Source organism: Bacillus sp. JJ1764, from assembly GCF_036962145.1.
In the GTDB taxonomy this organism is placed as follows: domain Bacteria; phylum Bacillota; class Bacilli; order Bacillales; family Cytobacillaceae; genus Neobacillus.
In genome coordinates this window covers 48,467-94,403 of the sequence record NZ_JBALNY010000053.1, presented here as the reverse complement: position 1 = coordinate 94,403, position 45,937 = coordinate 48,467, and the positions used below count along the sequence as shown (strand labels likewise).

Annotated in this window: 41 protein-coding genes and 2 pseudogenes; 15 read left to right on the top strand and 28 right to left on the bottom strand. The window is 40.0% G+C overall.

Annotation, left to right across the window (positions count from 1 at the left end):
* Positions 1-189: 189 nt before the first annotated feature.
* Entirely contained in the window at positions 190-1,038 is an 849-nt protein-coding gene (gene licT / locus V7083_RS09075; protein ID WP_335477195.1) for a BglG family transcription antiterminator LicT, read from the bottom strand.
* Positions 1,039-1,467: 429 nt separating this feature from the next.
* On the opposite strand from licT, the gene V7083_RS09070 reads away from it, so the two are divergent.
* Positions 1,468-2,058 carry a guanylate kinase gene (locus V7083_RS09070; protein WP_335477194.1) on the top strand — a complete coding sequence of 197 codons (591 nt, stop codon included), beginning with the start codon at positions 1,468-1,470 and terminating at the stop codon, positions 2,056-2,058.
* A gap of 57 nt (positions 2,059-2,115) precedes the next feature.
* Here the strand turns inward: V7083_RS09070 and V7083_RS09065 are convergent, their stop codons facing one another.
* The gene (locus V7083_RS09065; RefSeq protein WP_335477193.1) at positions 2,116-2,643 is read right to left on the bottom strand and encodes an NUDIX hydrolase; all 528 of its coding nucleotides are present in this window, start codon (positions 2,641-2,643) and stop codon (positions 2,116-2,118) included.
* A gap of 193 nt (positions 2,644-2,836) precedes the next feature.
* Between V7083_RS09065 and V7083_RS09060 the strand changes: the two genes are divergently transcribed.
* Both V7083_RS09060 and V7083_RS09055 read left to right on the top strand, forming a co-directional pair.
* Positions 2,837-3,019 carry a hypothetical protein gene (locus tag V7083_RS09060; protein ID WP_335477192.1) on the top strand — a complete coding sequence of 61 codons (183 nt, stop codon included), beginning with the start codon at positions 2,837-2,839 and terminating at the stop codon, positions 3,017-3,019.
* A gap of 113 nt (positions 3,020-3,132) precedes the next feature.
* Positions 3,133-3,738, top strand: a complete 606-nt coding sequence (locus V7083_RS09055) for a DUF421 domain-containing protein (protein ID WP_335477191.1) — start codon at positions 3,133-3,135, stop codon at positions 3,736-3,738.
* A 24-nt stretch (positions 3,739-3,762) separates the two neighbouring features.
* Here V7083_RS09055 and V7083_RS09050 read toward each other — a convergent pair whose 3' ends face one another.
* From V7083_RS09050 to V7083_RS09040, 3 genes are all read right to left on the bottom strand, one after another.
* Positions 3,763-4,662, bottom strand: coding sequence for a GNAT family N-acetyltransferase (locus tag V7083_RS09050; protein WP_335477190.1), 900 nt, complete (start codon positions 4,660-4,662; stop codon positions 3,763-3,765).
* Positions 4,663-4,837: 175 nt separating this feature from the next.
* Positions 4,838-5,809, bottom strand: a complete 972-nt coding sequence (locus tag V7083_RS09045; RefSeq protein WP_335477189.1) for an efflux RND transporter periplasmic adaptor subunit — start codon at positions 5,807-5,809, stop codon at positions 4,838-4,840.
* A gap of 172 nt (positions 5,810-5,981) precedes the next feature.
* Positions 5,982-6,602, bottom strand: coding sequence for a histidine phosphatase family protein (locus tag V7083_RS09040; protein WP_335477188.1), 621 nt, complete (start codon positions 6,600-6,602; stop codon positions 5,982-5,984).
* Positions 6,603-6,774: 172 nt separating this feature from the next.
* On the opposite strand from V7083_RS09040, the gene V7083_RS09035 reads away from it, so the two are divergent.
* The 4 genes from V7083_RS09035 (at position 6,775) to V7083_RS09020 (ending at position 11,266) form a co-directional block, all read left to right on the top strand.
* A complete protein-coding gene (locus V7083_RS09035) occupies positions 6,775-7,464 on the top strand; it encodes a response regulator transcription factor (RefSeq protein ID WP_335477187.1) in 690 nt (229 codons plus the stop codon).
* Entirely contained in the window at positions 7,461-8,465 is a 1,005-nt protein-coding gene (locus V7083_RS09030; RefSeq protein ID WP_335477186.1) for a sensor histidine kinase, read from the top strand. Before V7083_RS09035 ends, V7083_RS09030 begins: the two co-directional genes overlap by 4 nt.
* A gap of 103 nt (positions 8,466-8,568) precedes the next feature.
* A complete protein-coding gene (locus tag V7083_RS09025) occupies positions 8,569-9,330 on the top strand; it encodes an ABC transporter ATP-binding protein (RefSeq protein WP_335477185.1) in 762 nt (253 codons plus the stop codon).
* Positions 9,320-11,266: an ABC transporter permease gene (locus V7083_RS09020; protein ID WP_335477184.1), complete on the top strand. Its 1,947-nt coding sequence runs from the start codon at positions 9,320-9,322 to the stop codon at positions 11,264-11,266. Before V7083_RS09025 ends, V7083_RS09020 begins: the two co-directional genes overlap by 11 nt.
* Before the next feature lie 73 nt (positions 11,267-11,339).
* Here the strand turns inward: V7083_RS09020 and V7083_RS23760 are convergent.
* The 8 genes and pseudogenes from V7083_RS23760 to V7083_RS08985 all read right to left on the bottom strand — a co-directional run.
* A pseudogene (locus V7083_RS23760) lies at positions 11,340-11,978 on the bottom strand (methyl-accepting chemotaxis protein); the annotation flags it as partial.
* 300 nt (positions 11,979-12,278) lie between these two features.
* Positions 12,279-13,028, bottom strand: a pseudogene (locus V7083_RS23755) (CHASE3 domain-containing protein); the annotation flags it as partial.
* Positions 13,029-13,163: 135 nt separating this feature from the next.
* Positions 13,164-14,351, bottom strand: a complete 1,188-nt coding sequence (locus tag V7083_RS09010) for an ABC transporter substrate-binding protein (protein ID WP_335477182.1) — start codon at positions 14,349-14,351, stop codon at positions 13,164-13,166.
* Between the two features lie 355 nt (positions 14,352-14,706).
* On the bottom strand, positions 14,707-15,471 hold the full coding sequence (locus V7083_RS09005; RefSeq protein ID WP_335477181.1) for a YhfC family intramembrane metalloprotease: 765 nt from the start codon (positions 15,469-15,471) through the stop codon (positions 14,707-14,709).
* A gap of 200 nt (positions 15,472-15,671) precedes the next feature.
* A complete protein-coding gene (locus V7083_RS09000) occupies positions 15,672-16,181 on the bottom strand; it encodes an RNA polymerase sigma factor (protein WP_335477180.1) in 510 nt (169 codons plus the stop codon).
* A 28-nt stretch (positions 16,182-16,209) separates the two neighbouring features.
* Positions 16,210-18,171, bottom strand: coding sequence for a DUF6449 domain-containing protein (locus V7083_RS08995; protein ID WP_335477179.1), 1,962 nt, complete (start codon positions 18,169-18,171; stop codon positions 16,210-16,212).
* Positions 18,146-19,045, bottom strand: coding sequence for an ABC transporter ATP-binding protein (locus V7083_RS08990; protein WP_335477178.1), 900 nt, complete (start codon positions 19,043-19,045; stop codon positions 18,146-18,148). The genes V7083_RS08995 and V7083_RS08990 overlap by 26 nt, the downstream gene beginning before the upstream one ends.
* The gene (locus V7083_RS08985; RefSeq protein ID WP_335477177.1) at positions 19,038-19,421 is read right to left on the bottom strand and encodes a GntR family transcriptional regulator; all 384 of its coding nucleotides are present in this window, start codon (positions 19,419-19,421) and stop codon (positions 19,038-19,040) included. The genes V7083_RS08990 and V7083_RS08985 overlap by 8 nt, the downstream gene beginning before the upstream one ends.
* Positions 19,422-19,733: 312 nt before the next feature.
* Between V7083_RS08985 and V7083_RS08980 the strand changes: the two genes are divergently transcribed.
* A complete protein-coding gene (locus V7083_RS08980; protein ID WP_335477176.1) occupies positions 19,734-20,339 on the top strand; it encodes a DedA family protein in 606 nt (201 codons plus the stop codon).
* Positions 20,340-20,389: 50 nt separating this feature from the next.
* Here V7083_RS08980 and V7083_RS08975 read toward each other — a convergent pair whose 3' ends face one another.
* From V7083_RS08975 to V7083_RS08965, 3 genes are all read right to left on the bottom strand, one after another.
* Positions 20,390-21,154, bottom strand: a complete 765-nt coding sequence (locus V7083_RS08975; RefSeq protein WP_335477175.1) for an NRDE family protein — start codon at positions 21,152-21,154, stop codon at positions 20,390-20,392.
* 101 nt (positions 21,155-21,255) lie between these two features.
* Entirely contained in the window at positions 21,256-22,890 is a 1,635-nt protein-coding gene (locus tag V7083_RS08970) for an ATP-binding protein (RefSeq protein WP_335477174.1), read from the bottom strand.
* A gap of 186 nt (positions 22,891-23,076) precedes the next feature.
* A complete protein-coding gene (locus tag V7083_RS08965) occupies positions 23,077-24,309 on the bottom strand; it encodes a Zn-dependent hydrolase (protein WP_335477173.1) in 1,233 nt (410 codons plus the stop codon).
* Positions 24,310-24,591: 282 nt separating this feature from the next.
* Between V7083_RS08965 and V7083_RS08960 the strand changes: the two genes are divergently transcribed.
* Together V7083_RS08960 and V7083_RS08955 are read left to right on the top strand one after the other, a co-directional pair.
* A complete protein-coding gene (locus tag V7083_RS08960; protein ID WP_438823708.1) occupies positions 24,592-25,434 on the top strand; it encodes an aldo/keto reductase in 843 nt (280 codons plus the stop codon).
* A 244-nt stretch (positions 25,435-25,678) separates the two neighbouring features.
* On the top strand, positions 25,679-26,932 hold the full coding sequence (locus tag V7083_RS08955) for a GGDEF domain-containing protein (RefSeq protein ID WP_335477171.1): 1,254 nt from the start codon (positions 25,679-25,681) through the stop codon (positions 26,930-26,932).
* 101 nt (positions 26,933-27,033) lie between these two features.
* Here the strand turns inward: V7083_RS08955 and V7083_RS08950 are convergent, their stop codons facing one another.
* The 3 genes from V7083_RS08950 to V7083_RS08940 form a co-directional block, all read right to left on the bottom strand.
* Positions 27,034-27,627, bottom strand: a complete 594-nt coding sequence (locus V7083_RS08950; RefSeq protein ID WP_335477170.1) for a biotin transporter BioY — start codon at positions 27,625-27,627, stop codon at positions 27,034-27,036.
* Positions 27,628-27,770: 143 nt separating this feature from the next.
* Positions 27,771-28,685, bottom strand: coding sequence for a pseudouridine-5'-phosphate glycosidase (locus V7083_RS08945; protein WP_335477169.1), 915 nt, complete (start codon positions 28,683-28,685; stop codon positions 27,771-27,773).
* A complete protein-coding gene (locus V7083_RS08940) occupies positions 28,682-29,839 on the bottom strand; it encodes a carbohydrate kinase (RefSeq protein WP_335477199.1) in 1,158 nt (385 codons plus the stop codon). The genes V7083_RS08945 and V7083_RS08940 overlap by 4 nt, the downstream gene beginning before the upstream one ends.
* 253 nt (positions 29,840-30,092) lie before the next feature.
* On the opposite strand from V7083_RS08940, the gene V7083_RS08935 reads away from it, so the two are divergent.
* Complete coding sequence (locus V7083_RS08935; RefSeq protein ID WP_335477168.1) at positions 30,093-30,614, top strand: DinB family protein; 522 nt, start codon at positions 30,093-30,095, stop codon at positions 30,612-30,614.
* Between the two features lie 173 nt (positions 30,615-30,787).
* On the opposite strand, the gene V7083_RS08930 is transcribed toward V7083_RS08935, so the two are convergent.
* The 4 genes from V7083_RS08930 to V7083_RS08915 form a co-directional block, all read right to left on the bottom strand.
* Complete coding sequence (locus V7083_RS08930; protein WP_335477198.1) at positions 30,788-31,513, bottom strand: LutC/YkgG family protein; 726 nt, start codon at positions 31,511-31,513, stop codon at positions 30,788-30,790.
* Between the two features lie 8 nt (positions 31,514-31,521).
* Positions 31,522-32,949, bottom strand: a complete 1,428-nt coding sequence (locus tag V7083_RS08925; protein ID WP_335477167.1) for a LutB/LldF family L-lactate oxidation iron-sulfur protein — start codon at positions 32,947-32,949, stop codon at positions 31,522-31,524.
* A 24-nt stretch (positions 32,950-32,973) separates the two neighbouring features.
* Positions 32,974-33,690, bottom strand: coding sequence for a (Fe-S)-binding protein (locus V7083_RS08920; RefSeq protein ID WP_335477166.1), 717 nt, complete (start codon positions 33,688-33,690; stop codon positions 32,974-32,976).
* Positions 33,691-33,885: 195 nt separating this feature from the next.
* Positions 33,886-34,620 carry a FadR/GntR family transcriptional regulator gene (locus V7083_RS08915; protein WP_335477165.1) on the bottom strand — a complete coding sequence of 245 codons (735 nt, stop codon included), beginning with the start codon at positions 34,618-34,620 and terminating at the stop codon, positions 33,886-33,888.
* Positions 34,621-34,951: 331 nt separating this feature from the next.
* Between V7083_RS08915 and V7083_RS08910 the strand changes: the two genes are divergently transcribed.
* The 4 genes from V7083_RS08910 (at position 34,952) to V7083_RS08895 (ending at position 40,386) form a co-directional block, all read left to right on the top strand.
* On the top strand, positions 34,952-36,664 hold the full coding sequence (locus tag V7083_RS08910; RefSeq protein WP_335477164.1) for an L-lactate permease: 1,713 nt from the start codon (positions 34,952-34,954) through the stop codon (positions 36,662-36,664).
* A gap of 177 nt (positions 36,665-36,841) precedes the next feature.
* A complete protein-coding gene (gene glcD / locus V7083_RS08905) occupies positions 36,842-38,254 on the top strand; it encodes a glycolate oxidase subunit GlcD (RefSeq protein ID WP_335477163.1) in 1,413 nt (470 codons plus the stop codon).
* On the top strand, positions 38,251-39,579 hold the full coding sequence (locus tag V7083_RS08900) for a (Fe-S)-binding protein (protein ID WP_335477162.1): 1,329 nt from the start codon (positions 38,251-38,253) through the stop codon (positions 39,577-39,579). Before glcD ends, V7083_RS08900 begins: the two co-directional genes overlap by 4 nt.
* Before the next feature lie 270 nt (positions 39,580-39,849).
* Positions 39,850-40,386 (top strand): ribonuclease H-like YkuK family protein, encoded by a 537-nt coding sequence (locus V7083_RS08895; protein WP_335477161.1) that lies wholly within the window; start codon positions 39,850-39,852, stop codon positions 40,384-40,386.
* A gap of 151 nt (positions 40,387-40,537) precedes the next feature.
* On the opposite strand, the gene V7083_RS08890 is transcribed toward V7083_RS08895, so the two are convergent.
* The 5 genes from V7083_RS08890 to V7083_RS08870 all read right to left on the bottom strand — a co-directional run bounded on the left by V7083_RS08890 (position 40,538) and on the right by V7083_RS08870 (position 45,908).
* Positions 40,538-42,016 carry a PAS domain-containing sensor histidine kinase gene (locus V7083_RS08890; RefSeq protein ID WP_335477160.1) on the bottom strand — a complete coding sequence of 493 codons (1,479 nt, stop codon included), beginning with the start codon at positions 42,014-42,016 and terminating at the stop codon, positions 40,538-40,540.
* A gap of 264 nt (positions 42,017-42,280) precedes the next feature.
* Positions 42,281-43,237: a siderophore ABC transporter substrate-binding protein gene (locus tag V7083_RS08885; RefSeq protein WP_335477159.1), complete on the bottom strand. Its 957-nt coding sequence runs from the start codon at positions 43,235-43,237 to the stop codon at positions 42,281-42,283.
* Between the two features lie 19 nt (positions 43,238-43,256).
* Positions 43,257-44,018, bottom strand: a complete 762-nt coding sequence (locus tag V7083_RS08880) for an iron ABC transporter ATP-binding protein (protein WP_335477158.1) — start codon at positions 44,016-44,018, stop codon at positions 43,257-43,259.
* On the bottom strand, positions 44,015-44,965 hold the full coding sequence (locus V7083_RS08875; protein WP_335477157.1) for an iron chelate uptake ABC transporter family permease subunit: 951 nt from the start codon (positions 44,963-44,965) through the stop codon (positions 44,015-44,017). The genes V7083_RS08880 and V7083_RS08875 overlap by 4 nt, the downstream gene beginning before the upstream one ends.
* Positions 44,958-45,908: an ABC transporter permease gene (locus tag V7083_RS08870; protein ID WP_335477156.1), complete on the bottom strand. Its 951-nt coding sequence runs from the start codon at positions 45,906-45,908 to the stop codon at positions 44,958-44,960. Before V7083_RS08870 ends, V7083_RS08875 begins: the two co-directional genes overlap by 8 nt.
* Positions 45,909-45,937: the final 29 nt, after the last annotated feature.

The following is a 45,937-nucleotide window of genomic DNA, read 5'->3' as shown; positions in this document are numbered from 1 at the left end:
CGGGGTCTCTCCAGAACCGTACTCCCACAGGACATTGATTTTCTTCCTAGAATTCGCCCACGCACGAAGGAAATGCGTTAGCATTTTCGAGGAGTCTTCGTGCCTTCCGCTCCTATCAACAGGGTTTAAAATCAACAGTATTCTTTAACATAGCCTTTTTAAAAAAACTCCAGATTCGACAAACTTCTTCTATTTCAGTTTATGCCGATTCGTAACTCGATGAATATGGACGGTTAAATAGATTTCCTCATCTTTCGTCAAGCTCCAGTTAAATTGATTTTCTAAATAGGTCGCCACTTTTTCTGTACAAATATAGGCTTCGGGATACTTAAGCTTGATCTGTTCAAAAAAGAACTGGTCCACCGTCTCCTCTAGTTTTTCTTTTCGGACAAAACGAATTGCAAAAAAGCGGAGATGGGTTAGAAACCGTTCATAATTCACGGAGCTTTCGTCCAATTCCATTTTGAAATGATATTTGACGATGTTTAAAATCGTGTTCACCATTTCGGTAATTTGAACTGCCGTAGCCATGTTTTCACCCGATAACTGGCTATTGACTAAATGCAGCGCAATAGATGCCGCCTCATCTTCCCCAAGCGCAATCCCTGTTTCTTTTTCAATAATTTCAAGGGCTTTCTGGGCAATTTGAAATTCCTGCTTATAATACTTGCGAATTTCCCATAACAATGGATTTTTCAAATGAATCGCCTGTTTATGTCTGGTTATAGCAAAACTTAAGTGGTCCGTTAAGGCCACATATAGGTATTCATCTAATTTATATGGAAGTTGTGATTGGGCATAATCCAAAATTTTTGCTGAAATGTCTAGGTATTTCTCAGATGTGTCCCGCAATAGTTTTGCTAATTTTTCCGATACTCCATGGGTCTCCAATACAAATGTCTTTTCTATTTTAGAATGGTCAATCTCATCCCCAACCTTCTTCTGAAAAGCCAATCCTCTCCCCATCACGACGATTTCCTGTTTCGAACCATTTTGAGAAACGACGACATTATTATTCAGTATCTTCCTAATTTCCATATCCACTCGCCCTTGATTGAAGATTTTTGTATAAATAAAAAAACCTAAATTTGTACATAAGAATACCATTTTCGATACTCTTTCACAAATTTAGGTTTTGCCTGCCGAACAGTAACAATCCATATTTTTAAATGTAAACGATTACTATATTTGTTGTCAATAGTTGATTTAAACCTAGGGTAATACTAATACTGGGGTTGGAGTATGATCATTTTTGGATTCAATAAGTGGGTAAAAATTCCTTTGGACTAGCTCTGTCACATAGTGAATTTTAATTAGGAATTCCGTCTATATTCCCGAATATTCGCATAAATATATTTATATCCTTCCAGATGTATCCTTTGTTATAATGAACATAACCCCCTTACATCCCTGCTAAAAACTCTCCATAAGATCTTTAGGGTTAGGACACTATAAGGAGGCTTGCCTATGCACGAGATAAGAGGTAAAGAAAAAATATTTGTTTACACTGGTCCCGATGGTTCAGGAAGAAAGACTGTTGCTAAAATGGTTGCAACAGCGTTTGATATGGAAACCGTGATCTCTTATACTACCCGTTCCCCCCGCCATTACGAAATAAATGGTGAAGACTACCACTTTGTTGATGAGGAAACATTCAAAAAAATGCAAGCACAGCAGGAATTTCTTGAAAGCGTGGAAATTGATGGAATTCATTATGGCATTCGAGAGCAGGATATTGATGAAGCCTTTAAGAACCACCAACTTGTCTATTTGACGTTAAATTCAGAAGGGGCAGAAAAATTAAAATCAATGTATGGCGATGGTGTTATGCGGATTTTCATTTATGCAGACCGCGACACAGTTATTCAACGACAAAAGGATCGTCAGGATAGTGAGGAAGTCATTGAACGTCATATGTCCCATTATAATGAGACCATGAGTTATAAAAATAACTGTGAACATGTGTTTGAAAACTTTGACTCTCCACAAGTGGCCTATCAAATCAGCGAATTAATTGAATCCTATTTAGATCGAAATTTAACCGTGACGGATTATTAGTATTGTTTGCAAAAAGAGACACCTTCATTTTTTTAAAGGTGTCTCTTTTTTTGAAAATTAGTCCGTAATAAACTTATAGCGCAAAATCGCGGCAAGTCCGGCCCCGTGACTAAAGTCTCCATCAGCAACCATTTTTTTCAGCGTTTCCATACTGAGTTTATGTAAATCAATTTGTTCACTTGCCTCCAAATTTTGTTCCAATTTGGTTAAACCTGCCGCTGCAAACAAATAGATCTCCTCACTGGTCGAACCAGGGGAAGGATAAAAGCTTCCTAAATCAAGCCAATGTTCCGCTATACAGCCGGTTTCTTCTGCCAATTCCCGCTTCGCTGCTTCAAGCGGACTGGAATCAGTGGGGTCCATTGCCCCTGCAGGCAACTCCCATTGCCAGTTCTTAAAAGCATGGCGATACTGCTTAATACACCAAACATGTTGGTCCTCTGTTATAGGGAGAACACAAACCCCCTTAGCAAAATTAACATAGGAAAATGTCCCTTGATCTCCGTTCGGAAAGGTAACATCATCTATTGTAATCTCAAACCTGTCGATCTTTTGTTTTATTGAATCATTTATTTTCCATTCCATAATAGTGCCTTTCACTCCTCTGCATTTACCAATATGGATAGTATACCCTATTCAGCGTGCCTGTCACTAACTCTTTTAATCGAAACCAGGCACGTCTCTCACCATTTCCACATTTGCATCATAGATTGCATAAGTATAACCCTATTTAAATAAGATAAAGGTAAGCATCGCTGTTGAAGGGGGTTGTTCACTATTGGTTATTTTTAATAAATTGGCTTTATTCTTTGTTGTCCTATTTTCAGTCATCACGATTATCAATACTTATTTAGGGGAACATGAACGGGCGCAATCGAATGTTATTTACATGTTTTTGAACGGATTTGCCTATATTGCAACGGCGTTGGAAATGGAAAAGGAAAAAGAGCTTTTATTATAAACATGTTAGGTAGCAGGAGCTTTCCAGCTGCCTCTTTTATTTGTTACCCTTAAAAAAATAATAATGGACATGTTCGGAAATATTATTCTTAAGACTTTTTTGGAGGGATTAAGATGGATTGGAGTGTGATCTGGAAATCATTTGTTCTTATTTTTTCAGGGATTGCAATCTTACGAATTTCTGGAAGAAAGTCGATTTCGCAAATGACCCTTGCACAAACGGTTGTAATGGTTTCGATTGGCACGGTTATTGTGGCGCCACTTGTTGGCAAAAGTATGATTAGTACAATCTTAATTGGGGTTATTTTTGTTTTTTCCACTATATTGTTAGAATTTTTAGAGCTAAAGTTTAATGTCCTTGAAAAGTTGATTACCGGGAAATCAAAAATGGTGATTGAAAATGGGATTTTAAACATCGAGAACCTTCGAAAACTGCGTATGACTGTAGACCAACTGGAAATGCGGATGAGAAACGAGGGAATCTCAAAGATGGAAGATATAAAGATGGCCACCATTGAAGCCAATGGACTGCTGGGATACGAACTAAAAGACGACGCCAAACCCGTCACCGTCGGCGAACTCAAAAAAATCCTAAATCAATACCTCCCAACACCACAAAACATGACCCAACAGCCTGTCAATACAGAAACAAACCCACCAAACATCTTCGAAGAACTAAAAAATCCGGATGCCTCGAAACACCCGGACTATCTTCATTAAAGTGGGTGACAGGCACCTTTTCATTCAAATAGATAACTTATATTCATAACATGCAACACCCTCTACTTGTTTGAAACCTTCTTGTAGGTATAGTGCTTTGGCGCGTTCGTTTTCGCCGTTTACTGATAGGATGGTTCTAGTGTAGGACCTCTCTTTTGCAAATTGGAGCGCGGCTCTCAGGAGTAGCTTCCCGAGGCCTTTGCCTTGATATTCAGGGAGTATGGCTAGTGGTCCAATGTTCATAATGGGAGCATTTTCATATTCATCATTTGCTCCCCTTACGACACCAACGGGCTGTTGACCGTGGTAAAGAATTTTCATTCCTCCTTCCAGATAATTTTCACCTGCAATCATTTTCGTTACCATTTCCTTCGTAACAGGAGTCTCGTTCCCCTTCAGTTCAGCAAACGCTGCATTTCTAACCTGACTCCAAATCCCTTCGTCTTTACCGGGAGTGAAGTCTCTTATTATATAGCCCTCTGGTAAAACTAACGAAGGCACCACTACTTCCTCGCGAACTAACAGAAACGCATACCTTTCAATTGAAAATCCCAATCCTTCGATAGACTCCGCAAGATATTTATTATTTAAGGGAACAAAAATATAGAGTTTTTCCAGACCCTCTGTACGTCTCAATAACGCCTGAAACAGCAATGCATAGACTTCTGAATTGTTGATTTCCGAATGAAAAATACGAAACCGTGCTCTTTTCCCTTTCTTTTGATACTCATCCATAATTAAAGAGGCAGCAGCAACCATATTCCCCTGTTGATCCATCAATACATAAGTGGGATTCTCAGCATTAGGTTCAAAATTTTTTAAATCTGCATCATAAAGAAAAGAGTCATCCACTTCTAATCTATGTTTCTTGCAATAGTCAACAAAGACTTGAAGATGCGCTTGATCCAACTTTTCTACTTTCATTCGTTACACCCCATTCATACATTTTTCCCTTAAACATATATATTTCTTTTAAGAACAAGCTAGTTCCTTTATTGCCAACCTATTTCCTATCATCTATGAATCAAAAAAACCCTCTACTCTTATGCGTGATCAGCTAGAGCCGGGGGTTTACTGAAAAATGGTGACAGGCACCGTATTAATTTCCGCTTTTAGCGCTGCTATTGTTGCTGCTAGAATTTCCATTCCCGCTTGGTGGTCTCGTGCCTCCATCCATTCCATCAAAACCCGGCATCATGCCGCCTTGGTTGGAGGTACTGGTTGATGCTGTTCTTTTCGGGAGTTTGATGTAATCACCCTCGGTGACTCCTTCTGTTATTTCAATGTAATCGTCGTTGGAAATTCCTGTTTTGATCGTTCTTTGTTCGGTTTTGCTGCTGCCAGCGCTGTTAGAGCTTGACTTCATTACATTTACGTATTTTGTTTCATTTTTGGTATGAACCGCATCAACCGGTACATAAAGTGCGTTATCTTTGCTTTCTGCTAGAATCTCTGCTTCTGTGCTCATCCCCACCTTTAGGTTATCCGACTTAACGAGATGAATGGTCACATCAAAAGTCGAAGACCCGCTCTCTGAGGTACCTTCGTTAGCCACAGCAGTGACCATTCCCGTGTAGGTGGCATCTGGATAAGGAGTTACCGTTAAACTTACCGTCTGATTGACCTTCACCTTGGCAATATCCAATTCATCCACCGCAACAACCGTTTGTAAATCCGTATAATTGGTAAGATGAGCTACAGCCTGTCCTTTTGTTACGCGTTCACCGGTGCTAACAGAGACAGAGGTAATCGTTCCGTCTACCGGTGCCGTAATTGGATCACTATCATCCGTAAAGGTCACTAATTCATCTCCCGCACTTACCTTGCTTCCGGCGGAAACGAGCACTTCATCGATTTCATCGTTTGCATCCTTCACTTTAATATCCTCACTGGTTACAGGCTCAATCGTTCCCGAGCCGCTAATCTTTACCTCCAGCTTTCCTTTTTGTACAGTGGCCGAACTAATCTGAGTTGTTGCCGCTTCGCTGCTGCTGGATTTTGAGTGATACCACATATATCCCACATAACCAACAATTACGACACTAATGACAATCCAAATCCATTTTTTCATTTCGTTAACTCCTTTGACCATGGAAGATAAACTGCACCATAGCAAACTATTTTCTCGATCTCTATTATCTTGTGTTATTCTTAATTTACTCTTAACAAAACATTACTTTTTAAAAATTGGCCACAAAAAAACGAACAGCCTATTACTGTTCGCGTATTATGAAATTTTCTAATTAAACCCCAGGGATAAAAATCTTTTCAAACTGATAATCTCCATCCTCTTCATTAATTTGAATAACAGAGGCATTTTCAACTGGTTTAAAATCAGTAAGGCTCTCAATTGGCCAGTCCATTAAAAAGGTTAGCAGCATTTGAATGAAGGCAGCATGTGAAACGACCACCAGATGTTCATATCGTTGTTGACGCCGAACCCGCTCTACCACTGTATTCATGAACATGGTTGCCCGTAAATAGACATCGGCAAGTGATTCTCCATTTTGATAGCGAAAATAAAATTGACCGGCTGCCTTAAATTCCTTTTTCGACTCCGGTGTTCGATTGCTGAAATCGTAAAGGTTACCAAGCTCCCATTCTCGTAACAGTGGATTTTCTAAAAATGGTACCTGCTCGGGCAATAAAGAATGGATGGCTTTTGCCGTCTGTTTCGTGCGCAAATAGGGAGAACTATATAAAACTGTTTTTTCATTCACTATTGATCTCATGAATTCAGCGGTTTTTTGTACTTGATTTTGGCCTAGATCAGTCAAACTATGCTGTGAATCATGGGTATGTGCCATTCTCGTTCGATCCACATTATGCTCGGACTCACCGTGACGAATCAAATATAAATTCAAATCTCTCCACCCCTTTTTTTCATTCTCATCTTCTACTTTAACAACTGGAAAAGCTCTGGTAAAGATAATTATTTAAATAGTCTGATTTCTACTTTTTAAAACAATAGTAGCTGTTAGGAAATTTTTGCTATAAAATAAAAATGGCTTGATAAAGTAAAAGTGTGGTGGAAAAATGTTTAAACTATTGCTGATTGAAGATGATGCGACCTTATTTCAAGAAATCAAAGAACGGTTAACCGGCTGGTCTTATGATGTTTACGGAATCCTAGATTTTAGCCAGGTCATGCAGGAGTTTTCTTTCATTAAACCAGATTTAGTCATTATCGATATCCAATTGCCAAAATTTGATGGATTCCATTGGTGCCGCATGATCCGTTCCCATTCTAATATTCCAATTCTCTTTTTATCATCGCGTGACCACCCTACTGATATGGTCATGTCCATGCAGCTTGGAGCTGATGATTTCATTCAAAAACCATTTCATTTTGATGTCCTCATTGCCAAAATTCAGGCCATCCTTCGCCGTGTCTATAATTACAACACCGAAGCCATCGAGCTAAAAACTTGGAATGGGGCCACCATTGATTATCAAAAAAGCACCATTTCAAATGATTTGGGCTCAATTGAACTAACCAAAAATGAATTGTTTATATTAAAATTGTTAATTGAAAAGAAAAATACGATTGTAAGTCGTGAAGAATTAATTAAAAGCCTTTGGGATGATGAACGGTTCGTCAGTGATAATACGTTGACAGTGAACGTCAATCGCCTTCGCAAAAAGCTTGATGAACTAGGTCTAGGCCATCAAATTGAAACCAAGGTTGGACAAGGATACATTGCCGTGGAAGAGGATTATCTATGATAAAAAAATACATAATTGAGAGGCGAAGCTGGATTATTCTGTTTCTGTTCCTTCAGCTTTTAGTGGTGTTGGTTGCCTATTTGGATGCTGCCATCCCATTATTGCCCCTTCTGTACATCGTTTTTTTATCGACCATGATTTTCTTGATATTCTTCATTATTCGCTATCATGTTGAAACTAAATATTATCGCAGCTTGCAAGAGTGGGATACCTCCCTTGATTTAACGAGGTTGGCCCCTGCGGATCGTCCATTTGAAAAAATCATTGAGTCAAGTGTGATTGACCAAACAGAGCGTCTTAAACAAGATACAGCACAGAATATGAGACTGTTAGAACAAGAGAAGGATGACTTGTTATCTTGGATTCATGAAGTAAAAACGCCATTGACGGCAATGCATTTAATGATCGAACGGCTGGATGACGAAAAAATGAAAGCTCATTTAACCTATGAGTGGCTGCGCATTCATTTGTTGCTTGATCAACAGCTTCATCAAAAACGCCTGCCATTCATGAAGAATGACTTATTCATCGAAAAAGTCTCGCTGAAGTCAGTGATTTTTAAAGAAATTAAGGCATTGCAATCATGGTGTATACAAAAGGGAATCGGCTTTGATGTGGAACTTAAGGAGGAGGAAGTGCTGACAGATGCCAAGTGGCTGGCATTTATCATCCGACAGCTTTTAACAAATGCAGTGAAGTATAGTGAAGAATCCGACATTATCATTACTAGCACAAAATGGAATGGACAAACGGTATTAAAGGTACAGGATTTCGGCCGTGGCATCGATCCAAGAGATTTACCGCGGATTTTTGATAAAGGATTCACTTCCACGTCCAAGCATCAGGACAGTGCTGCAACCGGTATGGGCTTATATTTGGCCAAAAAAGCGGCTGAACCGTTATTGATTTCCATTCAAGTTTGTTCTAAGACTGGAGAGGGATCCACTTTCACCTTATCTTTCCCTGAGCGAAACGATTTCGATCATATTGCAGGCATGTGACAATAATGTCACATGCTTTTATCATTTGTTCGCTCAATCGAAGGAAGCGGATGACACCGCCTTTTATAATAAAGATATCGAATTAAGGAGTGTGTCATATAAGATGACTATTTTAGAAGCAAGAAATATTTTTAAAGCTTATGGCAATAAATTTAATAAGCAAGATGTACTAAAGGGATTGGATCTCCAAATTGATAAAGGTGAATTTGTTAGTATTATGGGGCCATCAGGTTCCGGAAAAACAACCCTATTAAATGTCCTCTCTTCTATCGACAAAGTGAGCGGTGGTACGATTGAAATTGAAGGTAAAGAAATCACTAAGTTAAAGGAAAAACAACTGGCCGAATTCCGCAAGCACCATTTGGGATTTATTTTTCAAGAGTATAATTTATTAGACACCTTGACTGTTAAGGAAAATATTCTGCTGCCGCTGTCGATTTCCAATACATCCAAAGCAGTGGCGAATCAAAAATTTACAGATGTAGCTAAGGAGCTAGGCATTTTTGACATCAAAGATAAGTATCCTAATGAAATTTCCGGGGGACAAAAGCAGCGAACCTCAGCTGCAAGGGCCTTTATTCATGAACCAAGTATTATTTTTGCAGACGAACCAACAGGAGCGTTAGATTCAAAATCAGCTTCTGATTTATTAAACAAACTTAGCCTCTTAAATCAAAACAGACATGCGACAATTGTGATGGTGACACATGATCCGGTGGCAGCCAGCTATTGTAGACGGGTAATCTTTATTAAAGACGGACAAATATACACACAACTAAACAAGGGCGACCAATCAAGACAGGACTTTTTCAAGGACATCATGAAAACACAAGGTGTGTTAGGCGGGGTGCAAAATGAGCATTAATCAATTAATTCTCCGTAACCTGAAAAAGAACCTAAAAAACTACTATTTATATGTATTTGCATTGATCTTTAGTGTGGCGCTTTATTTTTCCTTTGTAACCCTGCAGTATGATCCTGCAATGGATGCTACAAAAGGGACAATTAAAGGTGCAGCTTCCATTCGGGCAGCCTCTATCCTGCTAGTCGCGATTGTATCCATCTTTTTGTTATACGCTAATAATATTTTTATCAAACGGCGCAGTAAGGAAATCGGCTTATTTCAATTAATCGGGATGACAAAAAGCAGGATTTTTCGCATTCTTAGTGCCGAGAACTTTATCCTTTATTTTAGCTCTCTATTGATAGGAATCTTCTTGGGATTTTCTGCTTCACGATTAATTATTATGATTTTATTTAAAATTACGAAAGTCAATGCCGTGGCAAAACTGCATTTTTCCATGCACGCTTTGATCCAGACGTTAATTATTTTTAGCGCGATTTATTTGCTGGTGATGTTAATCAATTATTTATTTATTAAGAGACAGACCATTTTAGGCTTGTTTAGAGTGATTTCTTCGACAGAAGGCAAACTGAAAAAAATGTCAGTTTTCGAGATCATAATGGGGATTGTCGGGCTTGTTTTAATTGGTGTCGGCTATTATGTATCCTCAAAATTATTTGATGGCGATTTTGTAACCATGGTTCAGCTGTTTTCAGCCATGATCTTCATTCTTGCTTCCGTCATCATTGGAACCTATTTGTTTTATAAAGGGTCCGTCAGCTTTATTTTTCATCTTATTCGGAAAAAGAAGGATGGATATTTAAACATTAATGAGGTGTTATCCCTTTCATCAATTATGTTTCGCATGAAGTCAAACGCCTTATTATTAACGATTATTACCACCGTATCAGCCTTGGCTATTGGTCTCTTATCGTTAAGTTATATCTCCTATTATTCCGCTGAAAAAACAGCCAAAACACATGTGGCAGCTGATTTTGCGATTATAGATCCTAATAAAGCTGAAACGTTTGAAAATGCTTTAACAGATCACAAGATTTCCTTCAGCGATAAAAGAATCGATGTCCTTCAAGTGAAGGCGAATTTAAAATCTATATTGGAAAGTGACTTAGATACTTTAATGGCGAACTCTAGTGCCTTGCCTCTATCTGTTGTTAGCGAAAAGGACGTCAAAGGGGTTGAAGTATCCCCTAAAGAAACAGTTTTTACTGGTTACGATGATTTAATGGAAAAATTTATGACCCTTAAGGATTCTGGACAAATTGAATTAAAGGCAAAAAAAGAAACGTTTCAACTTGACTATTTGGGACTTAGAAAAGATTTCATTGTATCTTCCTATTTCACAAATGGGGGATCACCTACAGCGATTGTGGATAATAAAGTGTTTGAACAATTACGTGCGGGTCTTGATCCCAAATTACAAAAAAAATCAACCATCTTTATCGGGGTCACTATCAAGGATGAAGCAAAGCTTGAAAAAGCAAACCAGATTTTCAAAGACTTGAAGATCAGCGAGGACATCGATCATGATTCCCGCTTGGAAATGAGCATGAATCAAAAACAAACCATAGGGCTTGCCATGTTTATCGTTGGCTTTTTAGGCTTGACCTTCCTGATTACTTCAGGTTGCATCCTGTATTTTAAACAAATGGGTGAAGGGGAAGAGGAAAAACCAAACTACACTATTCTTAGGAAACTCGGCTTTACCCAAGGAGACTTGTTAAGAGGAATCCGGGCCAAGCAGTTATTCAGCTTTGGAATTCCGCTAGTAGTTGGACTGTCACATAGTTATTTTGCTGTGCAATCTGGCTGGTTCCTGTTTGGCGCTGAAGTATGGACACCAATGATTATCGTAATGGTATTGTATACGGCTCTTTATTCCATCTTTGGAGTGCTCTCGGTTCTTTATTATAAAAAAGTAATTAAAGCGGCACTTTAATTGAAGCATTAAGTTCCCCAGTTAGTAAAAAAGGCTTGCTCAACAATCGTTAAGTAAGCCTTTTTCTATGAGATTATACTTTAAACTTCCCAATTAGCGTTTGGAGTTGTTCTGACATTTTTGACAACGATAAAGCTGAGGAGGTGATTTCCTCCATGGATACCAATTGTTGTGATGTTGCCGCTGATACTTCTTGAGAGCCGGATGCTGCCTGTTCACCGATTTCAGAAATATGCTTCATGGATTGGGACATTTGCTCTGACCCAGCCGCCATTTGTTGAACAGCAGCGGACACCTCATGAATTTGGTCAGCTACATTCGTCACGGCTGTTTGAATTTGCGCAAATAAGGCTCCAGCTGAGCTGATGACTTCCAATCCCTCCGAGACCTCTGTTTTTGCCCCTTCCATTGACTGGATGGCCTGATGGGTTTCCCCTTGAATGCCTTTAATCAAATGGGCAATTTGTTGGGCGGAAGAGTTAGATTGCTCTGCTAATTTTCTAACTTCATCAGCGACAACGGAGAAACCCCGTCCATGCTCTCCTGCTCTTGCAGCTTCAATCGCCGCATTAAGAGCCAATAAATTCGTTTGTGCCGAAATATTGGAGATCACTTCAATAATTTGATTAATTTCTTGGGAACGTGAGCCAAGGTTACTAATGACTTCAGATAATCCATGAACTGTTTGATTAATCGATTTCATTTGCTCAATTGCGGTATGAATCGATTCCCCCCCGTTTGAAGCTTTTTCAGATGCCTCATTTGCTGTGTTGGTAACCACTTGGGAGTTACTCGCAATTTGATGGACGCCAACTGCCAATTCACGGATTGTACGGGTTGTTTCCTCAATACTGATAAACTGCCTTTCCACTCCTGAAGCCACTTCTTGAATGGATTGAGTAATTTGCTGGGAGGAGATTCTTGTCTCCTCTGCACTTGCCGATAGCTCCTCAGATGTTGCCGTAACTTGGTTCGCATTCATGCTGACTTGTTGAAGTAAGTCACGTAAATTACCCGTCATTTGATTGAAAGATTGAGCTAATTCTCCAATCTCATCCTTATTTTTGATTTTAATCTCTTCATCGGTTAAATCACCAGAAGCAATTTTCTCAGCCGCTTTTTTTAGGAAAATTAGCGGTCTGGAGATTTTTACACCAATTATGTACGAAATCAATAATCCTATTATTATCGAAATAACAGATAACACAAGGACTACAGTCTTAACAGAAGCTACACCACTTTCGGCAGCATCATGTCCACGATCTAAAAGCGATTGCTGAAAATGACTAAATTCGATCGTCTTATCGCTTAATTGATTAATAATTTCGGTACCGTGTTCAAAATTTAACAGTTTAAATGCCTCTTGATTGGTTTTTCTTAATGAAATAGCATTTTCAGCAAAGTCTCGGTAATCGTTTTCAAAACTGTTTAATTCGTTTAGTAGTTTCTTAGACTTAGGTGTTTTAATCACTTTGGCCAAGTCACCACTATAGTTTTTATAGTTTTCAACTGCAAAATAGTATTTTTGTAAGACTTGTTCATCACCTGTGAACAAGTAACTTTGCAGATTGACTTGTTCGTCCTTTGCCGCATTCTCCAAACTCTTAATCATCGTTAATTTTTTTGCTTTATCATCCACTAAATCCGTATATGTATCGTTAACGGATGAAATTTGATAATAGGAAACGACAGATTGGATAGCTAGAATGATTAATACGATGATAAATCCTGCCTGTAGCTTTTTTCTAATCGTCAATTTCATGAATGGCTATTCCTCCTATGTATAACGATTTTTTGACAAAATACACCTATTATTTTTATCGGAAAAATTTTCAATTTGTTTAGGTTTAACAAAAAAAGAAACGAAAGGCTGGATCACCTTTCGTTTCGCTTCTTATTACTTAGGATCTACTTTTGTGTTAAATACTTGCTGACCGTCTTTATATTCAAGAACAGTTGCTGATTTAATCGGGTTGTGGTTCTTATCAATTGATACAGTACCAGTTACAAGAGATAAATCTTTTGTTTTGGCCAATGCTTCTTTTATTTTACTAGAGTCGGTGCTTCCAGCACGCTTGATGGCATCTGCTAATAGGTAGACCGTATCGTAGCCAAGAGCATTGAACGCATTCGGAGAATCACCTTTGTATTTTTCTTTATAAGTAGAAACAAATGTTTGAATCTTTTTGTCAGGGTCTTCTGAAGAGTAATGGTTTGTGATAAAGGTATTGTTTAATGCATCTTTACCGGCAAGATCGATTAATTTTGGTGAATCCCAGCCGTCAGCTCCCATTAATGGAGCTGTAATTCCTAATTCACGAGCTTGTTTTACGATTAAACCTACTTCTTCATAATATCCTGGAATAAAGATGAAATCTGGATTTTTTGCCTTAATGCGAGTCAGGGTTGCATGGAAATCTGTATCTTTTGCTACATAAGCCTCTTCAGCTACAATTTTCCCGCCAGCCTTTTTGTATGTTTCTTTGAATGATGCTGCAAGACCCTTAGCATAGTCGCTGGCACTGTCAGCAAAAATCGCTGCATTTTTGATTTTTAATTCATGAGCGGCAAAGTTCGCTGCTACAGTTCCTTGGAATGGGTCGATAAAGGAAGTACGGAATACATATTCATTTAATTTTCCACTGTCACTTACGGTTACGTTAGGGCTTGTACCTGATGGAGTTAAAAGAACTGTTTTCGTGTCATTAGCGATTTGTGCCTGTGCTACGGTATCACCACTGGTAGCAGCACCGATGATTGCTGCTACTTTATCCTGGCTTGTTAATTTAATAGCACCGTTTGTAGCTTCGGCAGCATCCGATTTGTTATCAACTTTTATTATATCGAGCTTTTTGCCGTCAACGCCGCCCTTTTTGTTAATTTCTGCAACGGCAAGATCGATTCCTTTTTCGAGTGATTCACCGTAGGAAGCAACTCCACCGGATAGCTCCAGGTTAACCCCTACTTTGATTGATTTGTCATCTGAGCCTGAAGAACTGCCGCCCGCTCCCGAGCATCCAGCCAACACTCCAGCTAACATCGTTGAGGCCATAAACATCTTGGCCCATTTTTTCTTACTATTCATAGTTGAACCCCTCTTCTATTGTTTGATTTTTCTGACAAATCAGTGTGTTAATATGCATTACTTTAACTTTCTAACCTGTCTGCCAATCTATTATTTTAATAATTAGTATTTTAAAACAATATTCTTAATTAGTCTAGTATATTATTCAATTTATTAAAATATTTCTGAAACTTGTGATTTATCAATATATTTGTTAACGCTTACATGAGTATTACATCAAATAAAACTATCCTGCATCCATAAAAAAATTATTTAAGACAAAAAAAATCTGCCCCCTTTTAGGATGACAGGCACCAAACTTCATTTATGGAACAACCGGCTCTTTTGAAATCGTTCAAAAAGGTGACAGGCACCGCTACATTTTTCTTTCTGTTTTTTTGATGAAAAGGAATGCCACTGCTGCAATGATGGCAATGTAGATTTCGAGAAACCAAAGGCTTTTGATGTGGCCTGTTTGTATGAAGGTGAATGGAAAGTCAATTACCACATGGATAAGAACGGCATAGATGACGTAAGTGAATTTCTTTTTCGTGACTGCCAGTAATACTAACAGGCTAAGCGCTATTTGTATGAACATGGAGCATAATCGTTCGACACATGCTAAAAGGTAAAAGGATACTCCGTTGTTAAGTACTGATTCTTTAATTGTTTCGAGTTGTTCTGCCGGCATTTTTCCGCCAAGCTGTGCTTCCAAAGTTCCTGAATTGATCATGAAAGCGAACAAAAGGTTTGGCACGACGATCATGAACACTACTAAGATGGCTTCGATACCGCCCCAACCGATTCCAAAGGAAATACCGCTCTTATAATCACGGTATTTTTTTAGTAACCAAGTAAATAGGATCCATCTTCCAACCTCTTCAAACAATCCCGCTGCAAAGGCCCCGTATGTGCCAAAAAGCCACGGATGATCATTGTAAGTCGGGAAATTCGTTATGACTACAAAATGCATTGCTTTTTCTAAAACTTGTGTGAAAACAATAAAACCTATCGCCCCAATGATTAGTGGTTTTACTTGGATCCCCGTTTTCTTCCGATATAACATAATAAAACCAACAAATAAACTAATTGAAAAAATAATAGGAACAAACATAGATATGATGGTAGCTGTACTTACCATTAGATTTCTCCCCCTTTTAATTGACCCTGATTCGTTTTATTTTCAAATTTAATTATATTATCATTATCAATAATGATAATATAAGATATTTTCTCATACGTCAATACCCATTTTTTAAAAACTGCATTGGGATAACTTTATTTTTATAAGACAAATGAAAATAGGACACCCCCTTTATCAGGAGTGTCCTTAATTCAATATTATGCAGGCATTTTCCGTTTTAATTGTTTCCTTGCCCGATACAATCGGGTTTTCACTGTAGCTGACTTTACATTAAGCAGGCTGGCAATTTCATGTTCTTTTAGGCCATACTGAACTTTTAAGATCAACACTTCTTGGAATTCACTCGATAACTTTCCGAGTGAGCAACCAATTTCCTCTTGAAGCAGGCGGATACAGACCGTTTCCTCCGTGCTGATTCCCAATGTATCCGGTCCCAGAATTGGCTCCATCATTGCAGAATCAACCAACAGCCAATCCCGCCTTTTTTCAAACCTTAGAAAATCGATTGCCGTCCTCGCAGTTATGACGGAAAGCCAGCCACCCAATTTTTGTGGGTCATCCACCGTATCCAGCTTTTTATAGGCTTTAATAAAAGCCTCTTGGACAATATCCTCTGCTGAATAATGTTCTCTGGTATATTTTAAAGCAATATAATACATCTGCTTGGCATATATTGAGTAAAGTTCGTCAAAATCTGGGCTGTTCAAGTCCCCACCCCTTTTCAAAACTACTATGTTATTTAAAATGTTCCTTTATAAAATCAGGCACATGCGCTTCATCGAAAGACCAAACATCGTAATATTGGCCGCTGTTATAACAAAAAACAGCCGTGTATTCTTGGTCATTCCCTGTTCCCGCCTGATTTAAAGCTTCCTGAATTTGATCTTTATCGGTAATTTTCAGAACGTTCCCGCTTTCTTCCACTTCTTTTTTCACAAGATCGTAATCTTTGTCGGCATAATCCCCTTTTGTTACTAAAATAGAGGAAATATCATCAGCCGTAACTAGGGCTTGATCCGCAAGGTTTTTCTGCTTTAACCACTCCATTATTTTTCGATAATTAGGACTCATTTCAATGGAAATGAAACGGTCAGTTCCAAGGTTAAGCTCAAAGTTTGAACCTCGATACTGATAATAGTGATGCTCCTCATAGGTTTCCTCTAAAATATCCTGCTTTAGCAGGGCTATTGCTTCCTTAATATCATTAGGGTCTTTCAGACTTACACTTTTACCACTAGGTCCATGCGGCAAAATGTTGATTGTCTTGATGTTTGACTCGTCGACCTTAAATAGCTGATTATTGGCTAGCTTATACTCCCTAGATTCATAAATAGGCTGATACAGATCCTCATAAAGCTTCATGTTGACCCGATATTCACGAATGACGGAATGACCATTTTTCAACTTGTATTTAAAGAAAAAGTTCCCATCCGTTGGTTTTTTTGATTGATTAATATGTTTATCTTTAAGAATCTGTTCATGAAGTTTAATAATATTCAAGACAGTCTTTGAATTTTTCAAAGGTGCCGGTTTGGCATACGTTGACTCCCAGCTATCGCCCATAAAATAATTGCTAGGACTGTCCGTAAACTCGACATTCATAATTTCTTCTTGGTCAGGAATACGATTTTCATAAATTCCTAGAGTCTGCGTACCTATCGCCAGTAAGGCAATGATGGCTAAGAAAACAAGCAACCCCTTGACTCTGGTAAATACTCTCCAGGATTTTTGCAACACCATTTCTGCTAAGAAATACCCGGCTGCACCCCCAAGTACATAGCCAAAAAGAGTCCACCCAAAGCTACTATTTGAAACCTGGTTAAAATAAGATCCGCCCAAAAGCATCGTGCAAAATGCTGCTCCGTACTTAAACACACAGCGCAATTTTGGGAAGGCAATCGCTTCTGAGGCTGTTTCTAGGTTTCTTTTTCTATAAAAAAGAAGGGCTAAACCGTAAAGAATAACACTAAGCCCCATAAAAATCCCGGCATCACTCCAGTGAAATTGCTTCTCATTCAGTCTCGCCGCAAACGTAATAGGAGACAGGCGCTCTATCTGTTTGCTTAAGAAATATTCGCTTGGAAATCCAAAAAGCAAGATTTTTAGATTATAGAATAGGAGCAGCATGAACCCGGCCGGAAATAGCAGAAAAATATAGGCAAGGACTGCCTGAACAGCTGAAATCCCCGTCAATGTTGCAATCCAAACAGCGGCAGCATATAAAAGCAGGAGAATCACCAAGGTTGTTCCCGCCCAATAATAAATATCAGAGACTGAATAGATCAGGTGAAGATCAAATACAGCGTTCATTACATGCAGTATAAGTGTGATAAGCACTATAGGAATGATTAGAAATACCATTCCAGCTAATAAATAGTGATAAAAGATTTTGTCACGCTTCAACGGCAAACTGTGGATCAGATCTGTTGCTTGCTTCACATGTAAAAAACGAAATAGAAACACGGCCAAAATGACAGGAATAATCACAGTCAATCCGATTTGAAATTCAAAATTAAAATGAAACAGATTTTCCGGCTTTTGCATCACTCTCATATACTCTTCATCTGAGTATGTTAAAAGAATTCGAATCGGCAGCAGAAATAACAAGCCGATAAAATAGACTATGGAAATCCAACCGGTGCTTCGGCTGATTTGCAGCAGCAATTCCTTATTAAACAATGACATTTTTGATGGCATAGCCGATATCCCCCATTTCGTAAATAAAGATCTCTTCAAGTGTTAGCGGGAGCAAGTCAAAAATGACCGGGCTGGTGCTACGAATTTGTTTGGCTATTGTCTCTTCCTGTCCTCTGACAATGAGGAGAGAGACACTGCCGCGTTTTTCAGTGTGAAGCGGGTTTAATTTTTCCAGCAATAAGTCAGGAATCCCATTTTTATAGGCCACCTGGACTTTATGGATATCCGCTTTCAGTTCATCTAGCTCTTTTTCCATGATGAGTGTTCCTTTATGAATAATGCCAATGTGATCACAAAGGTCTTCGATTTCTCGGAGATTATGTGAGGAGATTAAAATGGTCATCTCACGCTCCGCGACATCATGAATGAGCAGGTTTTTTACTTTTTTCCGTACAACCGGGTCAAGACCGTCCATCGGCTCATCAAGGATTAAAATTTCTGGTTTTGCCGATAGTGCCAAAATAAAGGCCACTTGTCTCTGCCATCCCTTTGAAAAGGTATGGATTTTTTTATTTACATTGACATCAAATAGTTCAACCAGTTTTTCAAAACGTTCCTCGTCCCAAGTAGGGTAACAGCTTTTGTAAAAGCGAGCCATTTGCTTCGTATTGTATTGGGGCAAGAAATACGGTTGATCCGGTATGTATAATAATTTTTGCTTTATATGCACATTTTCATATACTGGTTGGTTATCGATCGTAATCGGTCCCTGGTCGGGGCGATAAATTCCAACCAGAAGTTTAATTAGGGTTGTTTTCCCGGCACCATTTGATCCAATTAACCCGTATATGGAACCTTTTTGGATGGATAAATTGACGTTTTCCAGCGCTTTTGACCTGTTAAAGGCCTTGCTGACATTCTTCATTTCAATCATTCGTTTCCCCTCCCCTTTTAGCATCTATTTCGTGGATAAACTGAATGATTTGGTCGGCGGTTATCCCTAGATAGAATGCCTCATGGATCAGTTTTTCCAGCTCCTGCTTAACTTTCTCTATTTTTTCTTTGTCTTTCGTATTGGTCGGATGTACAAAGCTGCCTTTACCCTTAATGGAATATATAAACCCTTGGGTCTCTAGCTCCCTATAAGCCTTTTGAATCGTATTCGGATTAATCGTTAGCTCCGTGGCCAAAGTCCGAACTGATGGCAGCTGTTCATCAGGCTTAAGAACCTCAAGCATGATCAGCTCCTTCACCTTTTCAACCAACTGCTCATAAATCGGCTTACGGCTCCTTATGTCCAACTCAAACATAATGGACCCCCCATCTACACAAAGTGTACCAACTGTACTACCATACGTAATACAGTACAATTATATTCCATCCGTTTGAAAAAGAAAAGCCTTAATTTGCTAATTAAACAGGAGTGTCCATTCCAGGAGGACAAATGTCCACGAATGGTGCCTGTCACCTTAGATATCCCTTTTGATGCACCCTTTTGTCGCACCTTTTTGATAGAACCAATTGATGTACCTTTTGAAGATACATTGCTTTAGCTCTTTGACATTTGGGGTGTAAGTTTGATATGTTTTGCTCAAGATTTGTTTTATAGGATGGGTGGATGTATGGGTCATTTGTGGTTTTTGATTGGCCATTATGGGTATTGGGGGATTGTGATTGCTTTGATTGGCGGGATTGTAGGTCTGCCGCTTCCGGATGAGGTTTTGCTTACGTTTGTTGGCTATAATGTATATTTAGGGAATATGGCCTATCTTCCTTCGATTTTGTGTGCATTTGCTGGGGCCTGTATTGGAATAACACTTAGTTATTTATTAGGTTTAAAATTAGGGTTGCCCTTTCTAAAACGATTTGGCCCTAAGCTACATATTACCGAGGATCGAATCGAACAAACGAAGAAATTATTTGAGAAAATGGGCCCGCTACTTTTGTTCATTGGATACTTTATTCCCGGAGTTCGTCATGTTACAGCATACCTTTCAGGCATAAACGGCTACAGCTATAAAAAATTTTTCCTTTATGCTTATTCAGGTGCCTTTACTTGGTGCTTTACCTTTATTACCGTAGGCAAAACTCTTGGAGAAAATTGGCGTTTTGTAGAATTTTATCTTTCCAGATACAGCATCTATCTGTTTCTTTTGCTGTTGATTGGCAGTTATATCACCTATGTCTACTGGAAAAAAAGACGTTTTATCAAGATGCTTGACGAATAAAAAGCCAACATCCCCTTTATAATGGGTGTTGGCTTCTTTTCTACTGGTTTCTACATACTTTGAATACAAAAATGAAAATCCCTCTCACTCACATGCCCTTCCACAAAAACCCGCTCTACATATTGAACCTCCTGATCCGACATCAATAAAACAGTCGAACTTCTAGTTCCGTAATTCTCACTCTTAATAAAAAGCGGTGAAAGCACCCTTTCCCATTCTAATGTGACTCCTGTCTTAGGCAGGAGCTCATCTGGAACCGGGTCCGAATCCTCCAGCAGACCTAATAACCGCTCTACCAAATTATCGGGATTCTCGGATAAGATCTTTAAGAGACCCTCTTTGCCTTTTTTCACCTTCGGCCATTCTGTGTTAAGCAAATGGTTACTGACACCATAAATTCCGGGCTCCAGTTTTTCAAGTGTCAGCCCTACATTCGAATAGTAATAAAGTTCATTAACATCTCCAACTAATAAATTATATCCAGGGTAAAAATGCCCCTCCTTCTTTACTTTTTCCAAATAGTCATCTAACTGACCTGCATAATGTAAAGAGTTTGCCACGAGCTCACCACGCGAACGCTTCCCCTTTAAGGATTCATTTGGATTCCGGTAATTGGTGAGGGCTGCCATCCGGCCATACCTTGTAACCCCCATCCACGTTCCTAATTTCTCCAAATCTCTCCCAGCAAGGATCTCCGGATGATCCTCCCAATAGTGTGCAGATAAGGTTGGCCGCTGTAAAAACTCATCCCGGTTTGCGGCAACCAGCAATTTATATATAGGGTGGACCTTATAAGCGAATAGAATTAAACACATTTACGGATCACTGCCTTTTTGAAATATTTCCTTATTCTTATTATTACACCCTGACTTACTATACTTCAAAAAAGAGACTTCCGATTCCAGGTCGCCTCACATCACCCTATATTTTCAATTATTAATGGCAGTCTAATCTCCACCACGGTTCCTTCGTTTTCCATACTTGAATAACGGATCGTGCCATTATGCTGCTTAATTATCTTGTGGCAAATCATTAATCCTAAACCAGTTCCTTTTTCTTTTAAGCTATAAAACGGTTCGCCCAACCTCGGAAGCAATTCAGCCGGAATGCCACAGCCCTGATCCTTAATCGTAATTAAACCGATGGCTTCCCCATCTTTTTTCAAATCGATTGAAATTTCACCACCAAGAGGCATGGCTTCTATGGCATTTTTTAACACATTTAAAACTACCTGCTTTAGTTGATTTTTCTCACCGATCATATAAAAAAGTTCATCCTCCCATTGGAGGTTAAACTGTATACCATTCATTAACGCCTGTGGTGAAAGAAGTTCAAGAGTATTTTCAAGCAAATCCCGCAAGTCAGTCCGCACAAGCTTCACTGCCTGCGGTTTTCCCAAAGCCAGCATTTCACTGGTAATCGTTTCAATCCGTTCTAGCTCATTTAAAAGCAATTCGCTGTATTCAAACGAGCTATTCTGTGCCTTTACTAATTGTACAAATCCCTTGATTGTAGTCAGAGGATTCCTAATTTCATGGGCCACACCAGCGGCTAGTTCCCCAACAATCGATAGCTTTTCCGATTGCAGGAGAATAGCTTCGGATTTTTTCCGTTCAGAAATATCTCTGCTTATAATGACGATATGTTCAATTTCCTGATTTTCACCGCTCACAGGCATGCAGCGAGATTCAAATTCAATCCAACTGCCATCCTTATGGAGGAGACGGAATTCCATTGAGTCCGATTCTCTTTTCTGAAAAATATCAACGATTTTACTTCTAAATAAAGCTACATCTTCAGGATGAATAAATTGGCAAAGTTCAATCTTTTCGAGCTCTTCCATATGATATCCCAAAACCTGTTCATGGGAAGGAGAAAAATAACAGATTGAATGGTCACGGTTCATGACTTTTATCAAGTCAGATGTATTTTCGGCAATTAATTTATATTTTGATTCTCCTTCTTCAATCATCTTATACATTTCTGTCAATCTATTATTTAAACGATACAGTTTACTGTAAGATTCAATGAGTAATACACCGAGCGTGACACCCACTAAGACGAAAAATAAATATTGTAAATGAAAGAGAGGCTCTCCCGGTAAAACATTAAAGATGATCACATTTATGAAGTAAATAACAACATATGTGATGGAGAAATAGACAGCTTTTTTAACAGTACTAAATCGTGAGCTCCGAGTATGTAATAGTAAAAAGCTGCAAACGAGAATTAGCAATCCAATAATCGCTGGTGCCCAATGACCACTTGAAGACAATCTAGCAGCCAATGCCAAACCCGCTGTAATCATTCCACCAATCGGCCCAAAATACGTAAAGCTTAAAATGATTGGGGCAAATCGGATATCGTAGATGTACCCTTGTTGTCCAAAGGACATTTCCACCAAAACAATCGAAACTAATCCACCATAGAGTCCACCTAAGTAGCGAGCATATTTAATTGGCCTAAAATTAAAAAACGATTGGATCACTGCAGGAATGCAAACCATCAGCGAAAAAATTGATAAATTAACAATATAACTCATCGTAAACATCCAACTCACACCCAAAACCAATTTACCTCTATCATAAACCAGACGCCCTAAATTTGGAATACAACCTTTTTACGGTAATTAAGATAAATAAATCAAAAAGGCGACCATCCACCCCACACGGACATTTGTCCACGAATGGTGCCTGTCACCTTTTGTGTCACCTTTTGTGTCTCCTTTTGCTTTTAACTATTTTGATAAAAGACCTAGTACGGTATCTAGTATGACGTTGACACCTTTTTCACAGTCTTCCCAAGCGGTTAGTTCTTCTTCGCAGTGGCTTTTGCCTTTGAGGCTTGGGACGAATAGCATGGCTGTTGGAACGAGACCGGCGATGAATTGGGCGTCGTGACCGGCTCCACTTACCATTCTTTTATTGGAGTATCCAAGGGATTGTGCAGATCGCTCTAATAGTTGGCAAATTTCTGGATCAAACCAAACTGTATCACGGTCCCAGAGCTTGGTCGTTTTAATTTCACAGCCCTCGTTAAGTCCTAAATTAGGCATGCTTTGTATGAAATCCTTAACGGTATTCACGATATCCATGTCTTTATGACGTGCCTCGAGGGTAAACACAACCTTATTAGGAATAACGGTGTGTATACTAGGATACACATTTACCCTACCGATGGTAAAAACTAGTTCCCGATCCAAAGCACCTAACCGTTTCCGAATTTCATTAATCAAATTATTCGTTGTAAACAGGGCGTCTTTTCGCATATCCATCGGCGTCGTACCTGCATGATTAGATTCTCCGGTAACCTCAATTTCATAGCAGGCCATTCCGACGACACACTCCACCACGCCAATGGAAAGTGCTTCTTTTTCTAGAATCGGTCCTTGCTCGATATGCAATTCCAAAAATGCGGTTGCCTCTTTTAGTCGATTTTCAACTTCTCCCTCGTATCCAATCGCTTTTAATGCTTCTCCAAAGGTAACACCTTCTGAATCTCGTTTTTGCAGCATTGTCTCCTTATCAAATTTTCCAGATATGACTCCCGATGCCATCATGGACGGCTCAAATCGGGCTCCCTCTTCATTTGTAAAATTAACAATAGTAATTGGAATTTTTGGTTTTATGTTATTCTCCACTAAGGTTCGTACCACTTCCAGCCCCGTGATGACACCTAATACGCCATCAAACCTACCGCCTTTTTTGACTGAATCGAGATGTGATCCTATTAATATCGGCGGTTTATTCTCTTCACCCATCAAGGTGGCATACATGCAACCCATATCATCAACCTTGACCTCGAGATCTAATTCTTCACAGCAAGTTCGAAAATAGTCTCTTACACGTCGATCCTCCTCTGACAGCGATAACCGGGTAACCCCATTCTGTTCTGTTTTTCCAAACTCAGCAAATCGTTCCAGCTCCTGCTTAAGTCTTTCCCCATTTATCAATAACTTTTGTTTTTGCATCTTGGAACACTCCTTGTTTATAAAATGAGATTACGATTCCTTCATTCTTTTGTTCTCTTGGAGTCAATGCTTCGAATTCCATCTGACCATCAAAATATAGAAAAGATAATTTGTTATTTAACATAATATTCAGTCTAATTTAATTATACAATAACCTATTCCCTTGTCATTAGACAAAACATCAAACCCTTTATCTATTTATTTTTATAAACTGTACAGTCTAAATCCTTCATTTTAGAATTTTCAAGCGCTATACTAGTTGGAGATGTCTTTTTAGGAGGTATGAACGTGTCTAAAACACTCACGGACATGGTCCCGTTATCTAATGGTATCCAAATGCCCCAGCACGGGTTTGGTGTTTATAAAATTACAGAAATGAAGGAACTGGAGAGAGCAGTGCATAAAGCATTGGAGGTTGGCTATCGCTCTTTTGACACAGCTCAAATGTATCAAAACGAAGGCTTGCTTGGCGAAATTTTACATCAAAGTTCTTTTGCACGTAAAGATCTATTTATCACGACAAAAATTAATAACGGAAATCAAGGCTATGACCAAACGCTGTTTACTTTTGAACAATCGCTGGCAGATCTGCAGCTTAGTCAGCTCGACCTATTGCTTGTTCACTGGCCTAGTGAAAAGCATTTTTTTGGGACATGGCGTGCTTTTGAACAGCTATATGAGGAAAAAATGGTCAGGGCTATTGGCGTATGTAATTTTCAAATGCACCATCTCGAAAAATTAAAAACAAAAGCAAACATGATGCCGATGGTGAATCAAATTGAAGTTCACCCTTATTTAATTCAAACGGAACTAAGAGAATATTTGCATGAAAACCAGATTGCAGTAGAGGCATGGAGGCCGCTTGCCCGTGGCAAGATCTTGAACGAACCTATTCTGGAAGAATTGTCTCAGAGATATAACAAAACTCCTGCACAAATTGTACTGCGCTGGCATTTACAACAAGATTCCATCTTTATCCCTAAATCAAGCACACCTGCTAGAATCGAAGAAAACACAAATATTTACGACTTCGAACTCACCATGGAAGAAATGAACAAAATCTCAAGTCTCAATAAAAACCTGAGGACAGGTCCAGACCCTGACAAAGTGTACCCTACTATTTAAAAAAATGGGTGCCTATCACCATCCGTGGACAAATGTCCACAAGTGGTGACAGGCACCCACTCCTAGTTTTTACCATAACCTCTAATTAAGAGGGTAAATATTCCCAATGTTCCATACTTTATATAATTGAAAACAAAAAATAGTACGTTATCTGATAATTTTTAGGTAAAATATAGTTATTCTACTAAAAATTATTATATAAGGAAGAATCATATTCGCAGGACTTTAAAGGGGGGCTTTAGCTATGATGCTGAAGGCCAGACTCTACGACGGTTCATTATTTATGACTGCCTTGGTGATCGCTTTTAGTTCATCCCATTTGTTGGTAAACAACTCTACATATATGAAGGTACTAGCCATCTTCTTATTTTTCTCTTGTTTGTATTTTCATCTGCGGGTCTTTTATAAAAACGGAAGTACCAATATTGAATATGGAATCAGTTACAATCTAGCCATCGTCCTATTTACGGGACCTTTGGGATTGTTTATTTTTGAATTTATCTACCGATTTTTGGTTTATTTTTATAGAAAAGCAACGAAGACGGCAGATCCAAGTGAACTATCTGATACCTTTTATAATATTGGCTGTCATGTAATCACCAATATTTTCGCTTATTTTTTATTTCACCAATTTCATGGTGTTGTTCAATCTTTCCCTTTTGGTTTTTGGATATTAATATTCTTATTGGTTTGTTTCTCTTCTTACCTTTCTGGTTTTTTCTTGGTAATTGTCTTTCGATTAGCAGGGGAACCTCACTCGTTTAAGGAAGCTATTGATTTTATTTTTAGGGGTATCAGCTTTCTTGATTATGGGAAAGTAGCCGTTTCCAATGGAATGTTGTTACTATTTTTACAGTCAAAGCAATGGGAAATGTTAATAAGTCTATTTATCTTAAACTATATTGTCAGCCGTTCCTTTTACTCCAAATCACAAAGCATTCAGGATAAGCTGGAACGGGATCAATTTGAGCAAATGGCCTATACAGACTTTTTAACAGGTGTATATAATCGTACTTTTATGGATAAAAAAATGACGGAGCTCAATGAATCAGGAGAAAGTTTAGCAATAGTTGTAGCTGATATCGATAACTTTAAAAGCATTAATGACAATTACAATCATGCCGTTGGCGATAAAGTCATTCAGCACTTTGCAGCTACTCTTAAAAACTACTTATGGAAGGACGACTTTCTCTTTAGAAGCGGGGGGGAGGAATTTACACTCTGCCTTCGTAAGAAAACATTTGACCATTCCACAAATCTAATCAAATCTATTATAAAAGAATTAGATAGTACCGCCGTTGAAGCCGAATACAACGGGGAACTAATTTCAATCAAATACACAGCATCCTTTGGCCTTTACTACTACCAAGTAAACAGCCAATTCCCAGTAGAAAGAGCCTACATTCAGGCTGACGAACTCTTATACCAATCGAAACAACGCGGCAAAAACTGCCTTTCCGCCCAAAACGGGCTTCATAACCAAAAAGAAGTGGTATAACCTTTTGAGGTTGTAACCACTTCTTTTTGGTGCATAAGGGTGACAGGCACCACAAAAACACATTTGTCCGCGTACGGCGGACGAATGTTTCGGTGTCTCTATTAAGATACCCTTTTTAAGTTTTTAAATTGTCCTTTGGATAGGACAGTTTTTTCTAACCGATGGCTAAGGATTCCTGCAAGAACGGTAAGGATTATGTCTTTTGGCAGAGGTGGGACCATCCATAGCCAGGCGAGTTTGTAGGAGAAGCCTTCTGGTGCTGCTGCCCAGAATTTGTATCCGTAGTACATCCAGTTTGTTCCGAAAAGGTAGTTGATAGTAATCCCGATAAGTGCAGCAGTGATGAATGCAGTAAGACTTTTTTTCTTTTCAACGATCTTCCCAACAACGTAGGCCGCAATGATAAACGAAAGTATAAATCCAAATGTTGGCTCTATTATCATCATTGGACCTGATTTTAAATTCGCAAATACTGGTACTCCTACCAGTCCGACAAACATATAGACGATCATGGCAATAGATCCTAGGCGGCTTCCCAGTATCAATCCTGCTAAAATCGCAAAAAAGGTTTGTAAGGTAATCGGCACTCCACCGACCTGCAAAAATGGAGCTATCGTAGAAATATTAGCGCCAATTCCCATTAAAGCCACAAACATTCCCACTAGCGTTATATCCAGTGCAGTTAATTTTTTCATGATAAATCCCCCATCTATAAAAAATTCTATAGATTTAAAATAAATGGTTTATCAGATATATGTCAACTTATTTTTAAAATTAGTTAACAAAAAACTTCATAAAAATAAAACCCAGGCTCATACACCTGGGTTTTCTCCACTATTTATTTCAAAGAATTTAAGCTCACTGCAAGCTTTGCTCCAACTACTGCGTTATTTTTTACAAGAGCAATATTAGATTCTAAGCTCTTTCCGCCTGTTAGTTCTTTTACTTTTGCTAACATGAATGGGGTAACTTCTTTACCGGAGATCTTTTTCTCTTTTGCTTCCTTTAAGGCTGATTCAATGACGTTATTAATCGTTTCCTCATCCATGGCATATTCTTCAGGGATTGGATTAGTAATCACGGCTCCACCTTTAAGATTTAAGTCCCACTTTGTTTTTAATGTAGAAGCGATTGTTTCCACATCATCTGCACGCACGTTAAGTTGGAACTCGCTGGTACGTGTATAGAAGGCTGGAAGGACATCTGTTTGATAGCCGATTACCGGAACACCCTTTGTCTCAAGATATTCCATTGTTAGCCCTAAATCAAGAATTGATTTAGCTCCAGCGCAGATAACGGCTACATTGGTTTGTGCTAATTCTTCTAAATCAGCTGAAATATCCATCGTAGTTTCAGCACCACGGTGTACACCGCCAATGCCTCCGGTAACAAAGATCTTGATTCCTGCTAATTCAGCACAGATCATTGTTGCTGCAACTGTTGTTGCCCCCATCTTTTTCGTAGCAAGTAGATACGCTAGATCACGGCGAGATGCCTTGGCCACATCTGTGCTTTTCCCGAACATTTCAAGTTCTTCATCGGACAGACCGATTTTAATCTTTCCATCTACAAGTGCAATTGTTGCTGGAACAGCACCATTGTCCCGGATGATTTGTTCTACTTCACGAGCAGTCTGAACATTTTGAGGGTAAGGCATTCCGTGTGAAATGATAGTCGATTCAAGGGCAACAACCGGCTTCCCTTGCTCCATTGCCGTACGTACTTCTTCTGAAAAAGTTAAATATTGTTTCATGATAATTCCTCCATGTCTTTTAGTAGTTGTGTTGCTGTAAGATCCTGACGAACAGTGTAAGCAGATTGCAGTGTTTTTGATGCATTGACTGCTCCTGCTTTAGCTATATCTTGCAAACTTTTCCCATCCAGCCATGAAAAAATAACTGCAGATGAGAAGGCGTCGCCTGCCCCAGTTACATCAACGATTTCTTGCGTTGGAACAGCCGGGATACGGAATATTCCTTCTTCGTTATTGCCAATCATTGCGCCATTTTTTCCATTTGTGATAATTACGTTTTGGACTCCGCGAGAAAGCCAGCTTTTTATGGCCTGCTGCCAGTCCTGATCTGTTTCAATTTTAATATTAAAATATGTTTCCGATTCATCCCGGTTGGTAATCATCCAGTCCACCCCAGTTAAATCGTCAGGCAACCGGTTCATTTTAGGGGATGAAACGGGAATCAATACTAATGGTCTTTCATGTTTATTCGCAAATTGAGTTAGGAATTGAAGCGTTTCTTTTGGACAATTTAAGTCAGCAACCATACATCTGGCACGACTTAAGAGAGCTTCCTGTTTTAGAAGTTGCTCCGGCTTGATTTCTTCATACACTTCCATGTCCGCCAACGCGATAATCAATTCTCCGTCCCTGTCAAGGACAGCTGTGTAGGAACCTGTTGCCATCCCTGGTATTTTGGATACCTGATCAAGATTCATATAAAGCGCCGACGTTTCCTCAATAAATGCCCAATCGCTGTCGGTACCACAGGCAGTTAACAATGTTACATCCAATCCCAGACGTCCAAGATTTTCAGCTATGTTTCTGGCAACCCCACCAACACTCTTACTAGATTCGATCGGGTTAGAGGTCCCGAGCTGTGCTTTATCTTTCACTTGAAGCTTCCTGTCCAGATTTGCCCCGCCGATGCAAACAATTTGTTGGGAATCATTTAGGATATAAGCTCGACCGAGAATATGTCCTTTCTTGATAAGTCCAGAAATAATATTAGCGACAGAAGGACGCGATAGTCCAACCGTCTCCGCTAGCTCTTGTTGAGAAATATAAGGATCCTTTTGAATGAATTCAAAAATCAATTGCTCCTTCTCCGTCATTCTCTCTGACCCTGACAAAACATCACCCCCTGCAATTGGTGAAAAACAGATTCTAAACATTTGTTTATCTTTCAAACTTATGTTTAAATTGTACTCCTGTCTCTTCACTTAGTCAACCCTATTCACACTATTAACCTAAACAAAATTGTAACATCCCATTCACTGTCCACAGGTGGAGGACAAATGTCCACGAATGGTGCCTGTCACCATATTCAAGAAATAGTGTTCTAGCATAAAAGGAATATTCCTTATTTTCACGAATATAAAGATTATGGTATGTGAATCACGTTTGTTTGCTGAAGGAGGAGTTAGGATGGTTGAAAAGGAGTTATTAGTTAGAAGTTTGGCGGAGGTTAGGGAGCAGCTATTGGGTGAGCTAGAGGGTCTTGGGTTTGAAGCAGTGAATGCAAAACCTAGTAAAGATGAATGGGGTGTTGCTCAGGTTTGTCATCATCTTTATTTAGCAGAGAGAGCTTTTACTCAAGGTATTCTGTATGGACTTAATAAAGCAGATGGTCAAAAAGTTGAAGCAAAACCGATTCAGGCATTAACGGACCGGTCTATGAAAAAGCAGGCACCCCCAATAGTTATACCTAGTGAAGATCCTATGGAAATCCCACAAATTCTACAGCTATTGTCAGAAGCGCGGACTGAGCTGTTGCAGGTTCTCAACACACTTAAAGACGACTCATTGTTAGAAACAAAATCAGCGAAACACCCCGTTGTTGGCTATGTTCCCATTTACCAATGGGTAGAAAGCATATACCTTCATGAACTGCGTCATATTGATCAGATAAAAGAAATCAAGGTACTCATCCATAGTAAAAAGATATAAGAATTTAGATTCTTCCTTGGCTCATTAGGCTTAATCTTTTCTGCAAATAGGAGTACGTCCTCCTTGAAAAAAAGACTACTATGTAATATAAAAGACCTACCATTCTTTAGTCTTTGGAATTGGTAGGTCTTTTCATCTTTATAGCTAAGGAACATATCTCTAATCAAAACACTCTACAAATCACTAATAACGATATAGCTTGCCTTGATCGGACCATGAACGCCGACTACCAGATTTAGTTCGATGTCAGCGGAATTGCTTGGGCCCGTGATAAAGTTGACACAGGAAGCAATGGACCCTGTTTGTCGATAAGTTTCCCGCATTTTCACCGCAGCTTGAGTGATGCGCGGGACAAGAGTGCTTTTTGGAATTAGCATAATCGATGTGGCCGGCAAGAAACTGACTGTTCTGCCTTTGTCTTTATTAGAGAAGAGCACAACCGTTCCGGACTCAGCAAGTGTGATTTCACTGATGGTGATGCCGACATTGGCCCGCTCCGCACATCTGACATTCTCTTCCCCCAAAGTGTAATCCCATTCAAACACATCGATACCTTGTGATGGCCACTCCTTCTTCAGCAAAGCATCAAGCCCCCATTCGGAGAAACGAGAATCCTTCCAAGTGACAACAGGGCCTCCACCGTAACCTTCAACAACTTCATTTAAAACAGAAGATAAACCATCCTGATTCGTTTCATATAAGGTCGTGTGGATTTTTTTGCACTGGACCCTCATAATTTCCAAAAGTTCGTCCTGACTGACTCCCTTGAAAACCTCATGTTGAGGCTGGAATTTCCAACTTGGCAGAGGAATCGGCTCAGTCATGCGGGGCCGGTTAAGACTCCCGGCAATTTTATTTAAAAATTTATCTCGATTTAGGATATTTCCGCTCGTACTCATACTCATCCCTATTTCCCTTCCTTTTCGCGGTTTTTGAACCAATCTCGGAATCTTTCCTTATTTGGTGCCGGGAAATCGCGAATGTCCGTCCAGGCTTTCAGCGGGCCTGGTCCCTTAGAGATTTTGTCCCCGTCCGTAAATGGATTCATTGCTGCAGAAGCCATTTTTGATCCCATTTTATAAAGGACCGGTGATGCTGCTCCAAGCCCAAAGGCCTTCATTAACAATTTTTCCGAAAAAGGTGCTTTGCCTTCACGCTCTACAATCACTTGACGATGTTTGTGCAGCAAATTATGGAGCGGAATCTTCACCGGGCATACTTCCGTACAGGCACCGCATAGAGTCGAAGCATATGGGAGCTCCTTATAGTCATCATAGCCGCCAAGAAGCGGCGTAAGTACAGCACCCACTGGCCCTGGATATATCGAACCGTAGGAATGTCCGCCAATGTGCCGATAAACTGGACACACATTGATGCAGGCACCGCAGCGAATACATTGCAAGATGGACTGGAACTCGCTGCCAAGAATATCGGATCGCCCGTTATCAACGATGACAAGGTGAAATTCCTCCGGGCCATCGACATCCCATTCTTCACGTGGGCCCGTCAATACCGTAATATAGCTGGTCAGCTTTTGCCCTACTGCGCTACGTGTCAGCAAGCTGACCAGCACTTCCATTTCCTCAAAAGTCGGAACAAGTCGTTCCATCCCCATCACGGTTATCTGTGTTTTAGGCAGCGCTGTTACAAGATCCGCATTACCTTCATTCGTCACTAGAGCAAACGAACCTGTTTCAGCCACGGCAAAGTTACAACCAGTGATTCCAAGGTCCGCAGAAAGAAACTTCTCCCTGAGAGTGACGCGCGCATGGTAAGCTAGTTCTTCCGGTTTTGTTGTTTTCGTATAGCCAATTTTTTCCGCAAATACTTCACGAATCTGCTCTTTATTTTTATGTAATGCTGGAACGACAATATGTGAAGGCGGATCATGATCATCGAGCTGGAGAATGTATTCGCCAAGATCCGTCTCAACGACATCACAGCCCTCCTCCTCAAGCATTGTATTCAAGCTGATTTCCTCAGTCACCATCGATTTAGCCTTAACAATTTTTTTTGCGTTCTTACGTTGAACTACCCCACGGATATATTCGTTGGCCTCCTCCTTCGTCTGTGCAAAAAAGACATGGCCTCCACGTTTAGAAATATTATCACTTAATTGTTCTAGATAATAATCCAAGTGTTCCAGGACATGTTGTCGGATTTCTTCACCATGATTGCGCCAGTCCTCCCAGTTGCTCAGTTCATCGGTAGTGACCATCCGTCTTTTCACACCCATTCCATCTTGTGCACCGGCCACTGCCCCACGCATAAATTCATCCTGGATCCCCTGATCGACACGATCATGAAATTTTTCCCTGCTCGTTTTCATCGACATTTGGCTTTCCCCCATATATGAAAATTAACGGCTATTTAACACTTCCGCGATATGCATCACCTTGATAGGCTTACCAAGCCGTTCCATTCGTCCACCGATATTCATCAAGCAGGCAGCATCGGCACCAATCAGAACTTCCGCACCGGTTTCTTCAATATGCCGAACCTTTTCATCCACCATTTGCTCGGAAATAGCAACATTCTTCACAGAAAAAGTCCCGCCAAAGCCGCAGCACTGTTCTTTTCCCGGTAATTCCGAAAATTTTAAGCCCTTAACATTATTTAATAGAATCATAGGTGGTTCCTTCACGCCAAGAAGCCTTGTCATGTGGCAAGAGGTATGATAAGTGACGGTACCTTCAAACTTTGCCCCAACATCCTCTATTCCTAACACCTCTACGATAAATTGGGTTAATTCATATGTTTTATCCGCCAATTTTTGAGCTCTTGGCTGCCAAAGGGGATCCCCTGTGAAAATATGTGGATACTCATGGAACATGAAGGCGCAGGAACCGGACGGAGAAACAATGTATTCGGCATGCTCAAATGTTTCAATCATCCGCTTCATCGCCTCTTTTGTTTCTTTCACATAACCGCTGTTATAGGAAGGCTGGCCGCAGCAAATTTGCGATTCTGGGAAATCAATTTCACATCCGAGCTTTTCCAACAGCTCTACAGTCGCTTTTCCTGCGTTGCTCCGGAACATATCAACAATACATGTTGCAAACAGTGTAACCTTCATTCTTTGCTCCCCCTCATGATCAGTACTAATTTATAAACTAGTAAACAGGTCATCAGATGACCTAATGATTATAATATTCTATATCTTACAACAAAAACCACCTACATTGAAAGGGGTTACACAAAAAACACCTTAAAAAACTTATTTAACGTTAAAAAAGACCTTCCCCTCATCCTTGACAGGGAAGATCTTTGGTCAAAATTTACTTTTGTCAGAATTAGGCAGATGATTTTTTTCCAAAATCTCCTCCACATTTTCAAGGTGAACCACCATTAAATTCCTTGCTGCCTCTTCATCTTGGTTTTTCACGGCATTATAGATGGCTACATGTTCCTGGTATAACTGCTCAGTGGTAGCCTGTTTCGAAAACAGCCAAAGCCTGCGTGTTTCCCTCATTGATTCAGCCATTAATTCTGACACATTTTGCATTAATGTCATTAATAAATGGTTTTGTGCTGCTTCTGCAAGGATCATATGGAACTCTAAATCTGCCTTCTCTCCGAGTTCCTCATCCCCTATTGACTTATACATCGCTTGAAGGGCAGCCTCCATTCTCAGAAGGTGCTGTTCCGTCCTCCGTTTTGCTGCAGCTACTACGGTACCGGTCTCAAGAATCATCCGAACCTCGAGCAATTGGACGATTTCATGCTTATTCATTAAGATTGCATTAGATACCGGAAGCGAAAGCAAGTTGTTTTCAAATTCTCTTACATAGGTTCCTTCACCCTGCCTCATTTCAACAAGCCCCATCGCACGTAACGAGGTCAAGGCCTCACGTATGGCGGAACGTCCAACCTGGAAATTTTCAGCGAGTTGCTGGACAGAATCCAGTTTATCGCCCGGATTCAGCTGGCCCGAGCGGATCATTTCATAAATCGCATCAGCGACTTCTTCATAAATTTTTTTAGGTTTTATTTTTTTATATTCCATGGTGTTTGCGGGCCCTTTCTAACAAATAGTCCGTAATAATCCAATTTTATTATACCTTTTTTTGAAAAAGATTGATCAACTTCGCTTTCTATTTTTGGAAAATAAACAATCGCAGATAAATTAAATAAATTTTTTAAATATTTGTATTGCATTTTTCATATTGCTCCAATTATAATTTTTTCTATCACCAAGTTCAGGTCATCAGATGACCTTATCATCATCTGTAAGCGTTTACTACAATAAAAGGGGGATAAACAGCTTTTTGTAACAATTTGTTGGGGGACAAATTGTAAAACAAACTAACACAGTTCATTCAAGGGGGAAATTTTCTATGACATTTATACAAGATTTTACTGCCGTTGGAGGCAGTCTTTGGCCTAGTGCCACAGTGGCACTAATACCGATTCTCTACTTTTTCTGGGCGCTCGCCATCAAAAAAATGAAAGGCTATATCGCCGGACTCACTACTCTGGCGCTTGCCATCATCCTTGCTATTTTTGCATATAAAGTTCCTGCCGGCATGGCTCTCATGTCTGCATCACAGGGGGCTCTATATGGCATTCTGCCGATAGGTTGGATCATCGTAACCTCAGTATTCCTTTACAAAATCACAGTCAAATCAGGTCAATTCGATATTATTCGTCATTCCGTATTATCCATTACAGAAGACCGTCGTTTACAAGCATTATTAGTCGCATTCTCATTTGGTGCCTTTCTTGAAGGAGCTGCAGGATTTGGCGCACCAGTTGCCATTTCAGCTGCATTATTAGTAGGATTGGGCTTCAATCCACTTTATGCTGCTGGGCTTTGCCTAATCGCCAACACCGCGCCTGTTGCGTTCGGAGCCATTGGTGCACCGGTCATTGCCATGGAAGGACCAACAGGGATTCCAGCCGTTGAGGTTTCTAAAATGATTGGACGACAGCTGCCGTTTTTATCTTTCTTTATTCCATTTTATCTCGTCTTCATTATGGCTGGTTGGAAAAAAACCAAGGAAGTTATGCCAGCCATTCTTGTATCAGGCATTTCATTTGCTGTTACTCAATATTTATCCTCTAACTTCTTGGGACCTGAACTGCCGGATATTTTATCATCTTTAGTATCATTAATTACCCTTGCCATATTCTTGAATTTCTGGAAGCCTAAAACGATATTCAGATTTTCTGCCGAGCTGGAGCTTGCCGCAACCTCCACAGCAGCGGTTAAACTGCCGAATACCAAGAAATCTGAGGCTGTCCATTATACAGGCGGTCAGATTTTTAAAGCCTGGTCACCATTTATCCTATTAACAGCGACGATCACCTTATGGGGGATTCCAGCTATAAAACTGGCTTTAGGTGGCCACTACGTAGGCACGAACGGCATTCTGAAAGCAGTGAATGCAGTCGGTCATGCCGTCACCTTTATGCCAGAAGTCCCATTAGTCCATAACAAAGTACTCTCTAAAGCTGGTGCCATCCCCATTCAGGCTTTTTATAAAATTGAACTGCTCGCCGCAGCAGGTACCGCGATTTTAATCGCCGCCATTATCACAAAATTTATAGTGGGCATTTCTTGGAAAAGTTGGATGGCAACCTTCGGCGAAACAGTGAACGAAGTCAAGTTCCCTTTGATTACAATCGCTTCTGTTGTCGGATTTGCCTATGTCATCAACCTTGCTGGCATGAGTACGACTCTTGCTCTGACACTTGCCAAAACTGGTTCCGTATTTTTCCCATTCTTCTCTCCTTTCCTTGGGTGGCTCGGTGTATTCGTAACGGGTTCGGATACTTCTGCAAACGTTTTATTCGGAAACCTGCAGAAGATTACGGCAGAATCCATCGGCATGAATCCAGTTCTTGCCCTTGCTGCTAACTCTTCAGGGGGAGTAACCGGAAAAATGATTTCTCCCCAGTCGATTGCCGTCGCCTGTGCCGCCGTAGGTCTCGTAGGCAAAGAATCAGAGCTGTTCCGCTTTACGATTAAACACAGTATCTTCCTGGTTGTAATCATTGGTATACTCGTCTGGCTGCAAAACTCAGTCCTGAGCTTTATGGTCCCGTAAATAACCGTTTTTACAGAGTAAGGCTCATCCTGTTTAGGAATGAGCCTTACTGAGGTCAGTAGTGTTTTTTGATTATAAGAAATACTTGCTTTGCCCATTTATTATTTAGTTTTTAAACAACCTGAACGGTCATTGTATTTTTAAAAAATAGTTCACAACATGAATGGAGGAATCCAAATGCTTTCTAATATCGTAAAAAGCAAGCTCATATCGATTGTCTCGCAGGAAAATTTTCAAGACTCGCAGGTCGATAGACTGGTATATTCCTATGATTCCACACCCGACATGCAGTCTATGCCGGATGCGATCATTAGCCCGCGTAACACAAGGGAAATTTCAGAAGTAGTTAAGGTTTGCAACGAACATAAAATCCCGATTGTCCCACGCGGATCTGGAACGAATCTATGCGGCGGAACCTGCCCGGTTGAAGGCGGGATCGTTCTGATTTTTAAACATATGAATCAAATCCTTGAATTAGATGAAGAGAATTTAACCATCACGGTACAGCCGGGGGTTTTAACCCTTGATATCATAAATGCTGTCGAGGCGAAAGGTCTCTTCTATCCACCAGATCCAGGCTCCATGAAAATTTCAACGATTGGTGGAAATATCAATGAAAACTCAGGCGGCCTGCGCGGTCTCAAATATGGGGTAACCCGCGATTATGTCATCGGCCTTGAAGTTGTTATGCCTAATGGCGACATTGTCCGTACCGGCGGCAAACTGGCCAAAGATGTTGCTGGCTATGACCTGACACGACTGATGGTTGGTTCCGAAGGCACCCTTGGGATCCTTACAGAAGCCACACTCAAGTTGGTCCCATTACCAGAATCAAAAAAAACCTTGCTCGCTCTCTATCATGATCTGGAGGCGGCAGCAAGAACCGTCTCGAAAATCATTGCAAATAAAATCATTCCTGCCACTCTTGAATTTCTTGACCAATCCACATTGAAAGTGGTAGAAGATTATGCCAAAATCGGCCTTCCGGTTAATGCACAGGCAGTCCTTCTTATTGAACAAGATGGACCGCCCGAGGTAGCTCATCGCGACATTGAAAAAATAACGGAAATCTGTAAGCAGGAAGGGGCATTTTCTGTTCAAATTGCTAAAACAGCTGAGGAAGCAACAGCCCTGACAACCGCACGACGTTGGGCTTTATCTGCCCTTGCCCGTTTGAAGCCGACAACCATTCTAGAAGACGCCACCGTTCCAAGGTCGGAGATTGCCAACATGGTTAGGGCCATTGGTGAAATTGCTGAAAAATATAATGTTCATATCTGTACATTCGGCCATGCCGGCGATGGTAATCTCCACCCAACCTGTCCAACAGATGCAAGAAATCATGAGGAAATTGAGCGGGTGCATAAGGCATTTGCGGAAATTTTTGAAAAAGCAGTAGAACTTGGCGGTACGATTACTGGTGAACATGGCGTCGGTATTGCCAAAGCTCCTTATCTCGAACTGAAGCTTGGCAAAGAAGGCATTGCAGTGATGAAGGCGATCAAGCAGGCGCTAGACCCGAATAACATCATGAATCCCGGAAAAATGTTTGCCAAAGACGACAGACCAAAGTTGGTGATTGGAAAATGACGACAGCAAAGGAGCGTGAGGTCATCCAAGAACAGTTCCAGGCAAGAATGAATGAGGATGAACTTCTCAATTGTATGCGCTGCGGTTTTTGTCTCCCTGCATGCCCAACCTATAAAATGTCAGGCTACAAAGAATCGCATACCCCTCGCGGCCGAATTGCCATGATGAAGGCAGTTGTCGACGGTCTGATTGAACCGGATGAGGATTTCGAACGGTCTCTAGAGCTATGTCTCGGTTGCCTTGCCTGTGAATCGGTCTGTCCTTCCGGTGTGAAATACGGTCAATTACTTGAGGATGCCCGGGATATCGTCGCCCAAAACAAGAAATATTCCCTGCCTGTACGTATGGTTCGTAAAACAGTATTTGACGGGCTATTTCCACATCCTAACCGGATGAAAAATATGACAGGATTGCTCGGATTTTACCAACGTTCCGGTCTGCAATCCATCGCACGGAAAATTGGCTTCCTTGGACTAATCCCTGAACATTTAGCCTTGATGGAAAAAGTTCTCCCAGAATTGCCTTCAAGGAGTGAATTGAGAAATCGGCCGGAACACTTGGAGCCTGTGGGTATGAAAACTCATCGTGTCGCTTTTTTTAGTGGATGCCTGATGGATTCATTGTTTTTAAAAACAAACGATGCAACAATGAAATTGTTGCAGTTTGCAGGCTGTGAAATCGTCATTCCCAAAGACCAGACCTGCTGCGGTGCATTACACGGACACTATGGTGAAAAAACAAGCTCTAAGGATTTAGCGAAACGGAATATATCGGCCTTTGAAGAGCTGAACGTTGATTTTATTATCACCAATGCTGGAGGCTGCGGCGGCTTCCTTGTCGATTATGGGCATCTTTTAAAGGATGAACCTGAGTGGGTGGAACGAGCGAAGAATTTTTCCAATAAAATCAAAGATATTTCGGAAATCCTAGTGGCCGTGGACTTTCATAAAAAAGTAAAACTTGAACTAACTTCACAAATTATCACGTATCAAGATTCTTGCCACCTGCGCAACGTGATGAAAACTGAGGCAGCCCCAAGAACCCTGTTGAGGTCGATTAACGGTGCAGTGTACCAAGAAATGAATGATGCTGGTCACTGCTGCGGTTCGGCTGGTATTTATAATATTATCGAATCAGAAATGTCGATGAAAATGCTCGACTACAAGATGGAACAGGCGAAGCAAACCCAAGCAGCTACGATTGTCACCGCCAACCCGGGGTGCCTGCTGCAAATGAAGCTTGGCATTGAAAAAGAAGGCCTATCTACAAAAATGCGAGGCGTTCATATCGTCGATTTATTATTGGAAGCAGTTGTGGAAATGTAAAATTCGGAAATGATGCTGGGGGAACCCTGCATCATTTTTTTATCGTGTCTTTCACCATATTATGTTTTTGTAAAAAAGGCATAGACAGCTTTCTTTCGAAATAGGGTTTACCAATATGGTTTTTATAAAAGATTCCTTTTTTGCTTGGTTTTATGGGGGATGATTATGTACGGATTGAAGAAATAATGCACAGGAGTAAGGGTTATCCCATAAAATGGTAGTAAATAAATGGAGTCTTCTACCCTTTAGGGAAGGTTGTGATGTTGGATAATGGATATTTTAAGACAAGATGGACGATCGTTTCAAAATCTTCATGAGGTTGGGATGTCCTTTGAACAAGTTTTTAGACGGATTGTTGAATTTATGGAGAATGATTCATGTGGAAATTTTCGTTTAATGGTGGGGACCGACTCCCAGGTTCACAGAGCCCACACAACTTTTATTACCGGCATAGTAATTCAAAATATCGGAAAAGGTGTCTGGGCCTGCATTACAAAGGTAATTGTCCCTAGGAAAATGACTCAACTACACGAACGAATATCACTTGAACTATCATTGACCGAAGAAATTGTTTCCATGTTCACCGAAGAAAAAAAGAATGAACTCATTAACATTGTTCTGCCAAACGTATATCTAGGAGCTACCTTTACAATAGAAGGCCACATTGACATCGGTGCAGGCAACCGCAACAAAACAAGTGAATTTGTTAAGGAAATGGTCACCCGCATCGAATCCATGGGAGTCGAGCCAAAAATCAAACCAGACGCCTTCGTCGCCTCCAGCTATGCAAACCGCTATACAAAATAACGGTGCCAGTTGATCAGAATGTCCACCTCAGATGGACAAATTGTCGATTTTGTCCACGAGCGGTGCCTGTCACCAGTGTAGCTCGCACTGTATTTTTACCAGCCCAATGTCACTTATGTAGTCATCACCGATAACACTAAAATCCCATTTGCTATATATGTTCTAGTTCGACGCATACGGTTGTGCCCTGGCCTTTTTGGCTTTCGATTTTCATGGTGCCATTGTGTTCTTGGATGATTTTGTTGCTGACGGTCAGACCGAGGCCAATTCCTTTGTCTTTTGTTGTGTAGAAGGGAGTGCCGAGGAAATGCATGAGCTCGGTATCGATTCCGCTGCCTTCATCTTTAAAGTTTATTTGCACTCGATTATCGCTAAGTTTTTTTACGTTGATGTTAACGATACCGCCACCCGGCATTGCTTCAATGGCGTTTTTAAGAAAATTCACAAAGACTTGCTTTAATTGATGCGGACTACATAGAAGTATAATATCTTTCGCATGGAAGTTATTCATAATTTGAACATTATGCAGCAACGCTTGTGGATGTAAAATTTTAACTGTACTTTCTATTATTGAAAGAAGATTTACCTCTTCAAATTGAATGGCTTGTGGTTTTGCAAGTGACATAAATTCATTGACAATCAAATCAATGCGATCTAATTCATCGGTAATAATCGATAGATAATATTCTTGGGTTGCTCTATCACCAGAGCTTCTTAATAGTTTTGAAAAACCCTTTAATGAAGTTAGTGGATTACGAATTTCATGTGCCACACCAGCTGCTAACTGACCAATAATAGACAAACGATCCAGATTTCGAATCGCTTCATCATTTTTAATCCTCTCAGTAATATTTCTTCCAACAGAAACATAGGATTCAATTTCATTATTTTCATTAAAAATTGGAGTAATATTGTATTCTGCATATACAAGTTCTCCCGTAGTACTTCTCATTTTATGCTGAAATAGCAAAGGCTCTTCACTTTCTAATAACCGCTTAAGTTTTCTTTGAAAGGCCTTCACTCCATCTTTTTTGACAAATTCAAGGATACTCCTACCAATCTGATCTTCAGGAATAAGTCCAAAAACCTTTTGAAAGGATGGCGATACATAGACAATTTTTTGATCCTTTGAAAAAACCAGGATTAAATCTGAAGTATTATCAGTTATTAACTGATATAGCTCTTTCGTTCGCTTTAACTCTCTCTCAGTATTAAGTGAGTTAGTTATATCACGGTATATTGCGATAATTGCGATAATTTCACCTAATGAATTACGAAAAGGAGAATAAGAAACTGCAACATCAAGTTCAGTTCCATTTTTATGATATCGTTGAGTTACAATATTATGAAAAGATTTACCTCGTTTAACAGCCTCAATAGTATCAACCACTATATCTGGATTCAAAAATTCATAAAGCCGCTTTCCAATAATATCCTCCTCTGTATATCCAAAAATCTTCGTGTACATTTGGTTAACCCTGATATAGCGATCTTCCATATCCACCATACAAATTCCATCCGCTGTACTTTCCAGAAAAAGGTCAATTAACTCCTCTGAATCATATCCAACTAGCCCATTCTCACCCGTAAAAATCGGGAACCCATTCGACATCGCGATCTCCCCAAACACAAAAATATCCTCTTACTTCCATTTTACAAAACTTTTCGCCAAAAGGAAGTAATTATTTAGTAGATGAAGAAGAGAGTGACAATAGAGTGACACAATAGGGTGACAGGCACCGCCCGTGGACAAAACGCCCTATTTTGTCCGCCCCAGGTGGACATTATGCTTTTGTTCAAAGGTTCTCTATCATTTTTACTAATAAAAACACCACTAATCTCATTTGTTTTGAAGATGTAGTGGTGTTTTTATCTGAATTTTAAGCTGTTGCTTTTATAGGGCTTCTTCGATTTCTTTGACCATTGCTTTTACTGATTTTAGACCGCCGCCACTTAGGTACCAGGCTTCTGGATCTAGGTACACAATTTTGTCATTTTTATATGCTGCTGTTTTCTTCACTAGCTCATTTTCCATTGTTTTTTTTGCGCCAGCTTCTCCGCCGATGGCTACGTTACGATCTATCACAAATAAGACCTCAGGATCTTTCTCCATAATATATTCGAATGACACGCTTTGTCCGTGGGTGGACACTTCAATTTTGTCATCTGCTGCTTTAACACCAAACACGTCATGAATAACCCCAAAACGGGAACTTGGGCCATAAGCACTCATCTTTCCTTCAGCAGATAACAAGATTAGACCTTTTTGATCAAGCCCTGATGCCTTTTTATTTAATTTTTCAACGCTAGTATCGATATCCTTAAGTTCAGCAGCAACTTCATCTTCTTTTCCAAAAATCTCTCCAACCAATTTCATATTTTTCTCAAAAGAACTCATATAGTTGGCATAGTCTAGCCCAACATATACAGTTGGAGCAATTTCAGCGAATTGGTCATATAATTCGGCCTGACGTGCTGAGATAAAAATGACATCTGGTTTCAACGCATGGATCGCTTCGAAATCCGGCTCTTTCAAACTGCCGACATTCGTATACTTTTTATCTCCATACTTTTTCAAATATCCTGGAATAATAGCTTGAGGAACACCCGTGGGCTCAATGCCTAATTCATCAAAAGTATCCAAGATTCCAAAATCAAATACAACAATATTCTTCGGATTTTTCTTGATTACGGCTTCCCCATATTGATGCTTGATGGTGACTTCCTTCGTTTCTTCCGTCTTGTTCCCGCCCCCAGAATGTTCCTTACTGCTAGCTTCCTCCTTAGAACCACATGCCGCTAAGACGAGTATGATGGAAAAAATAATCCCTAGTAAACTCCATTTTCTCATTTTTATTAAATCTCCTTTTCTATGAATTAAAATAAATACATATACGACAGCTGTCCATTTCCTGAATGGGTATGTCCATATCATAAATTTCCTTTAGCGCAGCCGATTGGATAATTTCATCTGTCGGTCCTTCCTTCACCACTAGGCCATCCTTCATCGCCACGATCCAATCCGAATAAACAGAAGCAAAATTGATATCATGCAGAACGATTACAACGGTTTTTCCCAGCTCGTCGACCAGTCGACGGAGGATTTTCATGATTTGAACGGAGTGTTTCATGTCTAAGTTGTTCAAGGGCTCATCCAGCAAAATATATTCAGTATCTTGCGCGATGACCATCGCAATAAATGCTCGCTGCCGCTGTCCGCCGGATAGCTCATCTAAGTATCTGTCCTGTAGGTCGGTCAAGTGCATATAGTCGAGCGATTGATCAACCATTCGCTCGTCCGCCTCTGTTAACCGTCCTTTCGAGTAGGGAAAGCGGCCAAAGGAAACGAGCTCACGAATCGTTAGCTTCACATTCATAGAGTTGGACTGCTTCAAAATTGAAACCCGTTTGGCAAAATCATTCGACCTCATTTTTCTGGATTCGGACTGATCAATAAGAACTTCCCCAGTGTCGGCATCAAGAAGCCGGCTGATCATAGACAACACTGTTGACTTCCCAGCCCCATTAGGACCGATGAACGAAGTAATTTTACGATTTTGGATTGTCACCGAAACATCCTTCACCACTGCTTTTTTTCCATAAAATTTTGACAGGGATAGGACCTCAATCATGCCGCTTTCCTCTCCTTCAACAGTAAATAAATGAAATAAACTCCGCCGGTGAAATTGATAATCACACTAAGCGTGGTAGAAAAGGTAAAGACCCGTTCGACCACCCACTGTCCGCCAATTAAAGCGATGATGCTTATTAAAATTGCTCCACCAATCAATGTCCTATGTTTATACGTTTTGAAAAATTGATAGGACAGATTGGCCGTTATCAATCCCAAAAAGGTGATAGGCCCAACAAGCGCGGTCGAAATGGAGATGAATATCGACACAATGACGAGCATTTGTTTCACAATCGCATCATAAGGCACCCCCAAATTGATGGCGGTCTCCCTGCCAAGCGACAGGACATCCAAATATTTCATATACCGCCATGCATAAGCCATAACCAATACTGAAATCCCTAGAGACAACCAGACTAAGTCGGAATTAATGTTGTTAAAGCTAGCAAACATACGATCTTGCACGCTCTGAAATTCATTCGGGTCAATCAACACTTGAAAAAAGGTTGTGATGCTGTTGAAAAACGTTCCAACAATAATCCCAATCAGCAATAAAAAGTAAATGGGCTGATCTCCTTTTTTAAATAAAAAGCGGTAAAGCACTAAGGCAAACAAAATCATCGGCACAATCGAAATAAAAAAGTTTACTTGCTTGTTGATAATCAACATGTGACCGGAGCCTAAAAAGAAGATAATTACTGTCTGTAACAACGTATAGAGGGAGTCCAATCCCATAATGCCTGGTGTTAAAATTCGATTATGTGTGATCGTTTGAAACACAACCGTCGAATAGGCAATAACAATACCGGTAATTCCCATAGCTAGGACCTTTAATGCCCGACGAGGCAAAGCATAATCATAGCTACCGTTTAGATCATGAAAAAGGTAAATAGTACAGCACCCTATGGCGATCAGGGTAAGGGCTGCGATTTTCACAGAATTACGCATAGGCTTTCCTCCTGAAAAGAAGGTACAGGAAAATACCGCTGCCAATTACGCCAACCATGAGGCTTATTGAAATCTCGTATGGAAAAATAAATACCCTGCCTAAAATGTCGCAAACTAGTAAGAAATTCGCTCCGAGCAATGCTGTATGCGAAAGGGTTTTCTGTAAATGATCGCCTTTAAAAATCGAGATAATGTTTGGAATAATTAGCCCTAAGAAAGGAATCATTCCTACCGTTAGCACAACCGTTACTGTAATCAAAGCAACTAGAATCAGTCCGATATTCACAATCTGTCGATAGGCCAGACCGAGGTTTTTAGCGAAGTCTTCCCCCATTCCTGCAACGGTAAAGCGGTTTGCATAGAAGTATGAGATTATAAGTATCGGAATACTTATGTATAGTAGTTCATAACGGCCCTTCATTATCATCGAGAAATCACCTTGAAGCCAAGCAGACATGTTTTGAATCACATTTGCCCGGTATGCAAAAAAAGTAGTTACCGAGGATAAGATGTTTCCAAACATGAGACCAACCAGCGGAATGAAAATGGCATCCTTAAACTTAATTCGGTCTAGAATTTGCATGAACAAAATGGTTCCGGCCAAAGCAAAAATAAAAGCAACAAGCATTTTTTCAATCATTGAAGCATTCGCAAACAGCAGCATTGAAACTAATATTCCCAGTCTAGTAGCATCTAGTGTTCCAGCAGTTGTTGGCGAGACAAATTTGTTGCGGCTGAGTTGTTGCATGATTAATCCCGCAATGCTCATTCCGGCCCCTGCAAGTAAAATTGACAATAGCCTAGGAAGCCTGCTGATCAGAAAAATTTGAGTTTCATCCGAATGAATGTTCAACAGATTCTTTGGTGAAATCGAACTGACACCCACAAACAATGAGATCCCGGATAAAATGATTAGTGCACACAATAGATATCTTTTTTTCATAGCTTTCCTCTAGAATTTTTATTGATGAT

What these genes read in the sequence shown, in the direction of transcription:
- V7083_RS09050 (WP_335477190.1), bottom strand. Translation starts at nt 4,662, where the DNA reads ATGAAAGTAGAAAAGTTGGATCAAGCGCATCTTCAAGTCTTTGTTGAC.
- V7083_RS09030 (WP_335477186.1), top strand. Translation starts at nt 7,461, where the DNA reads ATGATAAAAAAATACATAATTGAGAGGCGAAGCTGGATTATTCTGTTT.
- V7083_RS08930 (WP_335477198.1), bottom strand. Translation starts at nt 31,513, where the DNA reads ATGAGTACGAGCGGAAATATCCTAAATCGAGATAAATTTTTAAATAAA.
- V7083_RS08945 (WP_335477169.1), bottom strand. Translation starts at nt 28,685, where the DNA reads ATGAAACAATATTTAACTTTTTCAGAAGAAGTACGTACGGCAATGGAG.
- V7083_RS08925 (WP_335477167.1), bottom strand. Translation starts at nt 32,949, where the DNA reads ATGTCGATGAAAACGAGCAGGGAAAAATTTCATGATCGTGTCGATCAG.
- V7083_RS09065 (WP_335477193.1), bottom strand. Translation starts at nt 2,643, where the DNA reads ATGGAATGGAAAATAAATGATTCAATAAAACAAAAGATCGACAGGTTT.
- V7083_RS08910 (WP_335477164.1), top strand. Translation starts at nt 34,952, where the DNA reads ATGACATTTATACAAGATTTTACTGCCGTTGGAGGCAGTCTTTGGCCT.
- V7083_RS09025 (WP_335477185.1), top strand. Translation starts at nt 8,569, where the DNA reads ATGACTATTTTAGAAGCAAGAAATATTTTTAAAGCTTATGGCAATAAA.
- V7083_RS08975 (WP_335477175.1), bottom strand. Translation starts at nt 21,154, where the DNA reads ATGTGTTTAATTCTATTCGCTTATAAGGTCCACCCTATATATAAATTG.
- V7083_RS08955 (WP_335477171.1), top strand. Translation starts at nt 25,679, where the DNA reads ATGATGCTGAAGGCCAGACTCTACGACGGTTCATTATTTATGACTGCC.
- V7083_RS08885 (WP_335477159.1), bottom strand. Translation starts at nt 43,237, where the DNA reads ATGAGAAAATGGAGTTTACTAGGGATTATTTTTTCCATCATACTCGTC.
- V7083_RS09005 (WP_335477181.1), bottom strand. Translation starts at nt 15,471, where the DNA reads ATGGTAAGTACAGCTACCATCATATCTATGTTTGTTCCTATTATTTTT.
- V7083_RS09035 (WP_335477187.1), top strand. Translation starts at nt 6,775, where the DNA reads ATGTTTAAACTATTGCTGATTGAAGATGATGCGACCTTATTTCAAGAA.
- V7083_RS08950 (WP_335477170.1), bottom strand. Translation starts at nt 27,627, where the DNA reads ATGAAAAAATTAACTGCACTGGATATAACGCTAGTGGGAATGTTTGTG.
- glcD (WP_335477163.1), top strand. Translation starts at nt 36,842, where the DNA reads ATGCTTTCTAATATCGTAAAAAGCAAGCTCATATCGATTGTCTCGCAG.
- V7083_RS08870 (WP_335477156.1), bottom strand. Translation starts at nt 45,908, where the DNA reads ATGAAAAAAAGATATCTATTGTGTGCACTAATCATTTTATCCGGGATC.
- V7083_RS08880 (WP_335477158.1), bottom strand. Translation starts at nt 44,018, where the DNA reads ATGATTGAGGTCCTATCCCTGTCAAAATTTTATGGAAAAAAAGCAGTG.
- V7083_RS08935 (WP_335477168.1), top strand. Translation starts at nt 30,093, where the DNA reads ATGGTTGAAAAGGAGTTATTAGTTAGAAGTTTGGCGGAGGTTAGGGAG.
- V7083_RS08915 (WP_335477165.1), bottom strand. Translation starts at nt 34,620, where the DNA reads ATGGAATATAAAAAAATAAAACCTAAAAAAATTTATGAAGAAGTCGCT.
- V7083_RS08990 (WP_335477178.1), bottom strand. Translation starts at nt 19,045, where the DNA reads ATGATTGAAATGAAGAATGTCAGCAAGGCCTTTAACAGGTCAAAAGCG.
- V7083_RS08960 (WP_438823708.1), top strand. Translation starts at nt 24,592, where the DNA reads ATGAACGTGTCTAAAACACTCACGGACATGGTCCCGTTATCTAATGGT.
- V7083_RS08920 (WP_335477166.1), bottom strand. Translation starts at nt 33,690, where the DNA reads ATGAAGGTTACACTGTTTGCAACATGTATTGTTGATATGTTCCGGAGC.
- V7083_RS08940 (WP_335477199.1), bottom strand. Translation starts at nt 29,839, where the DNA reads ATGTTTAGAATCTGTTTTTCACCAATTGCAGGGGGTGATGTTTTGTCA.
- V7083_RS09010 (WP_335477182.1), bottom strand. Translation starts at nt 14,351, where the DNA reads ATGAATAGTAAGAAAAAATGGGCCAAGATGTTTATGGCCTCAACGATG.
- V7083_RS08985 (WP_335477177.1), bottom strand. Translation starts at nt 19,421, where the DNA reads ATGTTTGAGTTGGACATAAGGAGCCGTAAGCCGATTTATGAGCAGTTG.
- V7083_RS09070 (WP_335477194.1), top strand. Translation starts at nt 1,468, where the DNA reads ATGCACGAGATAAGAGGTAAAGAAAAAATATTTGTTTACACTGGTCCC.
- V7083_RS08980 (WP_335477176.1), top strand. Translation starts at nt 19,734, where the DNA reads ATGGGTCATTTGTGGTTTTTGATTGGCCATTATGGGTATTGGGGGATT.
- licT (WP_335477195.1), bottom strand. Translation starts at nt 1,038, where the DNA reads ATGGAAATTAGGAAGATACTGAATAATAATGTCGTCGTTTCTCAAAAT.
- V7083_RS08995 (WP_335477179.1), bottom strand. Translation starts at nt 18,171, where the DNA reads ATGCCATCAAAAATGTCATTGTTTAATAAGGAATTGCTGCTGCAAATC.
- V7083_RS09020 (WP_335477184.1), top strand. Translation starts at nt 9,320, where the DNA reads ATGAGCATTAATCAATTAATTCTCCGTAACCTGAAAAAGAACCTAAAA.
- V7083_RS09045 (WP_335477189.1), bottom strand. Translation starts at nt 5,809, where the DNA reads ATGAAAAAATGGATTTGGATTGTCATTAGTGTCGTAATTGTTGGTTAT.
- V7083_RS08895 (WP_335477161.1), top strand. Translation starts at nt 39,850, where the DNA reads ATGGATATTTTAAGACAAGATGGACGATCGTTTCAAAATCTTCATGAG.
- V7083_RS09055 (WP_335477191.1), top strand. Translation starts at nt 3,133, where the DNA reads ATGGATTGGAGTGTGATCTGGAAATCATTTGTTCTTATTTTTTCAGGG.
- V7083_RS08875 (WP_335477157.1), bottom strand. Translation starts at nt 44,965, where the DNA reads ATGCGTAATTCTGTGAAAATCGCAGCCCTTACCCTGATCGCCATAGGG.
- V7083_RS08900 (WP_335477162.1), top strand. Translation starts at nt 38,251, where the DNA reads ATGACGACAGCAAAGGAGCGTGAGGTCATCCAAGAACAGTTCCAGGCA.
- V7083_RS08965 (WP_335477173.1), bottom strand. Translation starts at nt 24,309, where the DNA reads ATGCAAAAACAAAAGTTATTGATAAATGGGGAAAGACTTAAGCAGGAG.
- V7083_RS08970 (WP_335477174.1), bottom strand. Translation starts at nt 22,890, where the DNA reads ATGTTTACGATGAGTTATATTGTTAATTTATCAATTTTTTCGCTGATG.